The following is a 56768-nucleotide window of genomic DNA, read 5'->3' as shown; positions in this document are numbered from 1 at the left end:
CACGACGATCTCATGGCCGAGCGGCTCAATATCGCGCGCCTCCGTGCTGCGCTCGCAAGCGGTGAGGATAGCTCCGCCGATCTCGTCCCACCCGCGGATGCCGATCCCGTGCTGGTCGCAACGCAGCGGCAGTTGCTCGCCAATCAGGTCAGCGAGCACAGGGCCAAGCTGGCTGCGCTGGCGCGCCAGGAGGCGCAGAAGGACGCCGAGCATCAGACGATCGTCGCAACGATCCACAAGCTGGATGCGCTGCTCCCGGTCACGGGGCAGCGCGTCGATATCCGCAAGACGCTGATGGAAAAAGAGATCGGCTCGAAGCTGACTTATTACGAGACGCTTCAGCTTCAGATCGAGCAGCAGGAGGAGCTTCGCGTCCAGAGCAGCCGCCTGAAGGAAGCCGAATCCGCCGTCGCCGCGATCCGCGAGACCCGCATCCAGGCCGTGGCCGAGTATAGGAAGAGCCTGTCGGACGAGCTTGCCAAGAGCGAGCAGAAGGCCAATGGCGTCGCGCGCGATCTGATCAAGGCGCAACAGCGGACAAAACTCCAGCAATTGACGTCGCCGGTTGATGGCGTCGTGCAGCAGCTTGCGGTCCACACCGTCGGCGGCGTGGTCACGCCCGCGCAATCGCTGCTGGTGATCGTCCCGTCAGATACGCGGCTCGAGATCGAGGCGATGATCTCCAACCGCGATATCGGCTTCGTCGAGGCCGGGCAGGGCGCCGCCATCAAGATCGACACTTTTAATTTCACCCGTTACGGCCTGCTCGAAGGCCGGGTGCTGAGCGTCTCGCAGGACGCCATCATCCGCGACCGTCCGCCGGAGCGCGGCGACCGCGCGTCCGGGTCGCAGCACGACAGCAGCGAACCCAACGGGCAGGAGCTGAGCTACAGCGCCCGCATCTCGCTTGATCGTACCCGGATGCAGGTGGACGACCGCCTCGTCAGCCTGTCCCCGGGCATGGCGGTGACCGTGGAGATCAGGACCGGCTCGCGCACCATTTTGAGTTATCTTTTGTCGCCATTGCAGCGCTACCGGCACGAAATCATGCGGGAGCGCTAGTGCTCGCCGATTAGATTAAGTGTTTCAATGACTTGAATGGTCTTTCGGTCCTCAGGCCACAGCCCGTCCGCTACTGTGCATGGGGTTGTTTTTCAGTTTTTGAATCTAGCCCGCCGCCTCATCAAACTGCGTGCTCGCCTCCAGCCACTGCTCCTCCGCCCGCGCCAGCGCGTCCGCGGCATTCGCGCGGGCCTTCGATAGTTGCGCGGCCTGCTTGGGATCCCTGGTGAAGATGTCGGGTAGCGAAAGCGCGGTGTCGATCTTGGTGATGATGTCGCTGACGCGCGCGATCTCGCTCTCGGCTTCCGCGATCCGCTTCTTCAGCGAGCCGCGATTGTCCGACTTCGGACGCTGCGGCTTCTCGTTTGGCGCGCTACGCTCGCGCGGGGCGGGCTCACCGTTGCGCGATGACAGCACCAAGCGGCGATACTCGTCGAGGTCGCCGTCGTAATTGGTGACGGTGCGGTCGGCGACGATCCAGAGCTGGTCGGCGCAGGCTTCGATCAGATAGCGGTCATGCGAGACCATGATCACCGCGCCGGGGAATTCGTTGATGGCTTCGGCAAGTGCTGCGCGGCTGTCGATGTCGAGATGGTTGGTCGGCTCGTCCAGAATGATCATGTTGGGGCCGAAGAAGGTCGCAAGGCCCAGCAGCAGCCGCGCCTTCTCGCCGCCCGACAATTTACTGACCTTGGTGTCGGCCGCCTTTCCGGAGAAGCCGATCCCGCCGGCGCGGGCGCGCACCTTTGCTTCGGGCGCCTCGCCCATCAGCTTGCGGACGTGGTCGTAGGCGGAGCCGTCCTCGTTCAGCTCGTCGAGCTGGTGCTGGGCGAAATAGGCGATCGACAGCTTGTCGGCGCGCGTCACCTTGCCGGAGAACGGCGCGAGACGGCCGGCGAGCAGTTTGACGAGCGTCGATTTGCCGTTGCCGTTGGAGCCGAGCAGCGCGATGCGATCGTCATTGTCGACGCGCAAGGTGACGCGGCCGAGCACGGGCGCTGCCGGGTCATAGCCGACCGCGGCGTTGTCGACGGCGATGATCGGCGGCGACAGGATCTTCTCCGGCGCGGGGAAGCTGATCTCGCGCACATCCTGGGTGACCAGCGCCGTGATCGGCTTCAGCCGCTCCAGCATCTTCACGCGGGACTGCGCCTGCCGGGCTTTCGAGGCCTTGGCCTTGAAGCGGTCGACGAAGGCTTGCAGGCGCGCGCGCTCGGCCTCCTGACGCTTGACGGCTTTGGCGTCGAGCATCTCGCGCATGGCGCGCTGTTCCTCGAACGACGAGTAGGTGCCCTTGTAGAGCGTGAGCTTGCCGCGCTCCAGATGCAGGATCTGGTCGACCGAGCTTTCGAGGAGATCGCGGTCATGGCTGATCACGATCACCGTGCGCGGATAGTGCGCGAGGTGATCCTCCAGCCACAGCGTTCCCTCGAGATCGAGATAGTTGGTGGGCTCGTCGAGCAGCAGCAAGTCAGGGGCCGCGAACAGCGTCGCGGCGAGCGCAACGCGCATGCGCCAGCCGCCGGAGAATTCGGCGCAGGGGCGCAGTTGGTCGGTGGCGGAGAATCCGAGGCCGGAGAGGATCGCGGCCGCCCGGCTCGGCGCCGAATGGGCGTCGATGTCGACCAGCCGGGTCTGGATCTCCGCGATCCGGTGCGGATCGATGGCGCTCTCGGCCTCATGCAGCAGGGCGTCGCGTTCGAGGTCGGCCTTGAGCACGACCGAGATCAGGCTTTCCGGGCCGTTCGGAGCCTCCTGCGCGAGGCTGCCGACGCGCCAGCGTGGCGGCAGGGACACCGTGCCGTGCTCTGCGGCGAGCTCGCCCCGGATCACCTTGAACAGGGTTGATTTCCCGGTGCCGTTGCGCCCGACCATGCCGACGCGAGATCCGGGCGTGATCTGCACGGAACTCTGGTCAATCAGAAGGCGTCCGGCGAGGCGGATCGAGAGGTCGGTGATGGATAGCATGCGGCCTTGTCACCGCAGGTGGGATCAAACGCAACCCGATTTTTCGTCAGTGTGAGTCGTGCTCGCGCTGCTTCAGCTCGTTGAGGAGCTGCTCCAGATGCGTCGGGAGCCGGGTTTCGGGGCGCAGGCTCTGCTGGAGCCGTTCGCCCACGGCATCGCAAATCGAGCGGCTGGTGCGCCGGTCGATCTGTTCGCAGTCATTGGCAGAAAGGCCAGCCATGATGGAGTTCCGTGTTTCAAAGTGAAGACACGGTACCAAGTCCTTGGCCCCCAAAATGGTTTCGCGGACGGTGGGGGATGCCCGGCATTCTAGTAAAAATTGTATGAATTTGGCGTGTCGGCCCAAATACAAAGCCCCGGCGCAGGGGGAAACGCCGGGGCTTCGCTTGGAAGGTACCCTGGGGGGAAGGTACCTCTGGAAGGTATTTGAGAAAGGTGCTGTCGGGCTCAGTAGCAGCGGTTGATCAGCCGCCAGCGGGGGCCCCAGGGGGTCGGGACCAGCCGGCGCACATAGCAGCCACCGCCATAACCGTAGGCGACGGGGGCGTAGAAGCGGGGGCCACCCCAGCCGTAGCCGTGATGCCAGCCACCGCCGCCGCCGTGCCAGCCCCAGCCGCCGCCATGCCAATGAGCCGAGGCGGAGGTCGGTGCCAGCGCGGCACCCAGCGCGACCGCAGCGACAGCGGCAAGCGAAAGTTTCCTCAACATGGTGATCTCCTCAAAACTGCCGGCGCGGGGCTATCGCGTCGATGCAAAAGCCGCCGAAACGGTCCGCCTTATATTCAGGCTTCGGTTTCGATAGGCCTGACCTTACGCCGGCGAAGCTGAACCGGACCCTGACAGAGGTTTCAGATTGGGTTCATCTGGGTGAAATTGTTGTAATCCATGCTGGATTCCCGGACCGGGCCCTGCGGCGAAGCGCCTGTGAGCGCCGTTCCGGCCGTCGCTTGCCGTTCGGCGGCGGCGCCGATATAAGCCCCGCAACTCGCAAAACCATCGCTTTCTTCTCAAGGACAAGATTATGGCCATCGAACGCACCTTCTCGATCATCAAGCCCGACGCGACCGCCCGTAACCTGACCGGCGCGGTGAACGCCGTGATCGAAAAGGCGGGCCTGCGTATCGTTGCGCAGAAGCGCATCCGCATGACCAAGGAGCAGGCCGAGACCTTCTATGCGGTCCACAAGGCCCGCCCGTTCTTCGGCGAGCTCGTCGAGTTCATGACCTCGGGCCCGGTGGTCGTCCAGGTGCTGGAAGGCGAGGGCGCGGTTGCCAAGTATCGCGACGTGATGGGCGCGACCGATCCGTCCAAGGCGGCCGACGGCACCATCCGCAAGCTCTACGCAAAGTCGATCGGCGAGAACTCCGCTCACGGCTCGGATGCCCCGGAGACCGCTGCGATCGAGATCGCGCAGTTCTTCTCGGGCAACGAGATCGTCGGCTGATCCGTCAGCCGACAGGTTAATTTCGACGGGGCGAAAGGACGTATTGTGAACTGGCTCTGGCAGGTCTTCGATCCCGCTACGATCGGGGCATTCTTCACCCAGTTCCGCAACGAGATGGCCGAACCGACCTTCTGGATTGCGGTCGGCAAGATCATCTGGATCAACATCCTGCTCTCCGGCGACAACGCGCTGGTGATTGCGCTTGCCTGCCGCGGCCTCAAGCCGCGGCACCGGCTGTGGGGCATGATCCTGGGCGCCGGCGCGGCGGTGCTGCTGCGAATCATCTTCACCGGCATCGTCGCGAGCCTGATGGAGCTGCCGTATCTCAAGCTCGTCGGTGGTCTCGCGCTGATCGTGATCGCGGCCAAGCTGCTGGTGCCGGAACAGGAGGACGAGGACGGCGTCGAGTCGGCCTCGCATCTGTGGCAGGCGGTGCAGATCGTCGTCGTCGCCGACATCGTCATGAGCCTCGACAACGTCATCGCGGTCGCTGCCGCCGCCAACGGCAGCGTGCCGCTGCTGGTGCTCGGCCTCGCCATCAGCGTGCCCCTGATCGTCGCCGGTGCGGCGCTGATCATGGCGCTGCTCGCCAAGCTGCCTGTGCTGGTCTGGGCCGGTGCTGCGCTGCTCGGCTGGATCGCGGGCGAGGTGATCGCGACCGATCCCGGCATCGCGCCGAAGCTTCACACGCTGTTCGACGGCCCGTTCGGCGCTTCGCTGGACAAGATGCTCTCCAGCCTGCGCATCCCGCTGCAATTCGGCCATGGCGGGTCGGGCGGCGAATATCTCTGCGCGGCGCTCGGTGTCGTGGTGGTGCTGATTGTCGGCACCATCTGGCGCCGGCGCAGCCTGAGCGCGGCCGCGCTCGAATCCTCCGAGCGGCACGCCAAGGCCTCGGCTGAGTAATTCTCAAGCCTTTAGCAGTTGGCGTATCAGTCTTGCCGGCGCACGCGCGCCGGCGAGCATTTCGGCTTCTCGCGAACTCTCCCCGAGCTCTCCCGTCAAGCGGTCGCGCGTGGCGCGCTTCGACATGTCGCAGCGTGACGCACAGCGTTCGCAACCTCTGGGCGATCTAGAGTTTATCTCATTATAAACTGCTGAAACGAAAGGCCACTTTCGTTGACTCGATAACGCTGCCCGCGGCACGTCGCTCCGTCGTTCATGTTCATGAAATCGGAAGCTGGTGCCATGCCGTCGCGAGTCATTCGCCGTCCTGTTGCTGTTCTTGCCGCCACGGTCAAAACAGTTCCGACATATTCCGGCCCAATGGCCTTCGCGGTCACTGTGGCGTCCATCGCCTTGTTCGGCGCCGTGCTGCCGCGGTGCGCCAGCGCGCAAAGCTCGGCGCCAGAGGCGGAGCGCGGGACCACGTTGCCGGCGGTGACCGTGACCGCAGACGCGCCGAAGCCGCGCGCGCGCCCGCGATCCAGCCCTGGCCGAACGACGGCCCGCGGCAGATCGCGTGCAACCGAGCGGCCCACGGTCCAGGCGGAAGGAAATCCCGCCGCGCCGAAACGGGGCTCGCTTCCGCCGTCCTACGCAGGTGGTCAGATCGCTCGTGGAGGCCAGGTCGGCTTGCTCGGCAACAAGGATTTCATGGATACGCCGTTCAACGTCACCAGTTACACGGCGAAGAAGATCGAAGATCAGCAGGCCGTCACCGTAGCCGACGTCGTCAGCAATGACCCTTCGGTCCGTTTCACGGGGCAGACCGGCGGCATTCTCGACTCCTTCTTCATCCGCGGCTTTCCGATCGGCGAGGGGAATGTCGGAGAAATTGCCTTCAACGGCGTCTATGGCGTTGCGCCGAACTACCGTGTGTTCACCGATTACGTCGAGCGCATCGAAATCATCAAGGGCCCGACCGCGCTGCTTTACGGCATGGCCCCGAACAGCAGCGTCGGTGGCACGATCAACATCGTTCCTAAACGTGCCGGGGATGTCGATCTTACACGGGTTACGACTGACTATGCGACCAGCTCCCAGCTAGGCACGCATCTCGACGTGAGCCGACGGTTCGGCGAGAACCGCGAATTCGGAATTCGCGTCAATGGCAGCTACCACAATGGCGACACGCCGCTGGACAACCAAAGCCGGGAGGCGCATGTCGGTTCCGCGGCGTTCGACTATCGCGGCGAGAGATTCAGGGCTTCGCTCGACTTCATCGATCAGGAAGAGAAGTTCGACGCTCCCACGAGGCCGTTTCTGGTCGCAACCGGCGTAGCTGTCCCGACCGCTCCGGCCGGGACGCGCAATGTCACGCAGGCCTGGGAATGGTCCAAGGTGCATGACAACTCGCTGCTGGGGCGCGCCGAATACGATGTGACGGATTCCGTGACGGTGTTCGCCGACGCCGGTGGCGGCAGGACCCAGGTCGACCGTCTGTTTGGCACGCCGACGATCTTGAACGCGGCCGGCAATACCACCTCGACGCCGGGGCGCTTCAAGTTCGACATCGACAGGAACGTGGCGGACGCCGGCGTGCGCGCCCGGTTTGAAACCGGCGCGATCGCTCATGCCGTGAGTTTCCAGGGGAGCTACTACACAGATGAGATCTCGCGGGGCTCCGTGTCTGGCACGCCTGTTCTGTCCAACATCTATGCGCCGATCACCCGTCCCGAGCAGCTCGTTGCGGCTCCCGCGACTGTTCCGAAGCTTTCAGATACCGAATTGACCGGCCTGGCGCTGGCCGACACGTTGTCCGTTTTCCAGGAGCGTATTCAGCTGACCGTCGGCGTCCGGCAACAGGGCGTCAAGTCGAACAACTACAACACCGCCACGGGCGCGGTCACCGCTTCCTATGACCAGACGGCGCTCACGCCGATGGTCGGCCTCGTCGTCAAGCCCTGGAACAACGTTTCGCTTTACGCCAACTACATCGAAGGGCTCAGCAAAGGCGACATCGCACCGACGACGGCGAGCAATTCCGGAGAAGTCCTTGCGCCTTATTTCAGCAAGCAGCAGGAAGCAGGCGTCAAGGTCGATTTCGGCATGCTGGCCACCACGATCAGCGTGTTCGAGACCACCAAGCCGTCGGGACAGCTGGGTACCGACAAGGTCTTCCGGGCCGACGCTGAACAGCGCAATCGCGGCGTGGAATTCACGGTGTTCGGCGAGGTGCAGCCGGGCGTTCGCGTGCTTGGCGGGGTGACGCTGATCAATCCGGAGCTGACAAAGACGAGCACGCTAGCCAATCTCGGCAAGACGCCGATCGGTGTGCCTCAGGTGCAAGCCAATCTGTCCGCTGAATGGGACACCCCGTTCGCGCCCGGTCTGACGCTGGTCGCCAACACGGTCTATACGGGATACCAATATCTGGATGCGGCAAACACGCAGGTCGTTCCGGCATGGACGAGACTCGACCTCGGTGCCCGTTACGTCACGCGCATCAACAACCGGCCGGTCACGCTGCGGGCGCTGGTCCAGAACGTGTTCGACAAGAATTACTGGGCTGGCGTGGCGAGCTTCTCCGCCTTGTCACAAGGCGCGCCACGAACCCTGCTCTTGTCGATGTCGACCGATTTCTGAGCCAGGCCGAATGCTGCCCGGACGCGTGCGGCATGTCCTGCTGTGGTCTCACCGATGGCTGGGATTGCTCGGTGGTATCGTCGTCGTGCTGATCGGCCTGACCGGAAGCTTTATTGTCTTCTACCGGGAGATCGACGTTGTCCTAAATCCGGCGCTCTACGCTGCCGCTGGTCCGGAACAGAGGATCACCTTGAGCGAGGTGATGCGTGCCGCTGCGGCAGCGGATCCCGCGCCGATTGCCACGATCCTGGCGCCGGATCGTACCTGGCCGGTCTGGATCGTGATCCATGCGCACGAAATCGCGACAGGCCGCTATCCGAATCGCTGGACGACCATGGTCGATCCTTCGAACGGGAAGGTGCTTGGGCGGCGTGACTACGCCAACGCGTTCGCACTCAAGGTCTATCGTCTTCATTACACGCTGTTGCTCTATGAGTGGTGGGGCAAAGAGCTGGTCGGCGTGGTCGGCTTCATACTGCTCGGCCTCACCCTGTCGGGCCTCATCCTGTGGTGGCCGCGGGCGGATCGATTCTGGCGATCGGTGTCGGTGCGAACGAACGTTTCGCTATTTCGATTTGTTTTCGACGTTCATCGTGCGGCCGGCTTTTGGGCGCTGCTCGCGCTTCTGGTGATCTCAATCACAGGAGCCGGGATCATCTTTCCCGGCGTGGTGCGCCCTGTCATTGGCCTTCTGTCGCAACCGACAACCGATCCGTCGCCGCGGATTGAAACACCGCCTTCGGCTGGGACGCCGCAGCTCGCGGCGGACACGATCGTGCGGATCGCGCAGGCGGCCAAGCCTGGCGTAGCTATCGCAATCCTCAATCCGCCAACCGCAACGCGCAACACGTGGCGCGTGCAGTTCCGTCCCGAGGGCGCTGATCCCGCCGTGCGGTCACGGGGCGCAATCTGGCTTGATCCATGGAGTGGCGCCGTGGTGCACGACCGCACCCCCGGCACAATGTCGATGGCTGATCGCTATCTGGCCGAACAGCTCTGGCTTCACAACGGGGCGGCGTTCGGACTCGGGGGACGCCTGCTGGTGTTCGCAGCCGGCTTCGCGCCTCTCGTCCTGTTCGTCTCTGGCCTGCTCATGTGGCTCAAGAAACGTCCCGGTAGGATAAGGACCAGCTAGCCAATCACCGCCGCACGATCGAGCCGGCGCGACTGACCAGTCGTGCGAGCTGCTTGAACCGGCTGCCGACGCGGTCGGCGACGAGGTCACCGAGCCGGTGCTCGAACACCAGCATCAGATTGCGCCCTTGGCTGCGGAATTGCGTGGCGGGCAGCACGCCCGGGCGTGCTGCCGAGATCAGATGGGCGACGCGGAACGCCGCGCCGAGGAGACGGGCGCGTTCGAGCTGGGCCGGCGTCAGCAGCTCCTGCGTGGCGACCGGCGGCTGGTTCTCCTCGCTCAGGCCCGCATAGCGATAGAACACCGAGAGGCCGACAAAGGCGCGCTCGGTGTGGGTGACCGCGCCGAAATTGCCGTTGACGACGAGGCTGAGCGTCTGCTCGCCGCGATGGTCGGGATGCACGCGCCAGCCGATGTCGGACAGCAGGCAGGCGGTGTGGCGCAGGCGGCGGTCTTCTTCGGTCTCGCGCAGCTTCACGACGCGGGCGAGGCGGTCGGTCCAGGCGATCAGCTCACGGGCGTGCTTGGCCGAACGCGACAGCAACTGGTTCAGCTCTTCCGCCGCGCAGATCAGCCCGTCCTTGTTGCGCTCGGATTCCGAGAGCTTCTCGTGCAGCAGGCCCTCGCGCACGCCAAAGGTCGAGAACACGATGGTCTTCGGCTTTGCCACGCGGATGATGTGCTCGAGCACGAGCGCCGCATAGGTGAGGAGCGGGCGGCGTGCATCGGCGACGATCTCGATGTCGGCGAGCATGCCAGTGGCCGCAAGCCGGCGCAGACGACGCGAGAAGTCGAGCGCTTCGGCGGCCGAAATCGAATAGCCGTGCATCACCTGGAGCGGATAGCCGCTCTGGATGATGTGGATGCGCGCCAGCGCGCGCCAGGTGCCGCCGACGGCATAGAAGGTGCGGCCGCGGCCCGCGGTGAGCAGCTGGACCTCGTCGATCTCCTCGCGCACGATGCGGTCGGCGCGCTTGAGCGATTTGTGCGCGAGGTCCTGCAGCGCGAGGCCGCCGAGCGGCAGCGTCACGCCACTGCGCACGGCGTTCCTGCGCACGTCGATCAGCTCGAGCGAGCCGCCGCCGAGATCGCCGACGATGCCGTCGGGATGGTGGATGCCTGAGATCACGCCGAGCGCCGACAGCCGCGCCTCGCGCGGCCCCGACAGGATCTCGATCTTGACCGCGCAGATGCGCTCGGCCTTGGCGATGAAGTCGGGGCCGTTGGAGGCGTCGCGGCAGGCCGCGGTCGCGATCGCGAACACACGTCCGACCTGCATCACCCGGCACAGCGCACGAAAACGCCTGAGCGAGGTCAGCGCCTTGTCGACGGCATCGGGCGCGAGCAGGCCCGTGCTCTGCACCTCGCGCCCGAGGCCGCACAGCGTCTTCTCGTTGAAGATCGGAATGAGGCTCCGCGTCAGTCCTTCGTAAACGACGAGACGGACCGAGTTGGAGCCGATATCGATGACCGCGACGCTGGAGCCGCGCTTGCGCGGCCGCGTCACGTCAGCGATCCCGGATCAGGATTGATGACGTTCATTCCGGCGCGTGAGACGACGCGGCGAGGATTCCTTGAGCGACTTTCCACGGCCAGACAGACTCGGATTTGTCATGAAGTAGTTGTGGACGTTGAAAGGCTCCTCGCCCTTCGCCGTCTTCATACGCGTTGAGGACCCGTCCGGCAACAATTGCCAGCTCTGCTCGTTGTCCTTCAAATTCGCGACCATGATCTGTTCGAGAACCTGCTGATGCACCGTGGGATTTTGCAGCGGACATAGCACCTCGACGCGGCGGTCGAGGTTGCGCGGCATCATGTCGGCCGAGGAGATATACACAGCCGCTTTCGCGCTCGGCAGGCCCTGGCCCATGCCGAAGCAGTAGATTCGGCCGTGTTCCAGGAAGCGGCCGATGATCGACTTGACGCGGATGTTCTCCGACAGGCCGGGAATGCCGGGCCGGAGGCAGCAGATACCGCGCACCACGAGCTCGACCTGCACGCCGGCCTGCGAGGCCTCGTACAGCGCGTCGATGATGTCGGGGTCGACCAGCGCATTCATCTTCATCCACACCGCGCCGGGGCGGCCGTGCCGCGCATGCGCGGTCTCGCCCTGGATATGCTCGATGATGCGCTTGCGCAGGGTCAGCGGCGACACCGCCATCTTTTCCAGATCGCTCGGCGCGGCATAGCCGGTGATGAAGTTGAACACGCGCGCAGCGTCGCGGCCGATGGTGGGATCCGAGGTGAAGTAGGAGAGGTCGGTGTAGATGCGCGCGGTCACCGGATGATAATTGCCGGTGCCAGTGTGGACATAGGTCGTGAGGCTGCCGCCTTCGCGGCGGACCACCATCGAGAGTTTTGCGTGCGTCTTCAGTTCGAGGAAGCCGTAGACGACCTGCACGCCGGCGCGCTCCAGGTCGCGCGCCCAGCGGATGTTGGCCTCTTCGTCGAAGCGAGCCTTCAGCTCGATCAGCGCGGTGACGGATTTGCCGGCCTCGGCGGCTTCCACGAGCGCGCGCACGATCGGCGAGTTGCTGGAGGTACGGTAGAGCGTCTGCTTGATCGCGACGACATCAGGATCGCGCGTAGCCTGCTGGAGGAACTGCACCACCACGTCGAAGGATTCGTAAGGATGATGGACGACGAGGTCCTTCTGCCGGATCGCAGCAAAAATATCGCCGCCATGCTCGCGCACGCGCTCGGGATGGCGCGGCACGTAAGGGGTGAATTCGAGGTCGGGCCGGTCGAGGCGGGTGAGCTGCGACAGCTCGTTCATGGCGAGCACGCCGTCGACCAGGAACACTTCGTCGTCGGCGGCCGAGAGCGCATGCTGCACGAAGTTGCGCAGCTGCTCCGGCATCTTGGCGTCGATCTCGAGCCGGATCACCGATCCACGGCGGCGACGCTTCAGCGCGGTCTCGAACAGGCGAACGAGATCTTCGGCCTCTTCCTCGATTTCGAGCTCGGAGTCGCGGATGATGCGGAAGGCGCCCTGGCCGTGCAGATTGTAGCCGGGGAACAGGCGGTTGATGAACAGGCCGGTCGCCTGTTCCAGCGAAATGAGCCGGACGACCTTGCCGTCAGCCGGCAGGCGGATGAAGCGGTCGATCTTGCCGGGCATGCGGATGAGCGCGTTCATCTGCTTGCCGTCGGCGGCACGCGTCAGCTGGAGCGCGATGGTGAAGCCGAGGCTCGGAATGAACGGGAAGGGGTGGGCCGGGTCGATCGCCAGCGGCGTCAGCAGCGGGAACACGTTGTTGAGGAAGTAGTCCTCGATCCAGGTCCGTTCCGCCTTGGTGACGTCCTTGCCCTCGACCAGCACGATGCCGACGTCGGCCAATGTGCCGCGCAGGTCGGCCCAGATCGCCTGCTGGTCGGAAGCGAGCTGCGAGACCGTGTGGTTGATCAACGTGAGCTGCTCGGAGGGGGTCAGGCCATCGGGGCTGCGCTCGGCGATGCCTTCGCGGACCTGGGCCTTGATGCCGGCGACACGGACCATGAAGAACTCGTCGAAGTTATTCGCCGAAATCGACAGGAATCGCACCCGCTCCAGCGCGGGATGGCTGGGATTGACCGATTCCTCCAAGACGCGGCGGTTGAAATGCAGCCAGGACAGCTCGCGATTGATGAATCGCTCGGGGCTCGTTGCGATTGCCGGCAGGCTCTCGGTCTCCGTGACTTTTTCTTTAATTTCAACAGCTTGCACGGAGTCCATGAGAAGTCGATCCATCCAGTTCGCCCCAATTTGCGTCCTACGCGCAAAATCGGCGGGAGCATGTGTTAGTCCGATGACGTTTCGATGACATTGATGTTCCGCTGGCGCGCCTCGTCAAGCGGCCTTGGCGCCGGCCGGGCCGAGTTCAGGCGTCCCGGAGCAGCTCGGCGGCCAGCACCCTGGTGACCGGGCGGCCGAGGCGCAGGGCCTCGCTGTCGAGCATTTCCACGGCCTGCCGGGCGGCGGCCGAGGACCGCTCCAGGCGGGTGGTGAGGTAGCTGACCACGCTCTCATCCACGGCGAGCTGACGGTCGGCACAGAATTTGACGATCAGGCCGCGGAACAGCTGGTCATCAGGCGGCAGCAGCGAGATGACAGGTACGGCGCGCAGCCGCGAGCGCAGGTCGCGGAGCTCGATCTCCAGCGAAGCCGGCACCTCGCGTCCCGTGAACAGGATGTAGGCGCCGTCCTCGCGGGCGAGGTTCATCAGGTGGAACAGGGCACGATCGTCAAAATCCCCGGCCTTGAGATCCTCGACCACCAGCGCGCCGGTGGCGAGCGCGCCGGGGACACCTGCGGCGGTGAGCGCATTGGCCGTGGTCGAGCGGGCACCGGAGTCCTCAGCCCAGATCGCCGCGAGATGGCTCTTGCCGCTGCCTTCGGGGCCGGCCAGCCACATGATCCGGTGCGGCCATTCCGGCCAGGCGTCGATGAGGGCAAGACCAGCGGTGTTGGCGGGGCCTTCGAGGAAATTGTCCCGGCTGAGGCTCTCCGCATGCGGAAGCGAGAACGCCAATTGTCGGGGGTGAACGCGGCCTGCCACGCTTGGTTTGCTCCATGCCGGATGGCCGGCCTCGGTTGAAAGATTCGACTTCATCGAGCGCGAGTTGGCCTTTTGCGAGGCAGCGTCCCGGCTCATTTGGCCTCGACCGTGCTACTTGGCCTCTACTTGGCTTCGATCGTGCTCATGTGCCGCAGCCACTCGACGAGATAGAGCGACACGGAGGAGAGCGTGAAGACCGTGACGAGGCTCATCAGGATAATATCATAGGGCGCGGGCTTGAAGCCGAAGGCAAGAGAGGCCAGCATCAGGGCGGCGTAAGCGACCTGGGCCGCTGTGTTTAGCTTGGATACTCTCGACGGCTTCATCTCGACCGGCTTGTCGAACAGCCAGGACACGATCACCGCGGCGACGATCATGATGTCGCGTGACACCACCAGGATCACGATCCAGCGCGGGATGGCGCCCCAGATGCCGAGCGCGAGGTAGATCGACACCAGCAGGGCCTTGTCGGCGAGCGGATCGAGCAGCGCGCCGAGTTCGCTCGTCATGTTGAAACGCTTGGCCAGGAAGCCGTCGACGGCATCGCTGATGCCGGCGATCAGGAAGAGGGCGAACGCCACCTCCATTTGGCTCGACACGATGGCCCAGACGATGATCGGGACCAGCAGGATGCGGCCCAGGGTAATGATGTTCGGAATACTCACGCGGCGCTTCCCGGCACCCGGCCTGACCTCGAATCCCGCCCCTTCGAGAGGCTGAACCGGTTGATATCTACATAGTATAGGGCGGGGCGCCATGCGAGCCATTGCGCGTCCCCGGAATTCGACGTAACCAGCCGCAAACCCACTGGAAATCGGGCATGACCGACCGCAAAAACGGCCTTACCTACGCCGATTCAGGCGTCGATATCGACGCGGGCAACCGCCTCGTCGACCTGATCAAGCCGATGGTTCGCGCCACCGCGCGCCCCGGCGCTGACGCCGAGATCGGCGGCTTCGGCGGCCTGTTCGACCTCAAGGCGGCCGGCTTCAAGGACCCCGTCCTGGTCGCCGCCACCGACGGCGTTGGAACCAAGGTCAAGATCGCGATCGAGACCGGCCTGCATGGTGGGATCGGCATCGACCTCGTCGCCATGAGCGTCAACGACCTCGTCGTGCAGGGCGCCGAGCCGCTGTTCTTCCTGGACTATTTCGCCTGCGGAAAGCTCGACCCGGAGGCCACGGCGTCAATCGTCGCCGGCGTCGCCGAAGGCTGCCGGGAATCCGGCTGCGCCCTGATCGGCGGCGAGACCGCCGAAATGCCCGGCCTCTACAAGGACGGCGATTACGACCTCGGCGGCTTTGCCGTGGGCGCTGCGGAGCGGGGCACGCTGTTGCCGCGCAAGGACATTGCCGCGGGCGATGCCGTGATTGGCCTGGCCTCATCGGGGGTGCACTCCAACGGCTTCTCGCTGGTGCGCAAGATCGTCGAGCAATCCGGCCTCGGTTTCGAGGCGCAGGCGCCGTTTGCCCCCGTGATGACGCTCGGCGGCGCGCTGCTGACGCCGACCCGGCTCTACGTCAAATCCTGCCTGCGCGCGATCCGCGAGACCGGCGCGGTGAAGGGGCTTGCCCACATCACCGGCGGCGGTTTCACCGACAACATTCCGCGCGTGCTGCCGAGCCATCTCGGCGTTGGCATTGATCTGGCCCGCCTGCCGGTGCTGCCGGTGTTCAAATGGCTGGCCGCTCAAGCCGGCATCACCGAGCTCGAAATGCTGCGGACCTTCAACTGCGGCATCGGCATGATCGCGATCGTCGAGCCTGACAAGGTCGATCAGGTTGTACAGGTCTTCATCGATGCCGGCGAGACCGTGGCGCAGCTCGGCACCGTGATCCCGGCCGACGGCGAGCACCGCGTCGTCTATAACGGCCATCTCGACCTGGCGCTGTGATGAAGCGCCGCGTCGCCATCCTGATTTCCGGTCGCGGCTCCAACATGTCCGCGCTGATCAGGGCCGCCAGTGCCGCGGATTTTCCGGCGGAGATCTCGCTCGTCATCTCGAACAAGGCCGATGCGCTCGGGCTCGAACGGGCCAAAGCGAGCGGCGTGAACACGCTGGTGATCGAGAGCAAGCCGTTCGGCAAGGATCGCGCCGGCTTCGAGAAAGTGTTGCAAGCAGCCCTCGATGAGCACGGCATCGAGCTGATTTGCCTGGGCGGCTTCATGCGCCTGTTCACGGCGGAATTCACCAAGGCCTGGTACGGGCGGATGCTCAACATCCATCCCTCGCTGCTGCCGTCGTTCCCGGGCCTCGACCCGCACGGCCAAGCTTTGCGCGCCGGCGTAAAGCTGTCTGGCGCGACAGTCCACTTCGTGATCCCCGAGACCGACGCCGGCCCGATCGTGATGCAGGGCGCAGTGCCCGTGAGCGACCACGACACGGGGGATACGCTGTCGGAACGCATCCTCGAAGTCGAGCACCGCATCTATCCCGAAGCGCTGCGGCTGCTGGCGACAGGCAAGGTGCGGATCGAGGGCGAGGTCTGCAAGACGGCGGGCAGCTCGGCGTCGGAGAATTTTCTGGTTGCGCCAGTGGTGCACTGAAGCGCTGTCGCGTTTCATTGTCCCAAAACAAAATCCCCCGGCAGAGCCGGGGGCAACGTCACGATCTCTCGCGCGTAGCTTTGAGAGAAATCAGGAGACCTTGAGGTTCTCCGCGGATGCTTTGCCGCGGTTCTCCACGAGGTCGTATTCAACCACCTGGTTTTCATTAAGGGTCGAGAGTCCGGCGCGCTCGACGGCCGAGATGTGGACGAACACGTCCTTATCGCTGCCGTTCGGCTTGATGAACCCATAGCCCTTGGTGGGGTTGAACCATTTGACGGTGCCCTTTTGCGGCATCCTCAGTCTCCTCCGCTAGATACAAAAACGACGCGGCCGCTTTTTTGCGTGCCACGCCACAAACGGGCTTCCGGAAGTCTGTTCGAGTCTCATCGTCGCGAAACGCACAGCCGAGCGGCCAATTCCGATTGTGTTCAATATTGCAACATGAAAATCGCGCGTTAGCAAGCCGCACGCGGATTTCAAGACCGGGTCGGGTGTTATCGCCTGCAATTTGCGACCTGTGGCATCGGAACCACAATCGAGGGCAATAGCCTCGGCCAAGGTGTGCCAGCCGTTGACCCTTCGTGGCAGTTCGGCACAAATCGCCGCATGCGCCGCAGATCGTGTTGCATTTTTGCGCGCCGCCATTTTGCTTTGGGATTCATCGTCATGCGCTGCGCCTCGCGGCTGTCCGGGACAAGGCAGACGATCGGGCTGGACCGCGTCCGCCGGATCGCGGCTGCGCTCGCGTTTGTGCTGGTCGTGATGCTGTCGGCGACATCAGGCTTCGCGCAAAGTCCCACGCCCACGCCGACCCCGACGCCGACGGCATCACCGACGCCGACGCCGACGCCAACGCCAACGCCGACGGCGTCACCAACCCCGGTGCCGACGCCGACCTCGACCAATTATGACCAGTCGGCCGGCAACAGTGCGCTCAATCTCGGCTCGAATTTCCTGGAGCGCCTCGGAAATCAGGCCTCTGGCGGCGTCAACCGGGCGTTCCGGACCAATCCCGGCGGCGGCGGGGCTTCAGTGAGCACCGAAGATCCGCGCTACCGGACCTGGTTCGAGGGCTACGGCATTTCGGTGCGGACCGATGCGCAGGGCGACTTCGTCGGCGACAAGCGCAAGACGTTCGGCGGCGTCGCCGGTTTCGGCGCGCGGGTCGCGCCCGGCGTCAATCTCGGCTTCTCCGTCGACCAAAGCCATACCGACATCGATGTGCCGCTGGCGCTGCAGTCGGCGACGCTCGACCTGACCCAGATCGGTTTCAACGGCTCGGTCGACAAGGGCCCATGGACCTGGGCCTTCGCGGTGGTGCACGGTTTCGGCAAGGTCCATTCCAGCCGGGATACCGGCTTTGGCCTTGCCACCGCGGGCTATCGCGCCGCCGTCGACGGCGCGCTGACCGAGATCAGCTACTACTGGACCAAGGATCAGATGCGCGTCGTGCCGAAGGGCGCGCTCGAATATGTGCGCGCCACCAGCGTGGCGTTCCAGGAGGCGGGAGGGCTCGATCCATTGAACGTCGGCTCCACGGCACTCTCACGCGCGCGCGTGATGATCGGCGCGGAGATCGGGCGCTACTTCATCTTCGACCGGAAGATTCTGGACCTGTCAGCCTACGGCAAGTTCGTCGACAATTTTTACCAGAATTTGGGATCGGTGCAGGTCAGCCTGGGGAGCCAGAGCATCGTCGTCCCCGGCATCGGCGAGAGCCGCTACGGCATGGATGCCGGCGCCTCGGCCTCGCTCAGCCTGACCAACACTGCGCGGCTCTACATCAATTACGACGGTAAGTTCCGCAACGAGCTGACGTCGCACCAGGGCACGGTCGGCTTCGAATATCGGTGGTAGGACGCCGATCGTTCAAGCTCACGTCGGTGTTGCCGCGACATAACCTGTCAATCCGAATCCCTCCCGCGCGGCCGTCATCATCGGCACCAGTGCATTCGGATGAATGAACTCGTCGCGGAAGCAGGGATGGGTCTTGGGATCGAAGATCTTCTTCAGCCAGTCGACCACGATCTTGTGGCGCTCGGAGGCGCGAAACTCGCTGTGATAGGTAAGCCAGAGATCGGCATGGTGGCTGACGCCGAGATCGACGGCAACCAGCGGCGCGCCGAGCGCGATCGACACGGTCGGCAGGAAGCCGATGCCGGCGCCGCGCTCCACCGCATAGAGCACGCCGACCGAGGAGTTGGTCTTGATCCCGACGATGCCTTCGAGCGATTTCAGCCCGAGCACGCGGGCATAGGCGCTATCGTCGACCTGCGGCGCGCTTTGCTTGATGATGCGGTGGTTCGGCAAGTCCGCGAGCGTCGTCGGCACGCCGTAGAGGTTCTCGTACTCCTTGGAGACGAAGGGATAGATGTGCAGGCGGCCGAGCTTGGCGACGATCAGATCGGGATTGGTCGGCGGCTCGAGTTGGATCGCGATGTCCGACTCCAGGCGTGCGACGTCGGCCTGCTCCATCGCGCAGCGCAGATCGACGGTGATCTTGCGATAGGTTTTCTGGAAATCGATCAGCCGCGGCAGGATCCAGAAATTGCCGGGGCCTTCCGTCACTGCGACGCGCACCGTGCCTGACGTATCGTTCGACGCGCGCGAGGCGCGACGGAACACGTTGAAGGCGTGACGCTCCATATGCGCGACGTCGGCGATCATCCCGGTGCCTTCATCGCTCAGCGTGAGCCCGCTCTGGTCGCGCAGGAACAGCTTGCAGCCGATGCTTTCTTCGAGCCGGTCGATCCGGCGCATCAACGTGGTGGAGGTAAGCCCGAGCTCCTCGGCGGCGTTGCGGAAACTTTTATATTTTGCGCAAGCTAAGAACAATTTCAAATCGTCCCAGGACGCGTCCAGGGCTTCTTCACGGTGCTGCATCATCGCAGCACCCCGGTGCAATAACTGCTGCATACTCCAGATCCCCAGCCGCTAAGCTCATCCTCGTAGCGGGGTACGAAAGCCGCGAACGATAGAGGGGCGAGGGTGGTATGGAAAGAGGCTCGTTTGCCGCAAGGCATGATTTCGACGCACTGCCGCCCAGTCCGGACATCGACGTGCGCTGCGCGCAATTTTCCGAAATTGCGGCGCTTTCCGAAATGGCGCGGCGGCTGGTGCCGGGCGTGCAGATCGGTGCGGCCGAGCTCGCCAGATACTTCACATTCGATCCCCAGAGCATCCTGACCTTCAACCGGCAGGGCCATCTCGTCGGCGGCATGGCGTTCCTGTTTCTGAGCGAGCGCGGCCACGATGCGCTGTTGCTCGACGAGATCTGCCTCACGGCGCCCGAGATGCATTATCTTGCTTCCCCCCAGGAGGACGTTGCTGCCATCTACATCTGGGCGATCGCGGCGACCGGGCGCGGCGTTGCCGGTCTCGGCAAGGCTGCGGCTCATCTGCGACAGCTAAGATTTCGCGGCGCCGATTGCTATGCGCAGCCGTCAACCGTGGCCGGACGAGAGATCATGAGAGCGACCGGCTTTGCCCCCGTCCCGAGCTTCCAGCCCGACCTCTGGTGTTACGAGCGCCCCTGGCACCGGCAACCGATGCTGATGCCGGGCGCGGTCATCCAAGCAAGGAGTTTTGCAGATGCACGGCACTAGGATTCCCCTCGCCAAACCCGACTCCCGCGCCATCACCATCCGCCTCGCACGTGATCCCGGCGATCTCATGCTGGTCACGGCCATCCGCTCGGCGGTCTATCTCGCCGAGCAGGATTGTCCGTTCGAGGAGGAGTTCGACGGCAACGACATGGTTGCTGCCCATTTCATTGGCTATGTCGGCAACGAGCCTGCGGGCTGCCTGCGGGTCCGCTTCTTCGGCGATTTCGCCAAGGTGGAGCGGCTCGCGGTGCGGCACCAATACCGGCGCTCGCGCGTCTCGTTCAAGCTGGTGCAGGCCAGCGTCGACTACGTGAAGCGCAAGGGGTTTCGCAAGATCTACGGCCAGGCGCAGGACCGCCTGGTCGATTTCTGGGCCCATTTCGGCGCCAAGCCGCTCGGTCACAATCGCAAGATCACCTTCTCGGATTTCTCCTACACGGAGATGCTGCTGGAGATCGAGCCGGGGCCGGACGCCATCACGCTGGACAGCGATCCCTATGTGATCATCCGTCCCGAGGGCGATTGGGACCGGCCCGGTGTGCTCGACGCATCGGCGGGGCGGGCAGTGAGCTCGCCGCTGCGCGACCTCGCCGTCGCCGACCGTTGAAACTGGTGCAGACCCGCGCAAGACAATGCTGGCTTCCATCCAAGACGATCCACCGATCCTGGTCTGTGCGGATCTCCAGGTCGAATATCTGACCCCTGGGCGTCGCCACGTCATCCTCGACGGCGACGCCGCAACCCTGCGCGGCCTGGAGCTTCTGGCGCTGTGGCGCACCAATCTCTGGCCGGTGATGCACCTGAAGCGCATCGCCCAGGCGGCCTGGTTCAATCCGGCATCGAAGCTGACCGATTGGATCGTGGAGGCCAAGCCGAAGCCGGGAGAGATGACGTTCGAGCACCCGCTGCCGTCGGCCTACAGCTCCGCGCGGTTTGTGGACTACATGTCCAATATCCGCAATGTACGCTGCGTGGTGATCGGCTTCTCCCTGGATGAGACCATCCTGGCCACCGCCGTGGACGGGTTTCACCGCAGCCATCGCTACCAGGTCGTGGCCGATGCCGTAGCCTGCCGGCAGCCGGGCACGGGTGAGGCAGCCGCCTACAAGCAGTCGGTGGTGAATGTCATCGGGAATTTTGCTACTATCCAGTCCAGCGCCGAACTGATCAGAGCCAGCGGCGCCGTTGCGGTGTAGGCGGCCGCGATCGGCGGATGGGGTGGGACATTGTCACGGGGAGATGAGCTCAAGGAGCTGGCGAGCGATTTGTCGCGTGCCGTGGAGACGGCGCGCCGCGTCGGCTTGCCCACGACCGTCTATCTGCTCTCGATGGCGCTGGTGGAGGTGAAGGAGGCCGCTGCTGCCGTCGACGATGGCGATGACGACAGCGCGGCCTGAGGGCCACCAAGTTTACGAAGTACCGTGTGCGGCTTTGTGCAACGCTGCTGAGCGTTCGCTGCCGACGAATTGACGTTGCAAGTTCTGTCTCATGGCAATAGCCAAGTGATGACGTGAGCCGCGCCGGCGACGCGACGACTTTAGGGATCCCCGCAAATGTCCATGCTGCCCAATTCGCAAGAGGCCCGGGATGTGGCCTACCAGCTCCATTCCTATACCAACGCGCGCGCGCATCAGCAGGCCGGTCCGCTGGTGATCGAGCGCGGCGAGGGGCCCTACGTGTTCGACGCGGCGGGCAAGCGCTATTTCGAGGCGATGGCGGGCCTGTGGAGCGTCGGGCTCGGCTTCAATGAGAGGCGGCTGGTCGACGCCGCGCACAAGCAGATGCTGGCGCTGCCGTTCTATCACACGTTCTCCGCCAAATCGCACGGGCCTTCGATCGATCTCGCCGAGAAGCTGGTCTCGCTCGCGCCTGTTGCGATGAGCAAGGTGTTTTTCACCAATTCCGGCTCGGAGGCCAACGACACCGTTCTGAAGCTGATCGCCTATCGTTCAAACGCGCTCGGCCAGCCCCAGCGCAAGAAGATCATCAGCCGCATGCGCGCCTATCACGGCGTCACCATTGCGTCGGCCAGCCTTACGGGCCTGCCGAACAACCATCGCTCGTTCGACCTGCCGCTGCCGAACATCCTGCACACGGGCTCGCCGCATTTCTACAAGGACGGCGCGCCCGGCGAGAGCGAGGAAGCTTTTGCGACGCGCCGGGCGGAAGAGCTTGATGCGCTGATCCAGAAGGAGGGGCCGGAGACGATCGCGGCCTTCTTCGGCGAGCCGGTGATGGGAGCGGGCGGCGTCATCGTGCCGCCGGCGACCTATTGGGACAAGATCCAGGCGGTCCTGAAGAAGTACGACATCCTGCTGGTCGCCGACGAGGTGATCTGCGGCTTCGGCCGCACCGGCAAGATGTTCGGCTGCGAGACCTATGGCATCAAGCCTGATGTGCTGGTGGTCTCCAAGCAGATCACCTCGAGCTATTTCCCGTTCTCGGCGATCCTGATGAACGACAAGATGTTCGAGCCGATAGCGGACGAGAGCAACAAGATCGGCGTGCTCGGCCATGGCTTCACCGCCGGCGGTCATCCGGTCGGCTCGGCCATTGCGCTGGAAAACCTCAAGATCATCGAGGAGCGTGGCCTGGTCGCGCATGCCGCTGAGCTCGGTGCCTACATGCAGGGCAAGCTGCGCGAGCTCACCGGCCATCCGCTGGTCGGCGAGGTCCGCGGCGTCGGCATGATCGCGGCGATCGAGCTCGTGCTCGACAAGGGGCGCAAGACGGCAGCGAGCACCCCCGGTGCGGTCGGCGGCATGGCCAGCCGCATGCTCCAGGAGCGCGGCGTGATCTCGCGCAACATGCTCGATGCCATCGCCATCTGCCCGCCGCTGATCGTCACCAAGGCCCAGATCGACGAGCTGATTGCGGCGATATCAGGTGTGCTGAATGACATGAAGCCGGAAGTCGCGAAGCTGACGCCGGCGTAAGGTCTTGCTCTCTCCTCGTCATTGGGAGGAGCCCTTGCGACGAAGCAATCCAGACTGCCTCCGCGGACAGACTCTGGATTGCTTCGCTACGCTCGCAATGACGAGGTGGAGGTCGCGGGCTATTCCGCCCGCTGAACCCCGATCACGCGGCCTTTCTCGACCGCAAGCGCCAGCTCGCCGCGCTTCAACTTGAGCGCGGCGTCACCGAACAGCTCGCGGCGCCAGCCGCGCAAGGCCGGTACGTCGGCCTCGTCACTTGCTGCGATCTCCTCGAGGTCGTCGACCGTCGCGATTACCTTGCTGGCGACGGCGTGGCGCTCGGCGGTCATCCGCAGCAGCACCTTCAACAGCTCGACGATGGCGGCGCCATTGTTATTGTTGCGCGGCTTTTCCAGCTTCGGCAGCGTAGCTGGGTCCCGCGCCAGCCCGCGCGTGACCGCGGCAACGATATCCGCGCCCCATTTCGACTTCTCGAACCCCTTCGGCACCGAGCGCAAGTTCGCGAGCTTTTCGAGCGTGTTCGGCGCGTGGGTCGCGATATCGCTGATGGCTTCGTCGCGCAGCACGCGGCCGCGGGGCACGTCGCGGCTTTGCGCTTCCTGCTCGCGCCAGGCAGCGACCTCCATCAGGACCGCGAGGTCCTTCGGCTTGCGCACCCGCGTCTTCAGCCGCTCCCAGGCACGTTCTGGATGGAAGTCGTAGGTCTTGGGCGAGGTCAAAACCTCCATCTCGATGGAGACCCATTCGCTGCGGCGGCGCTTCTTGAGGTCGGCATCGAGCGCCGCGAACACGTCGCGCAGATGCGTGACGTCGGACACCGCGTAATGCATCTGCTCCTTGGTCAGCGGCCGGCGCGACCAATCGGTGAAGCGGTGGGTCTTGTCCGGGCGGTGGCCGGTGACCTTCTCGACCAGCGCGTCGTAGGCGATGCTGTCGCCATAGCCGAGCACCATGGCCGCGACCTGGGTGTCGAACACCGGGTGCGGGATGATGTTGGCCTGATGCCAGATGATTTCGATGTCCTGGCGGGCGGCGTGGAACACCTTCAGCACGCTCTCGTTGCCCATCAGCTCGAAGAACGGCTTGAGGTCGATACCCTCGGCCAGGGTGTCGATGACGATCGCTTCCTCGGGGCTGGCCATCTGCACCACGCATAGCAGCGGGTAATAGGTGGTTTCGCGCAGGAACTCTGTATCGACTGTAATGACAGGATGCTTGGCCAGCCGGCTGCAGGCAGCCGCGAGGTCAGCGGTGGTGGTAATCAAATCCATGAACGGCCCATGACAAGACCATCAGCCGTTCTGCCGAAAGCACTGTGATGTCAAGGGGCTCTAAGCGAATTCGGGGCTTGCATCGGGCTGGAATCGCTCCTTTCCGACGAAATTCCTATTCGTAGCGGACCCGTTGCGAGGATTTGCGGGCGCAGGGCAGAGCCACCACGAGCACGCACATGGCGACCAGAGCCAGTCCCAGGAACTCGAAAACCAACAGATCCACGGCAAAACCCCTTAGGAAACATTGCTAGACTTGTCTGGGGTGCGTTGAGGGTCTGTTAATTCTCGTGGTTACCAGCGGCGGGGTGGGCCGGATGGTGCACGGGGCGTTAATGGCGGTCACCGTCCAAAACGAATTCGGCGCCCCGCATGACGGAGCGCCGATGTTCGTTTGTCGTTGCAGGAGGCCTTACGGCAGCTTCAGCGACGTCTCAGCGTTGTACGGCTTCAGCGTCTCGTCGGCGGCCTTCTGGGCGGCAACCAACGCCTCCTTCGGCTGCTTCTTGCCGTTGAGGACCAGCATCACTTCGTCTTCGAGGTTCTTGCGCACCGGCACGGTCTTGTAGGTCGCAAACCACGGCTTGGCGACGTCGAGCTGCTCGACGGCGGTCTTGGCGTCCGGGTTCTTGTTGAGGAAGTCGACCATGTCGGGCGTCTTGTAGGCGGCCATGTTCGGCGCGAAATAGCCAGTAGCGCGGCTCCACCAGGCGCTCTTCTCGGGCGAGGTCATCCACTTGATCAGCGTCCAGGCGGCCTTCTGCTTATCGGCCTCGAGCCCTGCCGGAATGATCAGCGAGGCGCCGCCGATCGGCACGGCGTTGCGGACGTTGCGCGGGATGAAGGCGACCTTGTAGTTGAACTTGGCGTTGTCACGCACATAGGTCAGCGAGCCCGTCGACAGCATCATCATCGCGGCGTTGCCGGAGATGAAGGAGGTGCTGACGGCAGGACCGGGCGTGGCGCCGGGCGGATGGACCTTGTGCTTGGTGACGAGGTCGTTCCACCAGGTCAGCGCGCCGAGCATCGAGGGCGTGTCGTAATAGACCTCGCCGCCGAATTCCTCGTTGTAGTAGCGCCCGCCATTGGTCATGGTGAGCGTCTCCATCATCCAGCCGCAATAGTCGTAGGCGCAGGGGATCGCGATGCCCCATTGGGTCACCTTGTCGCCCTCGCGCTTGGTGAGCTTCTTGGCCCAGTCGGTGAGCTCGGCCCAGGTCTGCGGCGGCTTGCTCGGATCGAGGCCGGCTTCCTTGGCCTTGTCGGCATTGATGTAGAGCAGCGGCGTCGAATTGTGGAAGGGCACGCCGTAGACCGAGCGGTCGATCACCGCGTTGCCCTGAAGTGCCGGGAAGAACTGGCCCAAAAACTTTTCTTTAGTGGTGCCGTCGGCGGCAATCAGGCCGTCGAGATTGGTGAGCTCGTTCTCGATCTGCATGTCGAGGAGGAAGTTCGCCGACATGATCACGGCGGACGGCGGCTTGCCGGCCTTGATCGATGCGCGCGTCTTGATCAGCGTATCATCATAGGAGCCGGTATAGACCGCGGTCGCCTTGATGGCGGGATGGGTCTCGTTGAACTCCTTGATCAAGGTGCCCATGTCGCGGGCGAGCTTGCCGTCGACGGGGACGGGGAAGAACAGATCGATTTCGGTCGGACCTTCGGCCAGCGCCGGGACGGCGAGGGCACCTGCCATAGTGCCTGCCATGGCGAGGCCGAGCATGAGCCTGCGGGTAAACAGCATCGAAGAATCTCCTATTTGATGCCTGAGGTGACGAAAGAACTGATGAAGCGCTTCTGGAAGATCAGGAAGGTGATGAGCAGCGGCGCGATCACCATCAGCGTGCCGGCGGCGATGGTGCCCCAGGCCTGCGTGCCTTCCGCGGTCGCGGTGAAGACGGACAACCCCACCGTGAGCGGCCGCTTGTCCGGCGAATTGATCACCATCAGCGGCCACAGGAAGTCGTTCCAGTGGCTGGTGACCGAGATGATCGCGAACGCCGAGAAGCTCGGCATCGACAGCGGCACGTAGATGTGACGGATGCGCTGGAACAGGCTGGCGCCATCGATCAGGGCGGCGTCCTCCAGCTCGGTTGGAATGGCCTCGAAGGCCTGGCGCATCAGGAAGGTGCCGAAGGCGGACGCGAAGAACGGCATCATCACGCCGGCGAGCGTGTCGTAGAGGCCAAATTGCGCGATGATGCGCAGGTTCGGCACGATCAACAGCACCGGCACCAGCATCAGCTGCATCAGGAACAGATAGAAGATCAGCGACTTTCCGGCGAAGTCGAGCCGCGCAAAGGCAAAGCCCGCCAGCGTGATCGTGAAGAACTGCACCAGCAGGATGCCGGTGCAGATGATCGTGGTGTTGAGGGCATAGCGCGGGAAATCGCCGATCTCCCAGGCATCCCTGATATTGTCGAGCGTCGGCTTCAGGCTCGGCATCAGCTCGGCCATGAGATTGATGCCGTCGGATGCCGGGCGCAGCGTCGCAACACCCATCCAAAGGAACGGGATCAGCCAGACGATCGCGAGCAGCACGGTCAGCAGGAAGCCGAGCTTGGGCGTGATCTCGCGGCGGGTCGCAAGCGGGGCGTCCTTCCAGAGCGCATCGATCAGCTTCATGGCCCACCCTCGCGGTTGGCCATCGTGCGGAAGGAGAGCGCGGTGAGCCCCATCAGGGCGGCGAGCGTCAGCAGCGTTGCCGCCGAAGCCTTGCCGATGTCGTAATGCTCGACCGCCTGCTGGTAGATGTAGAACAGCACGAGATTGGTCGAGTTCGACGGTCCGCCCTTGGTCATGACGAAGACGTGGTCGACCTGCGTCACCGCGTTGAGCGTGGCGATCACGATGACGAACAGGAAGGTGGGCTTGAGCTCGGGCAGGATGATGTGGCGGAACCGCATGAACGGACCTGCTCCGTCGAGATGGGCTGCTTCCATGACGTCCTCGGGCACGGCCTGGAGGCCGGCCAGGAAGAACAGCATGTAGTAGCCGGCGTTCTTCCAGACCGTGATGACCATGATCGCGTAAAGCGCGATGTCGGAATCGCCGAGCCAGTTCGGCAGCACCGGAAGCAGGCGGCCGATGTAATGGTCGAGCAGGCCGACATTGGGCAGAAAGATGAACAGGAACAGCGCAGACGCTGCGACCATCGGGATCAGCACCGGCAGGAACAGCGCGGCGCGCAGCGCACTGCTGACCGCGTTGGTGCGCGACAGCGCCAGCGCGAACAGCAGTGCAAGGCCGATGCTAGGGATCGCCGTGCCGACGGCATAGACGAGGTTGTTGACGACCGCGCCGGTGAAGGCGGGGTCGGCCAGCACCGCGCTGATATTGTCGAGGCCGACGAAGCGGACCGGCGCCTTGGGCGTGGCACGCTGATAGAGCGCGTCGATGAAGACGCGTCCTATCGCGCCATAGGTGAACAGCGCGAGGAAGACCAGCGATGGCAGCAGCAGGAGATAGGCAGGCAGCGAGGCTTTGAAGCGGTCGGAAAACCGCTTCAGGACGTGCAGGCGCGGTGCCGCCGATGCCGCGACCGGGAGAGCCGCGGGTTCAGCGAGGCTCATCTCATCGCGCCGGGAAATTGAGCGCATAGTCGCGGCCGTCCACTCCCGCGGGTGGTTCGAACGGAAAGCGCAGACTGGTGTCGAGGAAATCGTGGCTGTGCACGACGAGGTTCTGATGGTCGATCAGAACGACGCCGTAGGCCGGCGGCTCGTGGCTGGCCAGATGGTCGGTGGCGGAAGCATCGAGCTCGAACCAGACCTGGTGGTTGGTGCCGCGCAGGGTCGAGAACGGGATATTGCCATAGCTGCCGAAGATCGGCCGGTGCACATGGCCGAAGAAGAGATGGCGGATGCGCGAACGATAAGGCGCGATCACCTCGGCGAATTCGGCGCTCTGCGCCAGCGCGATCTCGTCCATCGCGTGGACGCCGACCGGGAACGGCGGATGGTGCATGAACACGACGAACTGCTGGTCGACAGGCGCGGCCGCCAGCGTGCTCGCGAGCCAGCCGAGGCGTTTTGCGCACATCTCGCCGGCATGGCTGGTCTCGTCCAGCGTGTCGAGGAAGACGAACAGGCCGTGCTCGGTGGTGCGGGTGCCCTGCACGAAGCCGTTTGGATCGCGTGGTGCGGCCTTCAGGCCGTCGAGGCAGGCCACGCGCTTGTCGTGATTGCCGACCATGGCGATGTACGGGATTTTCAGCGCGGCCATCGCCTCGGCGAAATTGGCGTAGGATTCAGCCTCGCCCCAATGGGTGAGGTCGCCGGTCACCACCGCGAAAGCAGCATCGGACTGGTGCTTGTTGATGTCGGCGATCGCCGCATCCAGCCGGGCGCGCGGATCGAGGCCGTAGAGCTTCAGCCCGGGGTTCGCGAGATGCGTGTCGGTGATGTGGATGAATTTGAAGGGCATAGCGCGCTGTGTGTCGGGGACTGTTGGAGGATCGGCGCCTCCGGCAAGACGCGTTGCCAGCCCGTTAGAGTGCGAGTGTTTCAGTTTGATGACAGCGATGGCCAATGCAGAAAATGTCCGGCGGAAGAGCAGCCCGGGGCAGCGGCGGTCGTCTCGCCGAGCAGGACAGTCTCGGCCGGAGGCTTCAGCGGCTCGCGGCCCGCGCCGGTTTGGAGGCAGCATCGCAACCTCATGTTGCGGTCGAGACACAGTCGAACAGGATTCGATCACCCGTTGAACCACAGCCATGGCTAGCCGGCCGCGAACCGGCTAGCCATTAATTGTCTGAAATAATTAGAAACGAACGCATTACGCGGTTCTGGAATTTGGAATGTTCGGGGCAGGTTTTTCGAGGCCCGCATGTCGGGCCGTTGGGGTCATTGATCCGTTTGAGCAGACGCGGGCAGGTGGGGTCGAAAGCGTCCTGGCAGTGCGGAGACGAAGCCGGACCGCCGGTCGGGCAACCAAGATAGGCCTGCTCGCCCTCGCGTTGGCGAGCACGAGTCTGTCGAGTGTTCGTGCGCAGACCTGGGGTGGCGCCGGTTCGACCACGACGACCGCCGACTACAATCTCGGCACCAACTGGAGCACTGCGCCGGCGGGGGCGCCACCGGTCAATGCGGGGCAGGCTGCGACGTTTTCGTCGACGGGCAGCGCGACCGTTACGGTCACGGCCGGTCCGATCACGCCCGATTCCTGGACATTCGGTGCCAACGCGAAGAGCTTCACCATCAGCGGCCAGGCCGTGAACTTCAACGGCGCCGGGCCGAACATCGTCAACAATGCGAGCGCCGGCCAGTCGATCTCGATCAGCAATAACATGACCGGGACCGCGATCTCGCAGGCCGCGGCAAGTACGCTGACGCTGTCGGGCACCAATTCTTTCACCACCGCCAGTGCTACTGCCGGCACGCTGGTCAATGGCGGCAGCTTGACGACTTCGGTCACCAACAGCGCTACCTTCCGCAACAACGCCACCCTGGCCGGTTCCGTCAGCAACACAGGAACGCTCGACAACAATGGAGGCACGATTACCGGTGCCGTGACACAGAGCGCCGGAACGACCACCAACAGCGGCTCCATCAACGCTGGCATGACCCTGACCGGCGGTACGTTGACAACCACCGGCACCATCCAGACCCAACTGAGCAGCACAAACTCCACCGTGAATGCGCAGGGTACGGTTAGCGCCGTTTTCAATATGGGCACCAGTGTGCTCAATGTGACGGGCGCACTGTCGACAGACAATACTTGGCTCAACTCTGGCACCGCGCAGCTGTTGGTGTCGGGCGGCGATTTGACAGGTATTCACTCGGATCTCAACAACAGCTCGACCTCGGCAAACGCCGTGGTGGTGTCGGCGACGCGGACGTTAAACCTCGCGGCTATCAGCAACAATAGTGGGACGTTCACTAACAACGGCACCGTCACAGTTGCACCGAGCGGCACGCTCAACAATACGGGGGCCCAGTTCGTCAATTCCGGAACGATGAATTCAGCGGTGCTGAACTACGGCACCTATACGCAGACGGCCGGTTCAACGAATGGCGGCATCACCAACAGTAATGGCACGGTGATTGCCAGCGGTGGAGCCCTCAACGGTGCGAACGGCAATTTCGCAGCCGGAACGTTCTCCATCACCGGTATTGTGACGGCCAATAGTACATTCGACAACAACGGCACGGGACGCCTTCTCGTCTCTGGCGGCGACTTCACGGGCCTGACTGCGCTCACGAACAATTCGACCTCGGCCAGTGCCGTCCAGGTCTCAGCGGGCCGTACACTGGGCGCGACCAGCATCGCCAACAATGCGGGTACGTTTACAAACGGCGGAACGGTCACGACGACCGCCGGGATCACCAACGCCGCCGGCGCGACGTTCACCAGCACGGGCACGGTCAATGGCGGGCTCACGAACGCCGGTACGGTGAATGCCGCCGGCACGATCAATGGCGGGATCACCAATCAAACCGGCGGCAACTTCACTGTCACCGGGAATCTGCTTGCCAACGGCGCTGTGACTGCCGGCGACGGTGCGTACTTCACGGTATCGGGTGGCGACATCACCGGCATCAGCACATTCACCAACAACGCTGCCGGCATGATCTATTTTACGCAGATCAATGCGGGACGGTCGCTGACGGCGGCCAATGTCGTCAACAATGGCAATATGATCGTCTCGGGAACGGTGAACGCGACGAATAGCTTTGCCAATGCATTCGGCGGCAACCTCGTTGTCGATACGACCGGCAGGATCAATGGATCGGTCGACACCGCCGGCGGATACATCCAGCTCTACGGTACCATCAACGGAAACCTCACGCTTTCGGGCAGCCTTGCCTCGATGAACAGCTACGGAGGCAGCGTCTCCGGCCGTGTGAACCTGGCAGCCAGCGGATCGCAGGTTTACTCGACGTCGGGCGGCGCGACCTACGGGTCGCTTGCGGGCGTCGCGGGTACCCAGGCCGACGTTGGTGGATTCACTTTGACCGTCGGAGGCGACAATTCGGATTCGACGTTTGCCGGCTCGATGACCGGCACCGGCAATTTCGTGAAGACCGGCTCCGGAACGATGTTGCTCTCGGGCGATAGCGGCACATACACCGGCACCACGACCGTGAATGCCGGCACCCTCATGGTGAATGGCTCGCTCGGGGCATCGGCTGTGACGGTCGGCATCGGCGGGGCGCTCAATGGATCCGGCACGCTCGGCGCAACCCAGGTCAACGCCGGCGGCTTGCTCGCGCCTGGCAGCTTCACGCCGGGCACGTCGATGACGCTCGCGAGTCTCGCGATGCAGTCCGACGCGGCCTATCTCGTCTTCGTCAATCCCACGACCTCGACCTTCGCGACCGTGACCGGCAATGCATCGCTCGGCGGCGCCACGGTAGGCGTCGCCTTTATCCCCGGCAGCTATGTCGCGAAGCGATACACCATCCTCAGCGCCGGCAGCATCACGGGCTCGTTCGATCCCACCGTGCTCTCGCTCGGGCTGCCGACGGGCTTTCACACCAGCTTGAGCCAGGACACGAACCACGCCTATCTGAATCTCGCACTGGATTTCGCACCGCCGTCGGGCGGCCTGAACGGCAATCAGCAGAACGTCGGCAACGCGATCATCAACTTCTTCAACACGAACGGCACCATCCCGATGGCGTTCGGCGGCCTTGGGCCGGCCGGGCTGGCCCAACTGTCCGGCGAGGTCGGGAGCGCGCCGCAGCAGACCACGTTCGGCGCCATGATCCAGTTCATGGGAGTGATGACGGATCCGTTCGTCGCCGGGCGTGACGATGCCGTGGGCCCGGATGGCGCCTCCAACGCTTACGCCGAGGAGAGCATAGCTTATGCGGCAAGCGGCAAGGGAGGCGGGAGGCGTGAGCGCGAGGCCTACGCGGCCATGTCCACCAAGGCGCCTCCTGCCCCCTCGTTCGGGCAGCGCTGGAGCGTATGGGCGGCGGGTTTTGGCGGCTCGCAGACGACCGACGGCAGCATTGCCACCGGCTCGAACAACACCACCAGCAGCCTCTACGGTACGGCGGTCGGCGCTGACTATCGCATCTCGCGCAACACGCTGGTCGGCTTTGCACTCGCCGGCGGCGGCACGAATTTCACCGCCGCCAACAATCTGGGCGGCGGCCGCTCCGACCTGTTCCAGGCCGGCGTGCATGTCCGGCACGTCGTCGGTCCCGCCTACATCTCCGGCGCGTTCGCCTATGGCTGGCAGGATGTCGTCACCGATCGCACGGTCACCGTCGCGGGTGTCGATCGACTGCGTGCCGAGTTCAATGCCAATGCCTATTCCGGCCGGCTCGAGGGCGGCTATCGCTTTGTGAAGCAGGGCATTGGCCTTGCGCCCTATGCCGCTGCACAGTTCACCATCTTCGATCTGCCCTCCTATGCCGAGCACGCGATCGTCGGCACCGACCAGTTTGCGCTGGCCTACAACGGCAAGAGCGTCACGGATACGCGCAGCGAACTCGGCCTGCGGACCGACAAATCGTTTGCGGCGTCGGACGGTATCGTCACGCTGCGCGGGCGCGCCGCCTGGGCGCACGACTTCAATCCGGATCGTGCCGTCGGGGCGACCTTCCAGGCACTGCCCGGCGCGAGCTTCGTCGTGAACGGTGCAGCCATGGCCGCCGACGCCGCACTCGTGACCGGTGCGATCGAGAGGAAGTGGCTGAACGGGTGGTCGGCCGCGGCGACATTCGAGGGCGAATTCTCCAACGTCACACGCTCCTACGCCGGCAAAGGCGTCGTGCGCTACGCCTGGTAGCCGTGCATCGGAAAAGGGGACAGCCGCCCCTCATGTCCCGCAGAACGTCTGCAGCACCCGCTGATCCGGCAGCGGCGGATCGGCGTAAGCCGCATACTCCGGCTGCTCCTCGAACGGCTTCGCCAGCACCTTCACCAATTCCTCGAACGGCGCGTAGTCGTCATCGTTCACCGCGGCCTGGATCACGGTCTCGACGCGGTGGTTGCGCGGGATGAAGATTGGATTGACGGCATGCATCGCCGCTTGCCGCTCAGTCGTGCTCTGCGGCTCCAGCGCGATGCGCGCGCGCCAGCGTCCGGCCCACTCGTCGAAGGCTGCGGGCTCCATGAACTGCGTGCGGACGTCAGTGGCGTCATCGCCCCCGGCATCGCCGAGCTTGCGGAATGTCAGCGTGAAGTCGGCCTGGTTCTTGGCCATGGCGTCGAGCAGGTCCTGGATCAGAGCGTCGTCGCCGTCGCGCTCGGTGAACAGCCCGACCTTCTTGCGCAGACCGGCTTGATAGGCCGCGCTGAACGTCTCCGAGAAGGCGCCGAGAATATCCTGGGCTTCCGCGACCGCCTTCTCCTGGTCGTCGGAGAACAGCGGCAGCAGGCATTCGGCGAGCCGCGTCAGATTCCACAGCGCGATGCGCGGCTGGTTGGCATAGGCGTAGCGGCCCATCTCGTCGATGGAGGAGAACACCTGCGAAGGGTTGTAGGCATCCATGAAGGCGCAAGGGCCGTAGTCGATGGTCTCGCCGGAGATGGAAGAGTTGTCGGTGTTCATCACGCCGTGGATGAAGCCGACCAGCAGCCAGCGCGCGATGAGCTCGGCCTGGCGCGCCACGACACCGGCAAGCAACGCATGATAGGGCCGCTCGGCATGAAGCAGGTCCGGATAGTGCCTGGTGATCACGTGGTCGGCGAGCCGGCGGATGGCATCGGTGTCGCGGCGGACGGCAAAGAACTGGAAGGTGCCGACGCGGATGTGGCTGGAGGCAACGCGGGTGAGCACGGCACCGGGCAGCGCGGTCTCGCGGATGACGTGCTCGCCGGTGACGACGGCGGCAAGCGAGCGCGTGGTCGGAATGCCGAGCGCATACATCGCTTCGCTGACAATGTATTCGCGCAGCACGGGGCCAAGCGCGGCGCGGCCATCGCCGCGGCGGGAGAACGGGGTGGGGCCGCTTCCCTTGAGCTGGATGTCGCGGCGGACGCCGCCTCTGTCGATGACCTCGCCCAGCAGGATGGCGCGGCCGTCGCCGAGCTGGGGCACGAACTGCCCGAACTGGTGGCCGGCATAGGCCATGGCGATCGGGTCGGCGCCGACGGGAACCGTCTTGCCCGCAAGGATTGCGGCACCCTCAGGGGTCTCCAGCATATCAGGATCGAGCCCGAGCTCGACCGCCAAGGGCCGGTTCAGCTTGATCAGCCGGGGCGCGGCCACAGGGGTCGGCGCAACGCGGGCGAAGAAGCTGTCCGGCAGCGCCGAATAGGAGTTCTGGAAGGGGAAATGAACGGTCATGGCGGTAAAGATAGGCGGGGAACGCGGATCGGCAAAGGCTTGAGGCTCAATCGGCTAAAAATGGCCAGTTCGGGCTCAAAACAGGGCTTTCCCTTGGTTGCCGCCCCGTTCCTCGTCGGGTAAACCCTGCCGCAACTTCGGACCGGCCGTGACAGGTCGTCCGATTCGACCCCTCCGACATTGATTTTGGGACGACCATGCATCGCTACCGGTCACATACATGCGGCGCGCTCCGCGAGAGCAACATCGGCGAGACGACCCGCCTCTCGGGCTGGGTCCATCGCGTTCGCGACCATGGCGGCGTGCTGTTCATCGACCTGCGTGACCATTATGGCCTGACCCAATGCGTGGTCGACCCGGACTCGCCGGCGTTTGCGCAGGCCGAAAAGCTACGTTCGGAATTCGTGGTCAAGATGGACGGCAAGGTCCGCCGCCGTCCTGAGGGCACCGACAATGACGATCTGCCGACCGGCAAGATCGAGATCTATGTCAGCGAGATCGAGGTGCTGGGCCCGGCCGGCGATTTGCCGCTGCCGGTGTTCGGCGACCAGGAATATCCTGAAGACATCCGCCTAAAATACCGCTTCCTCGATCTGCGCCGCGAAAAGCTGCACCAGAATATCATGACGCGCATCGAGATCATCAAGTCCATGCGCCGGCGCATGGAGGGGCAGGGCTTCTTCGAGTTCAACACCCCGATCCTGACGGCGTCCTCGCCGGAAGGCGCGCGCGACTTCCTGGTGCCCTCGCGCATCCATCCCGGCAAGTTCTACGCGCTGCCGCAGGCGCCGCAGCAGTACAAGCAGCTGCTGATGATGTCGGGCTTCGACCGCTACTTCCAGATCGCGCCCTGCTTCCGCGACGAGGACCCGCGCGCCGACCGTCTGCCGGGCGAGTTCTACCAGCTCGACGTCGAGATGAGCTTTGTCACGCAGGAAGACGTGTTCGCGGCGATGGAGCCCGTCATCACGGGCGTGTTCGAGGAGTTCGCCAAGGGCAAGCCGGTGAGCAAGAACTGGCGCCGCATTCCGTTCGCCGAAGCGCTCCGCAAATACGGCAGCGACAAGCCGGACCTGCGCAACCCCATCGAGATGCAGGACGTCTCCGAGCATTTCCGCGGCTCCGGCTTCAAGGTGTTCGCGCGCATGCTCGAAGACCCCAAGAACCAGGTCTGGGCGATCCCGGCACCGGGCGGCGGCAGCCGCGCCTTCTGTGACCGCATGAACTCGTGGGCGCAGGGCGAAGGCCAGCCCGGCCTCGGCTATATCATGTGGCGCGAGGGCGGCGAGGGTGCAGGTCCCCTTGCGAACAACATCGGGCCGGAGCGCACCGCTGCGATCCGCGCGCAGATCGGCGTCAAGGAAGGCGATGCCGCCTTCTTCGTCGCCGGCGATCCCGACAAGTTCTGGAAGTTCTCAGGTCTCGCCCGCAACAAGGTCGGCGAGGAATTGAACCTCACCGACAAGGAGCGGTTCGAGCTCGCCTGGATCGTCGACTTCCCGATGTACGAGTACAACGAGGACGACAAGAAGGTCGACTTCTCGCACAACCCGTTCTCGATGCCGCAGGGCGGACTCGAGGCGCTGACGGGCCAGGATCCGCTGACCATCAAGGCGTTTCAGTACGACATCACCTGCAACGGCTACGAGATCGCCTCGGGCGGCATCCGCAACCATGTGCCGGAAGCGATGGTGAAGGCGTTCGAAATCGCAGGTTACGGCGAGCAGGAAGTGGTCGACCGTTTTGGTGGTATGTACCGCGCCTTCCAGTACGGCGCGCCGCCGCATGGCGGCATGGCCGCGGGCGTCGACCGCATCGTGATGCTTTTGTGCGGCACCAACAATCTGCGCGAGATATCGCTGTTTCCGATGAACCAGCAGGCTATGGACCTGCTGATGGGCGCGCCGTCGGAAGCCAGCACAAAACAGCTCCGCGAGCTGCATGTGCGGGTGAACCTGCCGCAGAAGTGAAGTCTCGTGCCCCGGACGCAGCGCAGCACGCAGTGATGCGCTGCTGAGCCGGGGCCCACGCTTCGTCGCACGGCAAGATTTCTGGGTCCCGGCTCTGCGTCGCACCGCTTACGCGCTGCGCCGCGTCCGGGACACGAGACCGTCCCCTCTACAACCCCGTCGACGCCTCGATCCTGAACTGTGCCAGCGCGACGATCGGCTCGTGATTCAGGGCGTCCATGAGCTGAAGCACCGGCAGCTTGCCGAGCGGGGTCAGCTTGATGGTGAGCGTTTGTCCTGACGTCGCGACGAAGCCCGCGATAGCGTCCACCGCTGCCCTTGCATCGAGATTGGACGCCGTGACCTTCTCGCCCTGCGCCCGGATCATCTCGACGATGGCGCTGCGGGCGGCGTCGCGGCTGACATTCTGCATGCGCGAGAACTGCGCCACGACGAGATCGACGACGCCGCTGTCGCGCAAGGAGAGCTCGATCGCGCCGGTCTCGATCTGCGCCGCCTGACCCATGGCCTGCGCCGGGTCGGTCGTGAACAGGCCGCGCGGGACGTTGGCGAGCGCGAAGCGGGCCTGCGCCTTGGCGAGATTGCCGAGATCGATCGTGGCCGGCGTGAGCGCGAACGCGCCCGACGACTCCGTCCAGGCCGCGCCGAGATCGAGATCGATCGCGAGCTTGTCGACGCCCGCCATGGTCAACGCCCGCTGCGCCGGACTGGTCGGGTCGGTGGGGGTCACCATCTTCACGACCAGATTGGCCTTGCTCGGGATCGATCCGACCAGCTGGCCCCAGCTCAGGCTGATCGTATCAATGGTGACAAGCTGCCGCGTGTTCTTGAAAGGCGAGACCACGCCCTTGATCTCGGCGCCTTCGAGCACCCGGAACAACCCCAGCATCTGGTTGGGCGAGGCCGCCTGGCCGGGAGTGGCGAGGCCCGCCGCCCAGCGCATCAGGTTCGGCACGCTGAAAGACTTCAGCGCGAAGCGCTCCATCTTGAACTGTCCCTGCGGAGACGGTGCATCGACGCCCTCGACCGCGAATTCGCCCTGCCGGTAGCGGACCGCATTGATCTTCCCCGTTCCCTGAGGTGTGCTGACCGAGGTCTTGCCGATCTCGAGCTTGCCGATGCGAATACCCTCATAGAATCCGGCGATCTTCTCCAGCAGCTCGCGCGCTTGCGCCGGCGTTGGAGGGGCCGGCTTGTCCTGGGGCAGCATGGCAAACATCTCGGCCAGGTGGAATTTCGACGGCTGCACGTCGATGTCCTCCATGGCGAAGCCGTCGATATCCATCCGCATCCCCTGCACCGACTTCAGCACACAGGGGCCGGTCGAGATTTGCCGGTAGACCCGGCGGTAGCCGTCGTCACCGCTCGTCTGCGGATCGAGCGCGGCAAGGATCGGGGTCGAGTCGAAATCATTGACGATGATGGTGGAGATCTCGCCGGTCAGCTTGTCCGCCTTCCCCGGCTGCGGAACGTTGATCGTGAAGGTGGCGCGCTCCGTCTTCATCGCATCGACCTTGCCTCGGCCGAGGTTCTGGAGCGCGAGGCCGGAATAGACCACTTCACCGCTGCCGCCGCTGCTGCCAGCGTCGAAATTGATGTTGACTGCCGGAACCGTCACGGACGTTGCCGTCACGCTCGCGAACTGGTCGAGCACGAACCGGTACATGTCGATCAGGGAGCCGGATGCCGGCGCGCTTTGAACGTGGAGGGGGCCGGCATAGTCGCGCAGGGTCATCTGCGGGACCTTGTAGAAGACTTTCAGCTTCCCGGGACCGACCTCGTCGAAAGCCGCCTCGAAGCCCGAGATGTCGATGCTGTCTGCCGCAAAACGCGTCTCATCGACCTGGCGGACGCCGGTGCTCTTGATGGCGCCGATCTTGACATGGGCCTGTGGCTGGTTGCCGGGATCGACCGCGATGTCCTCGATCGTCAGCGTCCGGCTCGGCAGGTCGAAGGCGACCTTGCCGTGGCTCGCTTTGCTGCCGCCTGCGCGGAGCCGCTCGAACGCCGCCTCGACCTCGGCCGTGGCCCGGTGCTGGACATAAAGATTGAAGCCGAACCATCCGCCCGCGGCGAGCACGACTGCCGCGATCAGGCCGATCAGGATGCGCTTCATTCCCAGCTCCAGTTGCTCGTTTTGCACTGCGCAACCTGCCATATTCGGGAAACGCCGCGCGGTCCAGGGAAAGCTAGCGCTATCAGATATTTGACCATGAGCCCTGTTGATGGGGACGCAATCGGATATTGCCACCGGGGCGCCGGCCGTGCTTCATCCCGTTTCCACGACCCGGAAATTCCGCCCGCTTGGACGGCCGCTCCGGATGAGGCATTTTGAGGCCGGTAACGCGAGGCAAGAGACCGCATGTCGTCCTATTCCGATGATCTCCACCAGGCGGCGCTGGCCTATCACCGACTGCCGCGCCCCGGAAAGCTCGAGATCCAGGCGAGCAAGCCGCTTGCCAACCAGCGCGACCTCGCGCTTGCCTATTCTCCGGGCGTCGCCGCCGCCTGCATGGAGATCGCCAAGAACCCCGCAGAAGCCGCCACGCTGACGATCCGCTCCAATCTGGTCGCCGTGGTCTCCAACGGCACCGCGGTGCTCGGCCTCGGCAATATCGGCCCGCTGGCGTCCAAGCCCGTGATGGAAGGCAAGGCCGTTCTGTTCAAGAAGTTCGCCGGCATCGACGTGTTCGACATCGAGATCGCCGCCGACACCATCGAGCGCGTGGTCGAGACCGTGGCGGCGCTCGAGCCGACCTTCGGCGGCATCAACCTGGAAGACATCCGCGGACCGGAGTGCTTCGAGATCGAGGCGCAGCTGAAGGAGCGCATGAAGATCCCGGTCTTCCATGACGACCAGCACGGCACCGCCATCATCGTCGCCGCCGCCATCACCAATGGCCTCAGGCTGAACGGCAAGAAGCTTTCCGACGTCAAGATCGTGGCGTCGGGGGCAGGGGCGGCCGCAATCGCTACGCTCAATCTCTTGGTATCGATGGGCGCGCAGCGCAAGAACATCTGGGTTTGCGACATCGACGGCCTCGTGCATGAGGGCCGCAACACCACGATGGACCGCTGGAAGGCGGTCTATGCGCAGAAGACCGACAAGCGCACGCTCGGCGACGTCATCGGCGGCGCCGACATCTTCATCGGGCTCTCGGCACCGGGCGTGCTCAAGCCGGAGATGGCGAAGGCAATGGGCGACAAGCCGCTGATCATGGCGCTCGCCAATCCGACCCCGGAGATCATGCCGGAAGAAGCGCGAAAAGTGCGTCCCGACGCCATGATCTGCACCGGCCGCTCCGACTATCCGAACCAGGTCAACAACGTCCTCTGCTTTCCCTTCATCTTCCGCGGCGCGCTCGACGTCGGTGCCAGCGCCATCAACGAGGAGATGAAGCACGCCGCCGTCGAGGCCATCGCGCAGCTCGCGCGCGAGGCGCCGTCAGATGCGGTGGCGCAGGGCTTTGACACCGGCGAGACGCAAGGTTTTGGTCCGGGCTCGCTGATCCCGAGCCCGTTTGATCCACGCCTGATCCTGCGCATTGCGCCGGCTGTCGCCAAGGCGGCGATGGAGTCGGGCGTGGCGACGCGCCCCATCACCAATTTCGACGAATACACCGCGCTGCTCGAGCGCTTTGCCTTCCGCTCCGGCCTCGTCATGAAGCCGATGTTCGCCAAGGCGAAGACCCAGCCGGTGCGCGTGATCTACGCCGAAGGCGAGGACGAGCGCGTGCTCCGTGCCACGCAGGTGGTGCTGGAGGAGAAGCTCGCGACGCCGATCCTGGTCGGCCGTCCGTCGGTGGTGGAGGCACGCATCAAGCGCTTCGGCCTTCAGATCCGGGCGGGCAAGGATTTTGATCTCATCAACCCCGAGGACGATCCGCGCTACCGCTCCTACGTGCAGTCCTATGTCGAACTCGCCGGCCGCCGCGGCGTGACGCCGGATGCGGCGCGCACGGTGGTCCGCACCAACAACACGGTGATCGCCGCACTCGCGGTGACGCGCGGGGAGGCGGACGCCATGCTCTGCGGCGTCGAGGGCCGCTACATGCACCATCTGCGTCATGTCCGCGAGATCGTCGGCTTTCAGGCTGGCGTCAGCGACTATGCCGCGCTGGCGCTGCTGATCACCAGCAAGGGTGCCTTCTTCATCGCCGACACCCAGGTGCGCCCCAATCCGACCGCGGAAGAGCTCGCCGAGATCGCTTCGCTTGCGGCGGTCCATGTCCAGCGTTTCGCGCTCAAGCCGAAGATCGCGTTCGTCTCGCATTCGGATTTCGGCAGCTACGACACGGATTCCTCGCGCAAGATGCGCCGGGCGACCCAGCTTCTGAAGGAGAAGCATCCGGAGATCGAGGCCGACGGCGAGATGCAGGGCGACACCGCGCTCTCCGCCGCTGCGCGAAAAATGGTGCTGCCGCATTCCAAGCTGGAGGGCGAGGCCAACATCATGATCATGCCGACGCTGGACACAGCCAACGTCGCCTACCAGATGATCAAGTCGCTGGCCGATGCGCTCCCCGTCGGTCCGATCCTGATCGGCCCGGCGCGCCCGGCCCACATCCTCACGCCCTCGGTGACCGCGCGCGGCATCCTCAACATGACCGCGGTCGCGGTGGTGGAAGCGCAAGAGCGCGCCTCGCGCCAGCAGCCGACGTTGTTTACGTAAGGGGCCTCTTCGCCTCTCCCCGCCTGCGGGGAGAGGCCGGAATGCGCGCGGGACGCGCGGATTCCGGGTGAGGGGGGGACTCTCCGCGAGTCCGACTTTCACCGTGGTTGCGGAGGCAGCCCCTCACCCCAACCCTCTCAGCGCGAGCGCAGCTCGTCGCGGCCCCGTAAGAACGGGGCGAGGGAGCGGACCGCCGGAGCCTCCGGTCTCAATCTTTTCAAAAGAGTTTCGTCATTTCCCCGTTTGTAAACCGGCGAACGACTCTCCATAATCCCTCGGTGCTTTCGTCAAAATGCCGATTTCAAAAAGCCTGAGCCAAGAGGCCGATCATGCCAGCGTTCGTGACTTTCGGGCGGATCCTGTTCGCCGTGCTGTTCATCTACACGGGCGCGACCAAGCTCTTTGCCATCCAGGCGACCGCCGATTTCATCGCCACTAAGGTCATGGTGCCTGACGTCATCGCGCCCTATGCCAAGCAGATCGAGACGGCCACCGCCATGACCACGCCGCAACTGCTGGCGATTGCGGTCGGTGGGCTGGAGATCATCGCAGGCCTGATGATCGCGCTGAACTTCGCCGCGCGTTTCTTCGCGATGCTGTTGATCGTCTATGTCGCGGTCGCGACCGTGCTGTTCTACGATTTCTGGAATCAGGCGGCGCCCGAGAACGCCAAGATGCTGGTTGATGCTCTCAAGAATCTCTCGATCATCGGCGCGCTGTTCATGATCATGGGCTACGGCCGCGCGACGCGCTCGGTCGAGACGGCCTACGGGGACGTGTAGGAGGTCCTACACCCTACGCCATGGCGTGACGGTCACCTCATGCGCCGCGTCGAGCAGATACGGTGCGCCCGGCTTCATCCCATGTGAGGCCAGCACTTCATGTGGTGTCCGCTCGGGGACACCCACAAAGCAGCCTTCGCCGCCGGGCAGGCGCAGATGCGGGGCCTCCGACAGCCAGAACGTGTCGTAGCGGTCCATGAACATGTCGAATACGACCGGACCGCCGATAATCGCGACCGTGCCGGAGGCGACGTCGGCGAAAGCGCAGGCCTCCTCGAAGCTCGCATGGTCCGGATTCCACAAGGTCGCGTTCGGCATCTCCGGATCGACGGTGAGGGCCTTGATCTTGCCGGTCAGGATCAGGCGCTTGCGCTTCGGTGAGTTCGGCTGTTGCTCGTGCGAGTGCCGGCCGTGCACGACCAGGGCGGCGCGATCGAGCGCCTGCTCGAAGAATAGCTTGTCGCCCTCGAACTTGAGGCTGTCGGGCATGATATGCGAGGGGTCCGCGAGCATGCCGTCCGCGGAGATGATGACGTAGCCTTCGAAACGGAAAGACAATTGCAGGCTATTCGGAAACGGTCGTCACCACGGAATTGACCGGCCGGCTGCTCACCGTCGGCAGCTTGATGTCCTTCATCAGCTCCTGGTCGTATTCGGGCAGCGTCGAGGCCGGGAATTTTGCGCGCATCGCCACGACCTTGTAGCCGCCGGCCTTCAGCCGCTTGAGCAGCTCGGGCAACGCCTCCGCGGTATGCTTCTGGAAGTCGTGCATCAGGATGATGCCCTTGCCCCTGTTGTCGAGCTTCTTCATCACGGTCTCGATCACCTTCTCGGGCTTCGACGCCTTGAAGTCGAAGGAGTCGATGTCGCAGGAGAAGATCGCCGTGTTGCGGTTGCCGAGATAGGTGACCATCTCCGGCGGATGCTGCAGCGCCGGGAAGCGGAAGAACGGCGAGGGCGAGATGCCGCCGAGCGCCCACTTCACCGCGGACAGGCCCTTCTCGATCTCTTCCTTGCGCTGCGCCTCGTTAAGCTTCTTGTTGTTGAGGTTGGCGTGCGACCAGGTGTGGGTGCCCACGGTGTGGCCGGCCGCGTAGACCTGCTTGAGGATCTCCGGCTCGTAGGTCGCGTGCTTGCCGATCGAGAAGAAGATGCCGGTGGTGCATTCGTCGGCGAGCGCCTTCAGCACAGCGGGTGTGTTCTTCGGCCAGGGGCCATCGTCGAAGGTCAGCACGACCTCCTTGTCGCGCAGGAAGTCGAGCTCCTTGAAGTGCTCGAAGCCGAAGCCCGGACCGCCTGTCGTGTCGATCTCGACGGTGCGGGCGACACCGAGCGCGCCGGGTGTGTTGCAGGCCGCACGGGCGGGCTGCGGTGCCTGTTGCGGCGGGGGCGGATTGACGAAGCCGGCGGGCGCGGCGGCAGCCGGCGCGGGAGCCGCAGCAGGTGCTGCGGCCGGTGCGGCCTGTGTCGCGGCGGCAGGCTTTGCGGCCGGGGTCTGCGACCATGCCGCGCCTGCCATGCCCAGAGACATCGCGCTTGCCAAAATCAGTTTTGCCGCCACACGCATGGTGTTGTCCTCGAGATTGATCCCGTTGTTCCACCGTGGCTTTTCGCCTCCGGCAAAACCATCCTGCCCCAAACGATCCTAGCCTAGATGGTGGGCCCTCGCCATTGCAACGGCTGTTTGGCACCGCGCCACAATTGTGCCCAACCGGATTGGGCCGCGTTGGGTCAGCTGTCGGCCAGCGCCTTGGCGACGGCCGTCTTGATCCGCGTATCCGTTGGCTCGACGGCGGACGGGTAGACCTCGGCAATGTAGCCGTCACGGCCGATCAGGTATTTGTGGAAGTTCCAGCGCGGAACATCCCGGGGACGGGCCTCTGCCGCCCATTTGTAGAACGGATGCGCCTTGGCGCCGACCACGACGGCCTTGGTCGCGATCGGGAAGGTAACGCCGTATTGATGGTGCGCGGTCTCGGTGATCTCGCTCGTGCCGCCAGGCTCCTGACCGCCGAAATCGTTGGAGGGCACGCCGATGATGGTGAGCCCGCGTTCGCGAAACTCGCTCCAGAGCTCTTGCAGGCCTGCGTATTGCGGGGTGTAGCCGCAGAGCGACGCGGTATTCACCACCAGCAGTGGCTTGCCGGTGAACGCGGCAAGGCGGATGTCGTCGCCGGACAATGCCGGGAAGGAGAACGCGTAGGCCGGGATCCGGCTCATGCCGCCGTCGGCGAGCGCGCGTGTCGCCGATGCGGTCGTCGCAACAAGCGCGCCGAGCATGGTCCTGCGGTCTAGCATATGGCAACGTCCCCCGCGACGTGTTCCGGGGCGCACTCTACCTCGCCGGCGCGATCAGCCTCGTCAACACCGCGTTATCGGGAGCGACAAAGACCTTAGTACAGGCGGACGATGAAATCGGTGCCTTCGCCGGTCTCGCCTTGGTTGATGCCCTGGTCGGAGACGATAATCGAGGCGCCCGACGTCAGCATCTCGTTGATCTTCGCCATGGTATCGGCGGGGATCGCGATGCGGTCGAGGGCTTCGGTCGGGCTGTCCGGCATCACCACCGGCTTGACGGTAACAGGCTTGGCGGCGACGGGGATCACGGCGGCGCCACGCTGGTGGCGCGTCACGCGGCTGTCATCCTCGCGCGCGGCGGAGCGGGCGGAGACGGGCAGCGACACCACCGACCAATGCAGCGCGTTGGAATCGGTCTTGTCGACTTCGGCGGTGAAGATATGCGTGCCGAGTGGCCGGTCGCTCGCGGCGATCGTGACCGGCACCTCGAACAACGGCGCAAAATTCTGCCGCACGTAGAGCTTGGAATCCTTGCGGCTGATGAAGACCGCGATCTGTCCGGCCCGCTTGGGCGCTTCCGGCTTTGCCGCGGGCGCGGGATCGGCGACGCGGGTCTCGTCTTTCTTGGCATCAGGCGCTGGTGCCGTAGCCGTCAGGGGCGCGACGGGCTTCTTCGCGGTGTCGGCGGCTTCGGCTTTGGCAGGCTCGGCCTTCGCGGGCTCAGACTTGGTCGGTTCTGTCTTGGCAGCCTCGACCTTGTCGTCGGTTGGCGTCGAAGTTTTGGTTGCTTCAGCGGCCTCGGCGAGCTTCGCTTCGGTGTTGGCGGGCTTGGCGGCTTCCGACTGCGGCTTGGCCGCGTCAGTTGCCTCGACCTTGTCTGCTGATGTGCCGGCTTCCTCGCGCGCCGGCGCGTTTCCGGTCGTCATATCCGACATCACGGTGTGGCCGACCGATGAGCGCAGCTCCAGCACCGCATCGGCGCTGGCGGTCTTGGTCTCGACCGGCTTTGCTTCAGTGACCTTGGCGTCGGCGGCAACCTTGTCCGCCTTGTCACCGGCATTGGTCTGCGGCGCGAGGCTGGCCGCGGGCTGCGGCGGCACGCGCACGGAGGCGAGCAACGGGTGCTGGAAATCGTGCGGCGTCATCTCGCCGGGCGAGACGATCACGCGCGCACCCATCTTGGTCCAGTTCCACATCTTCACGGCGAACGCCATCGGCATGCGGATGCAGCCATGCGAGGCCGGGTAGCCCGGCAGCACGCCCGCGTGCATGGCAACGCCGGACCAGGTGATCCGCTGCATGTACGGCATCGGCGCGCCGCTATAGATGTTGGAGTGGTGGAATTTATGCTTCTGGATGACGCTGAACACACCCATCGGCGTCGAATGGCCCTTCATGCCTGTCGACACCGGAGATTCAGCGAACACGCCATGGGTGTCGTAGACCGTTACCTTCTGCCGGTCGATCGAGACGACGATGACGAGGGGGCCCTGCGGTTTGGTGCCGGCTTCCTTCTCGGCGACGATGTCTTTCTTGCCAGACGCGCTGCGCTTCTGTGGCTTCTGGCGCGGGACTTCCGGATGGCGCTCCTGGCGCCCGTAGGACCCGTCGGAATAATCCGTCCAGTAATAAAACGCTGCGTCTGCCTGGCTTGCCGTACCGATCACTCCCGCGGCCGTCAAAATGGCCACCTGCCAAAACCGCGTCGGCTTGGCGGAGCAACCGGACCCGTTCACGCTATTCATTCTCGAATCCATAATCCAAATCAGACATTAGTCTCTCAGAGGGGATACGCGTTCACCAGCAGAGCGGTTCTGCCGTCAGCTACTTTTGTCCAAGTCGTAGCAAAAAAGCCTCACAGGACGGTAAACGGCGGCCGCGCCCGGCTGCCCATCACCTTCCTGAGCGGCCACCTCATGCCTACATTGCCAGGACTTGTTACCGGAGAACGTCATGTCATCTCGTTTCCCCGGTCTTTCCGGCATCCGCTTGAAAGGCCTCGCTTTATTCCTCCTGGCTCTGGCCGTTCCTGCAGCCTCCGCCCTGGCTGCCGATGAGCCCGATCTGATCTTCCGCCGTTCGACCGTGTTCAAATGGATGAGCCCGAACGACAAGCTTGCGACCTATGGCCTCGACGACCCCGAGGTCGAGGGCGTCGCCTGTCATTTCACGATACCGGAAAAGGGCGGCTTCAAGGGCTGGCTCGGCCTCGCCGAGGAGGTCTCGGATATCTCGCTGGCCTGCCGCCAGGTCGGCCCGATCAAGTTCAAGAACAAGATGGAGCAGGGCGACGACATGTTCCGCCAGCGCCGCTCATTGTTCTTCAAGAAGATGCAGATCGTGCGCGGCTGTGACGCCAAGCGCAACGTGCTGGTCTACATGGTCTATTCGGACAAGCTGATCGAGGGCTCACCGAAGAACTCGACCTCGACGGTGCCGATTATGCCGTGGGGACCGGCTGACGCCAACGTCCAGAAGTGCGGAGAGTTCTTCACTCAGTGACGCGCTTGCGTTCACTCAGTGACGCGCTTGCGTTCACTCGGTGACGAGAGTGCGGCTGGCGCGCGGCTTCGCGAGATGCGAGCCGGTCAGCCGTACGAACGCTTGCGGCGCGGCCTCATAGCCGCGGCCTGACTGTCGCGACATCGCGCCGACTGAGGCGACGCGGTTGCGAATGAATTGTTGGTCGGCGCGGTCAGTCGATTGGTCCGCGTCGCGCGGCGTTGCGCGATGTTCCGCCATCATGATGGCCATCCCTCACGTGAATGCGCCCGGTGATCCCAAGCGTCTCGGTTTCGATGGCTTGGGTCGCAGCCGACGCGCCCCCGGTTCGACGGGACCCAACCTTCGTTTGGCTTCTCTTCAGCAGAAAAGCGTAAAATGCATGTGAAGGATGCAAGGCGCGCTCGTGACGGCGGCTGCATCAGGCGCATGTCCGTAGCGAAACGAGGACTTGCCTCGTTACTTTGAGCTGCGGCGCAACCTGACTGAAATGATTGGTATTTTCCGCCGAATGTTTCGTCGTCCCGGACCGGACGAAACAATTCTCACGAAGACGAAACCATTTTCCATTTTTGGCGCATCACGCGCGAAACCGCCCATGGTTATCAGCTTCACAACGACGATGGCGCACCGCCGGCCACGGATTGAGGGACAAGACCATGCGCGCGCTCAGCTTCATCCTTGCTTTCGGTTTCGTGCTCGCCGGTTCCTCGTTCGCGGGGGCGCCTGATGGGAACCTCCCCGGTATCGGCACCTTCCAGTACAGCGGCACGCCGATCACCACGACGGCGCCGCAGCCGATCGTCGTCGCGGCGCGCTTCTGATCGCCAACAAGAAAATCAGCCGTCAAAGGCCATCATGAATTTCCGCATTTGCGCCGCAGCATTCGTCTCCCTTCTGACCATCAGTGCCGCTGAGGCGCAGGTCCGCGCTCCCTCCAGGCTCCCAGACCCCCGCACTGAGTTCGTGCGCCAGTGCGCGCCGCGAATGCTCGGACGGTGGGAACATCCCGAAGAAGTTTGCGGCTGCCTGCACGATCATGCCGCCGCGGCCGTCGAGGATCGTGACCTGCGCGAGGCGTTGTTGCGTGGCATCAGCGAGACCGGCGTGCCGACGATCGAGACCGATTGGGTGCCGGCGTCGAAGCAAAGCGAGATCGGCCCAACCTTCACCAAGATCGCCAAGCCGACCCTTCAGTGCATGTTCGACCCGGCGAAATCCTGAGCCCTCACTTCGATTTCGGACCAAACCGCGGCACGCAGGTCGCGGTCCGTGCCACGCCCTGGTCGGTCATCTTAGCGCCGCGTATTTCCTTGACCTGCCCGGCCGGGCAGGTTCCGTCATCCACCTGCACGCGCTGGCCAAGCTTGAGATCGGTGATGTCCTGTTCGCGTCCGACGGTGACGGCGTGCGCCGTCGTCGTGAACGCGGCGGAGATCAAGAGCGAAAGGCAGGCTACGTGGCGGAGAGGCATGGCGAAAGGTCCCGGCATCGATGCCGCAATGTAGGGACCGGTTCGCGATTCTGACAGTGAACCTTTGTCACGCGCGCCGGGCCGACTTGCCTTTAGCGCGCAAGGCGGCGCGCGATTCCCGCGCGAGCCGTTCTGCCGATGCCACGAGTTGGGGAACCGTGTGCCCCGAAAATCCCAGGACGAAGCCGGGCAGGGGGCGCGTGCGCGAATAAGTGTCGGCCAGCAGCCAGCCTTCCGCGCCGGCCGCCTGCTTCGCCCCTGCTGCGACCGACAGTTCGACCGATGGATCGAACCGGGCGACGAGATGCAGCCCTTGCGACGGCACCGGCACCGATAGCGCGCCGTCGGATCTGGCTTCCAGCGTCTCGGCCAGTGCGTCGCGCGCCTCGCGATAGAGCTTTCGCACCCGCTTCAGGTTCGCGGCGAAGGCGCCGGAATTGAGCATGTCGGCGACCGCGCCTTCCATCAGCGTGCCGGGAAAGCGGTCGAGCGCGGCGCGTGCGGCAGTCACGTCGCCGATCAGGCGCTCGGGCAGGGCGCAATAGCCGATGCGCAGACCCGGAAACAGCGTCTTGGCAAAGGTGCCCATGTAGATCACGCGCTGGAGGTGATCGATGCCGGCGAGCGACATCAGCGGCGCGCCATCGTAGCGGAACTCGCTGTCGTAATCGTCCTCCAGCACGAAGGCGCCGGCTTGCTTCGCCCAGTCCAGCAGTTCGAGCCGCCGTGGCATCGACATCTGCACGCCCAATGGAAATTGATGCGACGGCGTCACATAGGCCGCGCGGGCGTTGGCCCCCGCAGTGCGCCCCTTGGCGACGCGCATGCCGTGCTGGTCGACCGGAACGGGCACGGCGCGATAGCCGCAATGCGCGATGGTGTTTCGCGCGGCGGGGTAACCGGGGTCCTCGCACCAGACCCGGTCGTTGGGTTTGAGGATTGCGCTCAGCACGATGCGCAGCGCATGCAGCGTGCCTGAGGTCAGCATGATCTGATCGGGATCGCAGCGCAGGCCGCGCGCCGACAACAGATGATCGGCGATTGCCGCACGCAGCTCGCGGCTGCCGCGCGGATCGCCATAGTGCAGGTGCTCGGATCCGAACGCGCGCATGCGCCGGCCGACGAAAGCGCGAAAACGCTGCACCGCGCGCTCGTCGATATGGGTGCAGCCGAGCGAGAACGCGCCTTGCCTGGGAGCTTCGACCACGACCTTCGGCTTCCTCGGTTCAGTCGCGCGCGCCGGAATGCGCGCGGCAACGAAGGTGCCGGAGCCGACGGTTGCATCGGCAAAACCGTCGGCGATTAGCCGCTCATAGGCGGTGACGACCGCGTTGCGCCGAAAGCCCGTCTGCTTCGCCAGCGTCCGTGACGGCGGCAGCGGTTCGCCGGGCTTCACCAAGCCGCCGACGATCATCTCGCACAGCGCCTGGTAGAGCCGGTGCGCCGCGGAGGCGCTGGCCGTGATGTGCGGGCCGGTGAGATCGAGCGGCAGCTCGGCCTTGCCGGGCGAGGGCGAATTGGTCGGAATTTTTTGCATGGAATTGGCACTATCGCAGACCAAATCCGCCGCTACAACTCTCCTGGAATTGTTCCAATCCCGACAGGAGCGGCCGTGAGCCAGACCGAGAGCCCAAATTCCTATCCGACGTCACCGCGCAGCCAGGTCAAGCGCCGCCACGACCGCGGCTTCTACGATCACGACACCGTTCACCGCATCCTGGATGCCTCGATGATGTGCCACGTCTCCTACGTGATCGACGGCCAACCCTATTGCACGCCGACGTTCTTCTGGCGCGAAGGGACCAAGCTGTACTGGCACGGCTCGAGCGCCAGCCGCATGCTGCGCAACCAGACCAAGGGCGAGCGCGTCTGCCTCACGGTCGCCCATCTCGACAGCCTCGTGCTGGCGCGCTGCGGCTTCAACCATTCCGCCGACTACCGCGCCGTGATGGCGTTCGGCACCGCCTATCTCGTCACAGACCCCGAGGAGAAGGAGCGGGCGGTGATCGCCATGGTCGATCGCTTCTTCCCCGACCGCACCGCGAGCCTGCGGGCGAGCAACACCCAGGAGATCAAGGCGACCTCCTTCATCGCAATGGAGATCGAGGAAGCCTCGGCCAAGGTCCGCGCCAAGGGCGTGGCGGATGACGACGAGGACTACGAATTGCCGATCTATGCCGAGCGCATTCCCGTGCGCACCGTGCTCGGCGCGCCGGAGCCGTGCCCGCGCCTGCTCGACGGTGTCAGCCGGCCTGCGACGCTCGCTGGCTATTCGGAAGGCCGACTGCTCGAAGATGCATTGCGGGATGCTTATTTTGTGGAGTACCCGAACGGCTGAAATCGGCTAGCTTGCGCGCTCCTTCGACCAACTGGATGCCCGGAGTAGCCTGATGAATGCCGAAACGCAGCAGAGGATTCTTGACGCCGTCGACGCCGGCTTCGAAGCCCAGCTTGCGACCACACGCGATTTCGTCGCGATCCCTTCGACCCGCGGAGCGGAGGGGCCGTGCCAGGACATGATCGGCGACCTCCTGCGCGCGCGCGGCTACGAGGTCGACGACTGGCACATCAACGTCGATGATCTCAAGGATTTGCGCGGCTTCGGCCCGATCGAGCACGATTTCTCGAAGGCACGCACCGTGGTCGGCACGTATCGTCCCAAGACCGAGGCCGGCAAATCGCTGATCCTCCAGGGCCATTGCGACGTGGTGCCCGCGGGGCCGCTGGAATTGTGGGACACGCCGCCGTTCTCGCCGGTCATCAAGGACGGCAAGATGTTCGGCCGTGGTGCCTGCGACATGAAGTCAGGCACCATCGGCGCGCTCTCAGCGCTTGATGCGATCAAGGCCGCCGGCCTCAAGCCGACGGCGCGGATCCACTTCCAGTCCGTGATCGAGGAGGAGAGCACCGGCGTCGGCGCGCTCTCGACGCTCCAGCGCGGCTATCGTGCCGATGCCTGCTTCATTCCGGAGCCGACCGCCGGCAAGATGGTGCGCTCGCAGGTCGGTGTGATCTGGTTCCGCCTGCGCGTGAAGGGCCATCCGACCCATGTCGCCTTTGCCGGCTCAGGCTCCAACGCGATCATGGCGGCCTATCATCTCGTCCATGCCCTGCAAAAGCTCGAGATCGAGTGGAACGAGCGCGCCAAGGCCGACCGTCATTTTGGGACGCTCAACCACCCCATCAACTTCAACCCCGGCATCATCAAGGGCGGCGACTGGGCCTCCAGCGTGCCGGCCTGGTGCGACGTCGACTGCCGTATCGCGATCCTGCCGGGCTGGTCGGTGGCCGATCACCAGAAGGAGATCATGGCCTGCGTCGCTGCCGCCTCGCGCAACCACCGCTTCCTCGCCAACAATCCGCCCGAGGTCGAATGGTCCGGCTTCCTGTCGGAGGGTTACGAGCTGACCGACTCCGCCGCACCGGAAGCCGCGTTCGGCAAGGCCTTCAACAAGGTCTATGGCGGCGCTGTCGAGGACCTCGTCTTCACCGCGCTCACCGACACCCGCTTCTACGGCCTCAACTACGGCATCCCCAGCCTGTGCTTCGGCGCCAGCGGCGGCGAGATGCACGGCTTCAACGAATTCGTCGACCTGGAGTCGCTGAAGAAGACCACCAAGGCAACGGCGCTGTTCATCGCGGAATGGTGCGGGGTGGAGAAGGCGTAACGGTCGCTCCGTCTGCGGTGCCGTAGGGTGGGCAAAGGCGCGTTTGCGCCGTGCCCACCATCTCTCTTCGATCCGGAACGAAATCGTGGGCAGGCTTCGCTTTGCCCACCCTACGAAATCTCGGTTGCGGCGAAGGCTGCCCAATCCACCGGCTTCTTCAAATACTTTAAGCTTAAAATAAAGACTAGGATGCCACCCTGACCGGTGGCAGACTGGCATCCGGTCGCAGGACGAGTCCTTGGGAGTCACGATGCGCGATTGGGATGATGCTTACGCCAATTCGGCCCATATCCCGGGCTCGGACAAGCTGCCGGCACAGTGGGCGGAACGGGCCGCCGCTTACCGCGCCCGTCTGAAGGATTTCCGCGCCGACATTGCCTATGGCTCCGGTGAGCGCCAGCGTCTCGACCTGATCCCGTCCGACGGCGAGAGCAAGGGCCTCGTCGTCTTCGTCCATGGCGGCTACTGGATGCGCTTCGACAAGTCGACCTGGACCGATCTGGCCGAAGGCGCGCGGCACCACGGCTGGACCGTGGCGCTGCCGAGCTACACGCTGACGCCGGCCGCGCGCATCTCCGACATCACAGCAGAGATCACCGCCGCGATCGCCAAGGCGGCCTCACTCGTCTCCGGCCCGATCCGGCTCGCCGGGCATTCGGCCGGCGGCCATCTCGTCACGCGCACGCTGTGCGACGACAGCCGGCTCGAGCCCGCAATCTTCAACCGGATCACCGGCACGCTCTCGATCAGCGGTCTGCACGATCTGCGCCCGCTGCTGAAGACCAAAATGAACGAGACGCTTGGCATGACGATGGAGGAGGCGACGCTCGAAAGCGCGGCGCTGCACCTGCCGCGCGGGCATTCGCCGGTCACTGCCTGGGTCGGCGGCAGCGAGCGGCCCGAATTCATCCGCCAGTCCGACCTGATGGCCAACGTGTGGACCGGTTTTGACGTGTCGACACATCTCGTCGTCGATCCCGGGCTCAACCATTTCACTGTCATCGACGGGCTCAAGGATCCGTCGTCGCATATCACCGCGCGCCTGATCGGCCTCGACTGACGAGGGCCGGGGATGATCGATCGAAAGGGCCAGCCATGACGTCCAGCGATTACGATCCCACAAAGGAAGGCGCCGAGACCGATTTCGCCCGGCGCATGTCCTATGGCGACTATCTGGCGCTGGACGCCATTCTCGGCGCGCAGCATCCGCTGTCGGAAGCGCATGACGAGATGTTGTTCATCATCCAGCATCAGACCACCGAGCTGTGGATGCGGCTTGCCATCCACGAGCTCAGTGCCGCGCGCCGTGCCATCGCCAAAGACGAGGTGCAGCCCGCGATGAAGATGCTGGCGCGGATGTCGCGCATCTTCGAGCAGCTCAACAACGCCTGGGACGTGCTGCGGACGATGACGCCGAGCGAATATACGCGCTTCCGCTCGCAGCTCGGCCAGTCCTCGGGCTTCCAGTCGCGCCAATACCGGCTGATCGAATTCCTGCTCGGCAACCGCAATCACGCCATGCTGAAGCCGCACGAGCATGATGCGGAAACGACAAAACTGCTCGAGGCCGAACTCGCCACGCCGAGCCTCTATGACGAGGTGCTCAGGCTCGCCAATCGCAACGGGCTCAAGATGCCGGCGGCCGTGCTGGCGCGCGACGTCCGCGAGACCCACAGTTTTAACGAAGGCGTGCTCCAGGCCTGGCGTGTGGTCTATGAAGCGCCGGAGACGAACTGGATGCTGTACGAGCTCGCTGAGAAGCTGGTCGATTTCGAGGACTATTTTCGCCGCTGGCGCTTCAACCATGTGACGACGGTCGAGCGCGTCATCGGCTTCAAGCGCGGCACCGGCGGCACCGGCGGTGTCAGCTATCTCAAGCGCATGCTGGAGGTCGAGCTGTTCCCCGAGCTTTGGCGCGTCCGCACCATTCTGTAGAAATGCCCAAGAACAAATCCATGACCAGATATCGCGTCTACGACGACACCAAGGTTTTGTTCCATCTGCCTGACGGCGTGATCTATCTCGACGGCAACTCGCTCGGCGCGCTGCCGCTGGGTGTTGCCGAGCGAGTCAATCGCGTCATCACGACCGAGTGGGGCAACGAGCTGATCCGCGCCTGGAATACCGCAGGCTGGTACGCCCAGCCGCGCCACGTCGGCGATCGCATCGCGCGGCTGATCGGTGCGGAAGCCGGCTCAGTGATGGTCGGCGACACGCTGTCGCTGAAAGTCTATCAGGCGCTCGCAGCCGCGCTCGACATGAACGTATCGCGCAAGATCGTCCTGTCAGACACCGGCAATTTCCCGACCGATCTCTACATGGCCGAGGGCCTGATCGCGACGCTCGGGCGCGGCCATCAACTGCGCCTGGTTGCGCCGGAGGAAATCGAGGCCGCGCTGTCGGGAGAGATCGCCGTCCTGTACATCACCGAGGTCGATTACCGGACCGGCCGCCGTCACGACATGGCGACGCTGACCGCGAAAGCGCATGCGCTCGGTATCGTCACCGTCTGGGATCTCGCCCATTCCGCCGGCGCGCTGCCGGTCGATCTCGCCGGAAGCGGCGCCGATTTCGCCGCGGGCTGCACCTACAAATACATCAACGCCGGCCCGGGCGCGCCGGCCTTCCTCTACGTCGCGCCACGCCACGCCGACAGTGCACGCGCTGCGCTGTCGGGGTGGATGGGCCATGCAAAACCGTTTGCGTTTGAACTCGGCTATGCAGCCGCCGGCGGCGTCGAGCGCATGCGGGTGGGCACGCCGCCGGTGCTTGCGATGGCAGCGCTGGAGGCCTCGCTCGACATCTGGGACCGCGTCGATATCGCGGAGGTGCGGGTGCGTTCGCTGGCGCTTGGTGATCTCCTGATCGCCGAGATCGAACGCCGTTGTCCGTCCCTGAAGCTGGTGACCCCACGCGTGCACGAGCGCCGTGGCTCACAGATCTCCTTCGCCTTCGACGGCGGCTATGCCGCAATGCAAGCCCTGATCGCCCGCGGCGTGATCGGCGATTTCCGCGCGCCTGACATCATGCGGTTCGGCATCACGCCGCTATACATTGGCGAAAGCGAGATCGTGCGCGCCGCCGAGATCATCGAGGAGGTGATCGCCGGCGAGGTTTGGCGCCGGCCGGAATATCAGGTCGTGAACGCGGTGACGTAAGGACGGTCTCGTGCCCCGGACGCGGCGCAGCGCCTCTTGGCGGTGCGCTGCAGAGCCGGGGCCCATGCTGCACCGGAAGCCGTCGCGAGATGGATCCCGGCTCAGCGCAGCAACGCTAGGGCGTTGCAGCGCGTCCGGGACACGAGAGCGTCGGCCAGTCGCGCTATCTGCGCTCACCCCCACAACGCCATCACGATCGCATCGAGGCCATCCGTCAGCGCGGCGGGTCCCGGCTGCAAGATGATCGTCGACTTGATCTCGACAATGCGATCGTCCCGTACAGCCGGAATCTCATTCCAGCCATCACGCGCTCGGATACGCGCAGGAACAACCTTCTTGCCGCACCATGACGCGAGGATCACATCGGGTTTGGCCTCGCGCACCGCATCCGCCGAGATGATGCGATCCTTCGCGGCCTGCCGATGTCGCAATTCCGCAAACACATCCTCGCCGCCGGCAATCTCGATCAGCTCCGACACCCAGCCGATGCCCGAGATCAACGGCTCGTCCCATTCCTCGAAATAGACTCTTGGGCGCGGCGAGGGGCGGGGTATTGCCGCGATCGTGGCGAGGCGCCGCTCAAGACCTTGGGCGAGCTCCCCCGCGCGCTCCGTCGCGCAAACCAGCGCGCCCAAGGTCCGGATCATCGCCAAAATCCCGGCAAGTTCGCGCTGGTTGAAGACGTGGACGTCGACGCCGGCGCGGACGAGGTCGGCGACGATGCCGGCCTGGAGGTCGGAGAACGCCAGCACCAGATCCGGTTCCAGCGCGAGGATCTTCGGGATGTCCGCGGAGACGAAGGCCGACACCCGCGGCTTCTCGCGCCGCACCTGCGGCGGACGGACGGCGTAGCCGGAGACGCCGACGATGCGGTCCTGCTCGCCGAGCAGATAGAGGGTTTCGACCGTCTCTTCGGTCAGGCAGACGATACGGCGAGGTGGGAAGTGGCGCATGAGGGAAGCATATGCGCCAATGCGGGCGCCGATGTCAGCACGGCTATTACCTCAGACGTCATTGCTTTGCCGCGCGGAGCCATTCACGCTGAGGCAACAATGAATTGGGAGGACTTCTGATGACGCCGCTGGAGAAACTTAAAGCGATGAAGATGCCGTTCGCCGAGCTCAAGGGCGTCGAGTTCGTCGAGGCCGAGAAGGATCGCGTGGTGGCGCGGATGATCGTCAGACCCGACCTCTGCACGCTTCACCACACCATCCATGGCGGGGCGGTGATGGCGCTGGCCGATTCCGTCGGCGCGGCGGCGACCGTGATCAACCTGCCGGAAGACGCCAAGGGCACGACCACGCTCGAGAGCAAGACCAATTTCATCGGCGGGGCCAAGGAGGGAACCACGGTCATTGCCACGGCGACCCCGGTGCACCGGGGCCGTCGCACCCAGGTCTGGACCACCCGGCTGGAAACCGAGGACGGCAAGCTGGTCGCATTGGTGACCCAGACGCAGCTGGTCCTGTAAGACTACGGGACCTTGATTTTGTTAACGAATTAGTCGCGTTCAATGCCCGAAACTTGGGCAGGTTCCCGTCTTGAAAAATTTGCTGCGACGCACAATATTGGAGGCCTAGGGATTCGAACGCCTCCTCGAGGGATACCAAGAGGAGTTTTGACTTGTCACGCGAAGCAGATTTGACACTTGAAGATGCGACCCGCGCGCAGTCCGTTCCGGGCTATGTGCGGACCTTGAGTCAGCAGGAAGAATTGCCGCTTTTGCGCGATCACCTGCTCAGGCTCGATGCCGCAAGCCGGCACGATCGTTTCAACGGCTTTCTCGACGATAGCTTCATCGAGCGCTACGCCGCCCGCTGCGCCGAGGACGGCACCGTGATTGTCGCCTATATCGTCGATGGCATGGTCCGCGGTGCGGCCGAGCTGCATCCGCCGGAGGGCGATTCGCTACCCGAGGTCGCCTTCAGCGTGGAAGCCTCCGCGCGCCGCCAGAACGTCGGCAC

The 56768-nt window shown here is 64.4% G+C and carries 51 protein-coding genes (2 of these 51 cut by a window edge); 27 read left to right on the top strand and 24 right to left on the bottom strand.

From position 1 onward, the window contains the following. Positions 1–1062, top strand: the 3' portion of a protein-coding gene (locus tag B5V03_RS26160; RefSeq protein ID WP_129273244.1) for an HlyD family type I secretion periplasmic adaptor subunit. It extends 387 nt beyond the left edge of the window; only the last 1062 of its 1449 coding nucleotides appear in the window; its start codon lies beyond the left edge, outside the window; the stop codon is at positions 1060–1062. Positions 1063–1167: 105 nt separating this feature from the next. Here B5V03_RS26160 and B5V03_RS26155 read toward each other — a convergent pair whose 3' ends face one another. The 3 genes from B5V03_RS26155 to B5V03_RS26150 all read right to left on the bottom strand — a co-directional run bounded on the left by B5V03_RS26155 (position 1168) and on the right by B5V03_RS26150 (position 3738). Next, positions 1168–3030 (bottom strand): ABC-F family ATP-binding cassette domain-containing protein, encoded by a 1863-nt coding sequence (locus tag B5V03_RS26155; RefSeq protein WP_129273243.1) that lies wholly within the window; start codon positions 3028–3030, stop codon positions 1168–1170. Positions 3031–3076: 46 nt separating this feature from the next. Then, positions 3077–3250: a hypothetical protein gene (locus tag B5V03_RS41660; protein ID WP_164988291.1), complete on the bottom strand. Its 174-nt coding sequence runs from the start codon at positions 3248–3250 to the stop codon at positions 3077–3079. Positions 3251–3477: 227 nt separating this feature from the next. Further along, a complete protein-coding gene (locus tag B5V03_RS26150; RefSeq protein WP_129273242.1) occupies positions 3478–3738 on the bottom strand; it encodes a sulfur globule protein precursor in 261 nt (86 codons plus the stop codon). Positions 3739–4051: 313 nt separating this feature from the next. On the opposite strand from B5V03_RS26150, the gene ndk reads away from it, so the two are divergent. The 4 genes from ndk to B5V03_RS26130 all read left to right on the top strand — a co-directional run bounded on the left by ndk (position 4052) and on the right by B5V03_RS26130 (position 9137). Then, positions 4052–4474: a nucleoside-diphosphate kinase gene (gene ndk / locus B5V03_RS26145; protein WP_018456271.1), complete on the top strand. Its 423-nt coding sequence runs from the start codon at positions 4052–4054 to the stop codon at positions 4472–4474. A gap of 45 nt (positions 4475–4519) precedes the next feature. Further along, positions 4520–5380, top strand: coding sequence for a TerC family protein (locus B5V03_RS26140; RefSeq protein ID WP_129273241.1), 861 nt, complete (start codon positions 4520–4522; stop codon positions 5378–5380). Between the two features lie 360 nt (positions 5381–5740). Continuing rightward, on the top strand, positions 5741–8002 hold the full coding sequence (locus B5V03_RS26135) for a TonB-dependent receptor (RefSeq protein WP_433995348.1): 2262 nt from the start codon (positions 5741–5743) through the stop codon (positions 8000–8002). Positions 8003–8012: 10 nt separating this feature from the next. Beyond that, a complete protein-coding gene (locus B5V03_RS26130) occupies positions 8013–9137 on the top strand; it encodes a PepSY-associated TM helix domain-containing protein (protein WP_129273240.1) in 1125 nt (374 codons plus the stop codon). Positions 9138–9141: 4 nt separating this feature from the next. On the opposite strand, the gene ppx is transcribed toward B5V03_RS26130, so the two are convergent. From ppx to B5V03_RS26110, 4 genes are all read right to left on the bottom strand, one after another. Beyond that, entirely contained in the window at positions 9142–10644 is a 1503-nt protein-coding gene (gene ppx, locus B5V03_RS26125) for an exopolyphosphatase (protein ID WP_129273239.1), read from the bottom strand. 15 nt (positions 10645–10659) lie between these two features. Then, a complete protein-coding gene (locus B5V03_RS26120; protein ID WP_164988335.1) occupies positions 10660–12852 on the bottom strand; it encodes an RNA degradosome polyphosphate kinase in 2193 nt (730 codons plus the stop codon). 145 nt (positions 12853–12997) lie between these two features. Then, positions 12998–13675, bottom strand: a complete 678-nt coding sequence (locus tag B5V03_RS26115) for a DnaA ATPase domain-containing protein (RefSeq protein ID WP_129273593.1) — start codon at positions 13673–13675, stop codon at positions 12998–13000. 122 nt (positions 13676–13797) lie between these two features. Further along, the gene (locus B5V03_RS26110) at positions 13798–14340 is read right to left on the bottom strand and encodes a CDP-alcohol phosphatidyltransferase family protein (RefSeq protein WP_129273238.1); all 543 of its coding nucleotides are present in this window, start codon (positions 14338–14340) and stop codon (positions 13798–13800) included. Between the two features lie 155 nt (positions 14341–14495). Here B5V03_RS26110 and purM point away from each other — a divergent pair, with 155 nt between their 5' ends. Both purM and purN read left to right on the top strand, forming a co-directional pair. Then, positions 14496–15569 (top strand): phosphoribosylformylglycinamidine cyclo-ligase, encoded by a 1074-nt coding sequence (gene purM / locus B5V03_RS26105; RefSeq protein ID WP_129273237.1) that lies wholly within the window; start codon positions 14496–14498, stop codon positions 15567–15569. Then, entirely contained in the window at positions 15569–16222 is a 654-nt protein-coding gene (purN, locus tag B5V03_RS26100; RefSeq protein ID WP_164988290.1) for a phosphoribosylglycinamide formyltransferase, read from the top strand. Before purM ends, purN begins: the two co-directional genes overlap by 1 nt. 90 nt (positions 16223–16312) lie before the next feature. Here the strand turns inward: purN and B5V03_RS26095 are convergent, their stop codons facing one another. Continuing rightward, on the bottom strand, positions 16313–16519 hold the full coding sequence (locus B5V03_RS26095) for a cold-shock protein (protein ID WP_007591938.1): 207 nt from the start codon (positions 16517–16519) through the stop codon (positions 16313–16315). A 372-nt stretch (positions 16520–16891) separates the two neighbouring features. Between B5V03_RS26095 and B5V03_RS26085 the strand changes: the two genes are divergently transcribed. Further along, positions 16892–18082: an autotransporter outer membrane beta-barrel domain-containing protein gene (locus B5V03_RS26085; RefSeq protein WP_129273235.1), complete on the top strand. Its 1191-nt coding sequence runs from the start codon at positions 16892–16894 to the stop codon at positions 18080–18082. Positions 18083–18100: 18 nt separating this feature from the next. Here B5V03_RS26085 and B5V03_RS26080 read toward each other — a convergent pair whose 3' ends face one another. Then, positions 18101–19141 (bottom strand): LysR family transcriptional regulator, encoded by a 1041-nt coding sequence (locus tag B5V03_RS26080; RefSeq protein ID WP_129273234.1) that lies wholly within the window; start codon positions 19139–19141, stop codon positions 18101–18103. Between the two features lie 77 nt (positions 19142–19218). On the opposite strand from B5V03_RS26080, the gene B5V03_RS26075 reads away from it, so the two are divergent. From B5V03_RS26075 to B5V03_RS26060, 5 genes are all read left to right on the top strand, one after another. Beyond that, positions 19219–19830: a hypothetical protein gene (locus B5V03_RS26075; RefSeq protein WP_129273233.1), complete on the top strand. Its 612-nt coding sequence runs from the start codon at positions 19219–19221 to the stop codon at positions 19828–19830. Next, entirely contained in the window at positions 19817–20437 is a 621-nt protein-coding gene (locus B5V03_RS26070) for a GNAT family N-acetyltransferase (RefSeq protein WP_129273232.1), read from the top strand. The genes B5V03_RS26075 and B5V03_RS26070 overlap by 14 nt, the downstream gene beginning before the upstream one ends. A 25-nt stretch (positions 20438–20462) precedes the next feature. After that, positions 20463–21026: an isochorismatase family protein gene (locus tag B5V03_RS26065; protein ID WP_129273231.1), complete on the top strand. Its 564-nt coding sequence runs from the start codon at positions 20463–20465 to the stop codon at positions 21024–21026. Between the two features lie 30 nt (positions 21027–21056). After that, a complete protein-coding gene (locus tag B5V03_RS41655) occupies positions 21057–21227 on the top strand; it encodes a hypothetical protein (RefSeq protein ID WP_164988289.1) in 171 nt (56 codons plus the stop codon). Between the two features lie 156 nt (positions 21228–21383). Beyond that, the gene (locus tag B5V03_RS26060) at positions 21384–22766 is read left to right on the top strand and encodes an aspartate aminotransferase family protein (RefSeq protein ID WP_129273230.1); all 1383 of its coding nucleotides are present in this window, start codon (positions 21384–21386) and stop codon (positions 22764–22766) included. Positions 22767–22885: 119 nt separating this feature from the next. Here B5V03_RS26060 and rnd read toward each other — a convergent pair whose 3' ends face one another. The 5 genes from rnd to B5V03_RS26030 all read right to left on the bottom strand — a co-directional run bounded on the left by rnd (position 22886) and on the right by B5V03_RS26030 (position 28462). After that, a complete protein-coding gene (rnd, locus tag B5V03_RS26050; RefSeq protein WP_129273228.1) occupies positions 22886–24037 on the bottom strand; it encodes a ribonuclease D in 1152 nt (383 codons plus the stop codon). A gap of 412 nt (positions 24038–24449) precedes the next feature. Continuing rightward, positions 24450–25781, bottom strand: coding sequence for an ABC transporter substrate-binding protein (locus tag B5V03_RS26045; RefSeq protein ID WP_129273227.1), 1332 nt, complete (start codon positions 25779–25781; stop codon positions 24450–24452). Positions 25782–25792: 11 nt separating this feature from the next. Then, positions 25793–26662: a carbohydrate ABC transporter permease gene (locus B5V03_RS26040; protein WP_129273226.1), complete on the bottom strand. Its 870-nt coding sequence runs from the start codon at positions 26660–26662 to the stop codon at positions 25793–25795. After that, positions 26659–27609, bottom strand: coding sequence for a carbohydrate ABC transporter permease (locus B5V03_RS26035; protein ID WP_164988288.1), 951 nt, complete (start codon positions 27607–27609; stop codon positions 26659–26661). Before B5V03_RS26035 ends, B5V03_RS26040 begins: the two co-directional genes overlap by 4 nt. A gap of 1 nt (position 27610) precedes the next feature. Continuing rightward, positions 27611–28462: a phosphodiesterase gene (locus tag B5V03_RS26030; RefSeq protein WP_129273224.1), complete on the bottom strand. Its 852-nt coding sequence runs from the start codon at positions 28460–28462 to the stop codon at positions 27611–27613. Between the two features lie 529 nt (positions 28463–28991). Between B5V03_RS26030 and B5V03_RS42485 the strand changes: the two genes are divergently transcribed. Further along, entirely contained in the window at positions 28992–32777 is a 3786-nt protein-coding gene (locus B5V03_RS42485; protein ID WP_245502344.1) for an autotransporter outer membrane beta-barrel domain-containing protein, read from the top strand. 30 nt (positions 32778–32807) lie between these two features. Here the strand turns inward: B5V03_RS42485 and B5V03_RS26020 are convergent, their stop codons facing one another. After that, a complete protein-coding gene (locus tag B5V03_RS26020) occupies positions 32808–34280 on the bottom strand; it encodes a protein adenylyltransferase SelO (protein ID WP_129273223.1) in 1473 nt (490 codons plus the stop codon). A gap of 197 nt (positions 34281–34477) precedes the next feature. Between B5V03_RS26020 and aspS the strand changes: the two genes are divergently transcribed. Continuing rightward, a complete protein-coding gene (gene aspS / locus B5V03_RS26015) occupies positions 34478–36250 on the top strand; it encodes an aspartate--tRNA ligase (RefSeq protein ID WP_129273222.1) in 1773 nt (590 codons plus the stop codon). A gap of 148 nt (positions 36251–36398) precedes the next feature. Here the strand turns inward: aspS and B5V03_RS26010 are convergent, their stop codons facing one another. Beyond that, complete coding sequence (locus B5V03_RS26010) at positions 36399–38366, bottom strand: hypothetical protein (protein WP_164988287.1); 1968 nt, start codon at positions 38364–38366, stop codon at positions 36399–36401. Positions 38367–38612: 246 nt separating this feature from the next. On the opposite strand from B5V03_RS26010, the gene B5V03_RS26005 reads away from it, so the two are divergent. Further along, complete coding sequence (locus B5V03_RS26005; protein WP_129273220.1) at positions 38613–40922, top strand: NADP-dependent malic enzyme; 2310 nt, start codon at positions 38613–38615, stop codon at positions 40920–40922. A 329-nt stretch (positions 40923–41251) separates the two neighbouring features. Beyond that, a complete protein-coding gene (locus tag B5V03_RS26000) occupies positions 41252–41704 on the top strand; it encodes a DoxX family protein (protein WP_129273219.1) in 453 nt (150 codons plus the stop codon). Positions 41705–41710: 6 nt separating this feature from the next. On the opposite strand, the gene B5V03_RS25995 is transcribed toward B5V03_RS26000, so the two are convergent. From B5V03_RS25995 to B5V03_RS25980, 4 genes are all read right to left on the bottom strand, one after another. Next, positions 41711–42262, bottom strand: coding sequence for a dihydrofolate reductase (locus tag B5V03_RS25995; protein ID WP_164988286.1), 552 nt, complete (start codon positions 42260–42262; stop codon positions 41711–41713). A gap of 7 nt (positions 42263–42269) precedes the next feature. Further along, positions 42270–43271: a polysaccharide deacetylase family protein gene (locus B5V03_RS25990; RefSeq protein WP_129273218.1), complete on the bottom strand. Its 1002-nt coding sequence runs from the start codon at positions 43269–43271 to the stop codon at positions 42270–42272. A 164-nt stretch (positions 43272–43435) separates the two neighbouring features. Then, positions 43436–44002: a glutathione peroxidase gene (locus B5V03_RS25985; RefSeq protein WP_129273217.1), complete on the bottom strand. Its 567-nt coding sequence runs from the start codon at positions 44000–44002 to the stop codon at positions 43436–43438. Positions 44003–44097: 95 nt separating this feature from the next. Then, entirely contained in the window at positions 44098–45747 is a 1650-nt protein-coding gene (locus B5V03_RS25980) for a L,D-transpeptidase (RefSeq protein ID WP_164988285.1), read from the bottom strand. A gap of 208 nt (positions 45748–45955) precedes the next feature. On the opposite strand from B5V03_RS25980, the gene B5V03_RS25975 reads away from it, so the two are divergent. Then, positions 45956–46504 (top strand): CreA family protein, encoded by a 549-nt coding sequence (locus B5V03_RS25975; RefSeq protein WP_129273215.1) that lies wholly within the window; start codon positions 45956–45958, stop codon positions 46502–46504. A 33-nt stretch (positions 46505–46537) separates the two neighbouring features. Here B5V03_RS25975 and B5V03_RS25970 read toward each other — a convergent pair whose 3' ends face one another. Then, on the bottom strand, positions 46538–46747 hold the full coding sequence (locus B5V03_RS25970; protein ID WP_129273214.1) for a hypothetical protein: 210 nt from the start codon (positions 46745–46747) through the stop codon (positions 46538–46540). Between the two features lie 416 nt (positions 46748–47163). Here B5V03_RS25970 and B5V03_RS41650 point away from each other — a divergent pair, with 416 nt between their 5' ends. Then, on the top strand, positions 47164–47328 hold the full coding sequence (locus B5V03_RS41650) for a hypothetical protein (protein WP_164988284.1): 165 nt from the start codon (positions 47164–47166) through the stop codon (positions 47326–47328). A 34-nt stretch (positions 47329–47362) separates the two neighbouring features. After that, positions 47363–47728, top strand: coding sequence for a hypothetical protein (locus tag B5V03_RS25965; RefSeq protein WP_129273213.1), 366 nt, complete (start codon positions 47363–47365; stop codon positions 47726–47728). A 4-nt stretch (positions 47729–47732) separates the two neighbouring features. On the opposite strand, the gene B5V03_RS25960 is transcribed toward B5V03_RS25965, so the two are convergent. Next, positions 47733–47978 carry a DUF6719 family protein gene (locus B5V03_RS25960; RefSeq protein WP_129273212.1) on the bottom strand — a complete coding sequence of 82 codons (246 nt, stop codon included), beginning with the start codon at positions 47976–47978 and terminating at the stop codon, positions 47733–47735. Positions 47979–48045: 67 nt separating this feature from the next. Beyond that, complete coding sequence (locus B5V03_RS25955) at positions 48046–49515, bottom strand: PLP-dependent aminotransferase family protein (RefSeq protein ID WP_129273211.1); 1470 nt, start codon at positions 49513–49515, stop codon at positions 48046–48048. Between the two features lie 75 nt (positions 49516–49590). Here B5V03_RS25955 and B5V03_RS25950 point away from each other — a divergent pair, with 75 nt between their 5' ends. The 5 genes from B5V03_RS25950 to kynU all read left to right on the top strand — a co-directional run bounded on the left by B5V03_RS25950 (position 49591) and on the right by kynU (position 54804). Further along, the gene (locus B5V03_RS25950; protein WP_129273210.1) at positions 49591–50316 is read left to right on the top strand and encodes a pyridoxamine 5'-phosphate oxidase family protein; all 726 of its coding nucleotides are present in this window, start codon (positions 49591–49593) and stop codon (positions 50314–50316) included. Between the two features lie 52 nt (positions 50317–50368). Beyond that, the gene (locus B5V03_RS25945) at positions 50369–51646 is read left to right on the top strand and encodes an ArgE/DapE family deacylase (RefSeq protein ID WP_129273209.1); all 1278 of its coding nucleotides are present in this window, start codon (positions 50369–50371) and stop codon (positions 51644–51646) included. Positions 51647–51896: 250 nt separating this feature from the next. After that, positions 51897–52706 (top strand): alpha/beta hydrolase, encoded by an 810-nt coding sequence (locus B5V03_RS25940; protein WP_129273208.1) that lies wholly within the window; start codon positions 51897–51899, stop codon positions 52704–52706. A 35-nt stretch (positions 52707–52741) separates the two neighbouring features. Beyond that, entirely contained in the window at positions 52742–53581 is an 840-nt protein-coding gene (gene kynA / locus B5V03_RS25935; protein ID WP_129273207.1) for a tryptophan 2,3-dioxygenase, read from the top strand. Between the two features lie 20 nt (positions 53582–53601). Continuing rightward, positions 53602–54804: a kynureninase gene (gene kynU / locus B5V03_RS25930; protein WP_129273206.1), complete on the top strand. Its 1203-nt coding sequence runs from the start codon at positions 53602–53604 to the stop codon at positions 54802–54804. Positions 54805–54977: 173 nt separating this feature from the next. Here kynU and B5V03_RS25925 read toward each other — a convergent pair whose 3' ends face one another. Next, positions 54978–55757 (bottom strand): cobalamin-binding protein, encoded by a 780-nt coding sequence (locus tag B5V03_RS25925; protein WP_129273205.1) that lies wholly within the window; start codon positions 55755–55757, stop codon positions 54978–54980. A 119-nt stretch (positions 55758–55876) separates the two neighbouring features. On the opposite strand from B5V03_RS25925, the gene B5V03_RS25920 reads away from it, so the two are divergent. After that, a complete protein-coding gene (locus tag B5V03_RS25920; RefSeq protein WP_129273204.1) occupies positions 55877–56275 on the top strand; it encodes a PaaI family thioesterase in 399 nt (132 codons plus the stop codon). Positions 56276–56445: 170 nt separating this feature from the next. Continuing rightward, a protein-coding gene (locus B5V03_RS25915) for a GNAT family N-acetyltransferase (RefSeq protein WP_129273590.1) crosses the window boundary here: on the top strand, positions 56446–56768 show its 5' portion. 289 nt of this gene lie beyond the right edge of the window; 323 of the gene's 612 nt are visible here — the first part of the coding sequence; its start codon is at positions 56446–56448; its stop codon lies beyond the right edge, outside the window.

The organism is Bradyrhizobium betae, from assembly GCF_004123905.1.
GTDB classification, from domain to species: domain Bacteria; phylum Pseudomonadota; class Alphaproteobacteria; order Rhizobiales; family Xanthobacteraceae; genus Bradyrhizobium; species Bradyrhizobium betae_A.
The sequence above is the reverse complement of the archived record's forward strand: the minus strand, read 5'-3'. Positions and strand labels throughout refer to the sequence as shown.

Coding starts and splice junctions, on each gene's coding strand:
- B5V03_RS25965 (WP_129273213.1), top strand. CDS start 47,363: ATGAATTTCCGCATTTGCGCCGCAGCATTCGTCTCCCTTCTGACCATC.
- B5V03_RS26030 (WP_129273224.1), bottom strand. CDS start 28,462: ATGCCCTTCAAATTCATCCACATCACCGACACGCATCTCGCGAACCCC.
- B5V03_RS26010 (WP_164988287.1), bottom strand. CDS start 38,366: ATGAAGCGCATCCTGATCGGCCTGATCGCGGCAGTCGTGCTCGCCGCG.
- B5V03_RS26120 (WP_164988335.1), bottom strand. CDS start 12,852: ATGGACTCCGTGCAAGCTGTTGAAATTAAAGAAAAAGTCACGGAGACC.
- B5V03_RS25955 (WP_129273211.1), bottom strand. CDS start 49,515: ATGCAAAAAATTCCGACCAATTCGCCCTCGCCCGGCAAGGCCGAGCTG.
- B5V03_RS26130 (WP_129273240.1), top strand. CDS start 8,013: ATGCTGCCCGGACGCGTGCGGCATGTCCTGCTGTGGTCTCACCGATGG.
- B5V03_RS25925 (WP_129273205.1), bottom strand. CDS start 55,757: ATGCGCCACTTCCCACCTCGCCGTATCGTCTGCCTGACCGAAGAGACG.
- B5V03_RS26080 (WP_129273234.1), bottom strand. CDS start 19,141: ATGCAGCAGTTATTGCACCGGGGTGCTGCGATGATGCAGCACCGTGAA.
- B5V03_RS26040 (WP_129273226.1), bottom strand. CDS start 26,662: ATGAAGCTGATCGATGCGCTCTGGAAGGACGCCCCGCTTGCGACCCGC.
- B5V03_RS26135 (WP_433995348.1), top strand. CDS start 5,741: ATGGCCTTCGCGGTCACTGTGGCGTCCATCGCCTTGTTCGGCGCCGTG.
- B5V03_RS26150 (WP_129273242.1), bottom strand. CDS start 3,738: ATGTTGAGGAAACTTTCGCTTGCCGCTGTCGCTGCGGTCGCGCTGGGT.
- rnd (WP_129273228.1), bottom strand. CDS start 24,037: ATGGATTTGATTACCACCACCGCTGACCTCGCGGCTGCCTGCAGCCGG.
- B5V03_RS41650 (WP_164988284.1), top strand. CDS start 47,164: ATGCGCGCGCTCAGCTTCATCCTTGCTTTCGGTTTCGTGCTCGCCGGT.
- B5V03_RS26035 (WP_164988288.1), bottom strand. CDS start 27,609: ATGAGCCTCGCTGAACCCGCGGCTCTCCCGGTCGCGGCATCGGCGGCA.
- B5V03_RS26020 (WP_129273223.1), bottom strand. CDS start 34,280: ATGACCGTTCATTTCCCCTTCCAGAACTCCTATTCGGCGCTGCCGGAC.
- B5V03_RS25960 (WP_129273212.1), bottom strand. CDS start 47,978: ATGCCTCTCCGCCACGTAGCCTGCCTTTCGCTCTTGATCTCCGCCGCG.
- B5V03_RS26095 (WP_007591938.1), bottom strand. CDS start 16,519: ATGCCGCAAAAGGGCACCGTCAAATGGTTCAACCCCACCAAGGGCTAT.
- aspS (WP_129273222.1), top strand. CDS start 34,478: ATGCATCGCTACCGGTCACATACATGCGGCGCGCTCCGCGAGAGCAAC.
- B5V03_RS26075 (WP_129273233.1), top strand. CDS start 19,219: ATGGAAAGAGGCTCGTTTGCCGCAAGGCATGATTTCGACGCACTGCCG.
- B5V03_RS26060 (WP_129273230.1), top strand. CDS start 21,384: ATGTCCATGCTGCCCAATTCGCAAGAGGCCCGGGATGTGGCCTACCAG.
- ndk (WP_018456271.1), top strand. CDS start 4,052: ATGGCCATCGAACGCACCTTCTCGATCATCAAGCCCGACGCGACCGCC.
- B5V03_RS26005 (WP_129273220.1), top strand. CDS start 38,613: ATGTCGTCCTATTCCGATGATCTCCACCAGGCGGCGCTGGCCTATCAC.
- B5V03_RS41660 (WP_164988291.1), bottom strand. CDS start 3,250: ATGGCTGGCCTTTCTGCCAATGACTGCGAACAGATCGACCGGCGCACC.
- kynA (WP_129273207.1), top strand. CDS start 52,742: ATGACGTCCAGCGATTACGATCCCACAAAGGAAGGCGCCGAGACCGAT.
- purN (WP_164988290.1), top strand. CDS start 15,569: ATGAAGCGCCGCGTCGCCATCCTGATTTCCGGTCGCGGCTCCAACATG.
- B5V03_RS25940 (WP_129273208.1), top strand. CDS start 51,897: ATGCGCGATTGGGATGATGCTTACGCCAATTCGGCCCATATCCCGGGC.
- B5V03_RS26000 (WP_129273219.1), top strand. CDS start 41,252: ATGCCAGCGTTCGTGACTTTCGGGCGGATCCTGTTCGCCGTGCTGTTC.
- B5V03_RS25990 (WP_129273218.1), bottom strand. CDS start 43,271: ATGCGTGTGGCGGCAAAACTGATTTTGGCAAGCGCGATGTCTCTGGGC.
- B5V03_RS26045 (WP_129273227.1), bottom strand. CDS start 25,781: ATGCTGTTTACCCGCAGGCTCATGCTCGGCCTCGCCATGGCAGGCACT.
- B5V03_RS26155 (WP_129273243.1), bottom strand. CDS start 3,030: ATGCTATCCATCACCGACCTCTCGATCCGCCTCGCCGGACGCCTTCTG.
- B5V03_RS25980 (WP_164988285.1), bottom strand. CDS start 45,747: ATGAATAGCGTGAACGGGTCCGGTTGCTCCGCCAAGCCGACGCGGTTT.
- B5V03_RS26070 (WP_129273232.1), top strand. CDS start 19,817: ATGCACGGCACTAGGATTCCCCTCGCCAAACCCGACTCCCGCGCCATC.
- purM (WP_129273237.1), top strand. CDS start 14,496: ATGACCGACCGCAAAAACGGCCTTACCTACGCCGATTCAGGCGTCGAT.
- B5V03_RS25985 (WP_129273217.1), bottom strand. CDS start 44,002: ATGCTAGACCGCAGGACCATGCTCGGCGCGCTTGTTGCGACGACCGCA.
- kynU (WP_129273206.1), top strand. CDS start 53,602: ATGACCAGATATCGCGTCTACGACGACACCAAGGTTTTGTTCCATCTG.
- B5V03_RS25975 (WP_129273215.1), top strand. CDS start 45,956: ATGTCATCTCGTTTCCCCGGTCTTTCCGGCATCCGCTTGAAAGGCCTC.
- B5V03_RS26085 (WP_129273235.1), top strand. CDS start 16,892: ATGCGCTGCGCCTCGCGGCTGTCCGGGACAAGGCAGACGATCGGGCTG.
- B5V03_RS26065 (WP_129273231.1), top strand. CDS start 20,463: ATGCTGGCTTCCATCCAAGACGATCCACCGATCCTGGTCTGTGCGGAT.
- B5V03_RS25970 (WP_129273214.1), bottom strand. CDS start 46,747: ATGATGGCGGAACATCGCGCAACGCCGCGCGACGCGGACCAATCGACT.
- B5V03_RS25920 (WP_129273204.1), top strand. CDS start 55,877: ATGACGCCGCTGGAGAAACTTAAAGCGATGAAGATGCCGTTCGCCGAG.
- B5V03_RS25945 (WP_129273209.1), top strand. CDS start 50,369: ATGAATGCCGAAACGCAGCAGAGGATTCTTGACGCCGTCGACGCCGGC.